56 protein-coding genes and 1 pseudogene (2 of these 57 running past the window's edge) are annotated in these 57,671 nt (G+C 49.6%); 37 read left to right on the top strand and 20 right to left on the bottom strand.

Going from position 1 to position 57,671, the window contains the following annotated elements:
- A protein-coding gene (locus tag ACKU4E_RS03385; RefSeq protein WP_320169680.1) for a hypothetical protein crosses the window boundary here: on the bottom strand, positions 1–482 show its 5' portion. Its footprint begins 43 nt before the window's first position; the window shows 482 of its 525 coding nt (coding positions 1–482); the start codon lies at positions 480–482; the stop codon falls past the left edge of the window.
- Positions 483–734: 252 nt separating this feature from the next.
- Complete coding sequence (locus ACKU4E_RS03380; RefSeq protein WP_320169679.1) at positions 735–1,154, bottom strand: hypothetical protein; 420 nt, start codon at positions 1,152–1,154, stop codon at positions 735–737.
- A 219-nt stretch (positions 1,155–1,373) separates the two neighbouring features.
- On the opposite strand from ACKU4E_RS03380, the gene ACKU4E_RS03375 reads away from it, so the two are divergent.
- The 9 genes from ACKU4E_RS03375 (at position 1,374) to ACKU4E_RS03335 (ending at position 8,971) form a co-directional block, all read left to right on the top strand.
- The gene (locus ACKU4E_RS03375) at positions 1,374–1,634 is read left to right on the top strand and encodes a DUF493 domain-containing protein (RefSeq protein ID WP_320169678.1); all 261 of its coding nucleotides are present in this window, start codon (positions 1,374–1,376) and stop codon (positions 1,632–1,634) included.
- A 256-nt stretch (positions 1,635–1,890) separates the two neighbouring features.
- Positions 1,891–4,707: an isoleucine--tRNA ligase gene (ileS, locus tag ACKU4E_RS03370; protein ID WP_320169677.1), complete on the top strand. Its 2,817-nt coding sequence runs from the start codon at positions 1,891–1,893 to the stop codon at positions 4,705–4,707.
- Between the two features lie 121 nt (positions 4,708–4,828).
- Positions 4,829–5,302: a signal peptidase II gene (lspA, locus tag ACKU4E_RS03365; RefSeq protein ID WP_320169676.1), complete on the top strand. Its 474-nt coding sequence runs from the start codon at positions 4,829–4,831 to the stop codon at positions 5,300–5,302.
- Positions 5,299–6,054, top strand: a complete 756-nt coding sequence (lgt, locus tag ACKU4E_RS03360; protein ID WP_320169675.1) for a prolipoprotein diacylglyceryl transferase — start codon at positions 5,299–5,301, stop codon at positions 6,052–6,054. Before lspA ends, lgt begins: the two co-directional genes overlap by 4 nt.
- Complete coding sequence (locus ACKU4E_RS03355; protein ID WP_320169674.1) at positions 6,054–6,290, top strand: PLD nuclease N-terminal domain-containing protein; 237 nt, start codon at positions 6,054–6,056, stop codon at positions 6,288–6,290. The genes lgt and ACKU4E_RS03355 overlap by 1 nt, the downstream gene beginning before the upstream one ends.
- On the top strand, positions 6,280–7,203 hold the full coding sequence (gene ybgF / locus ACKU4E_RS03350) for a tol-pal system protein YbgF (protein ID WP_320169673.1): 924 nt from the start codon (positions 6,280–6,282) through the stop codon (positions 7,201–7,203). Before ACKU4E_RS03355 ends, ybgF begins: the two co-directional genes overlap by 11 nt.
- Before the next feature lie 21 nt (positions 7,204–7,224).
- Positions 7,225–7,653, top strand: coding sequence for a 4Fe-4S binding protein (locus ACKU4E_RS03345; RefSeq protein ID WP_320169672.1), 429 nt, complete (start codon positions 7,225–7,227; stop codon positions 7,651–7,653).
- Between the two features lie 20 nt (positions 7,654–7,673).
- A complete protein-coding gene (locus tag ACKU4E_RS03340; protein ID WP_320169671.1) occupies positions 7,674–8,186 on the top strand; it encodes a hypothetical protein in 513 nt (170 codons plus the stop codon).
- A gap of 47 nt (positions 8,187–8,233) precedes the next feature.
- Positions 8,234–8,971: a protein phosphatase CheZ gene (locus ACKU4E_RS03335; protein WP_320169670.1), complete on the top strand. Its 738-nt coding sequence runs from the start codon at positions 8,234–8,236 to the stop codon at positions 8,969–8,971.
- A gap of 147 nt (positions 8,972–9,118) precedes the next feature.
- Here ACKU4E_RS03335 and ACKU4E_RS03330 read toward each other — a convergent pair whose 3' ends face one another.
- Complete coding sequence (locus ACKU4E_RS03330; protein WP_320169669.1) at positions 9,119–10,225, bottom strand: M20/M25/M40 family metallo-hydrolase; 1,107 nt, start codon at positions 10,223–10,225, stop codon at positions 9,119–9,121.
- A gap of 297 nt (positions 10,226–10,522) precedes the next feature.
- Between ACKU4E_RS03330 and ACKU4E_RS03325 the strand changes: the two genes are divergently transcribed.
- Positions 10,523–11,095: a lectin-like protein gene (locus tag ACKU4E_RS03325; RefSeq protein WP_320169668.1), complete on the top strand. Its 573-nt coding sequence runs from the start codon at positions 10,523–10,525 to the stop codon at positions 11,093–11,095.
- Between the two features lie 67 nt (positions 11,096–11,162).
- Here the strand turns inward: ACKU4E_RS03325 and ACKU4E_RS03320 are convergent, their stop codons facing one another.
- From ACKU4E_RS03320 to ACKU4E_RS03295, 6 genes are all read right to left on the bottom strand, one after another.
- A complete protein-coding gene (locus tag ACKU4E_RS03320; protein WP_320169667.1) occupies positions 11,163–11,420 on the bottom strand; it encodes a HypC/HybG/HupF family hydrogenase formation chaperone in 258 nt (85 codons plus the stop codon).
- 24 nt (positions 11,421–11,444) lie between these two features.
- The gene (locus tag ACKU4E_RS03315) at positions 11,445–11,930 is read right to left on the bottom strand and encodes a HyaD/HybD family hydrogenase maturation endopeptidase (protein WP_320169666.1); all 486 of its coding nucleotides are present in this window, start codon (positions 11,928–11,930) and stop codon (positions 11,445–11,447) included.
- Between the two features lie 205 nt (positions 11,931–12,135).
- Positions 12,136–13,845, bottom strand: a complete 1,710-nt coding sequence (locus ACKU4E_RS03310; RefSeq protein ID WP_320169665.1) for a nickel-dependent hydrogenase large subunit — start codon at positions 13,843–13,845, stop codon at positions 12,136–12,138.
- A 56-nt stretch (positions 13,846–13,901) separates the two neighbouring features.
- Positions 13,902–14,849 (bottom strand): hydrogenase small subunit, encoded by a 948-nt coding sequence (locus ACKU4E_RS03305; RefSeq protein WP_320169664.1) that lies wholly within the window; start codon positions 14,847–14,849, stop codon positions 13,902–13,904.
- Between the two features lie 517 nt (positions 14,850–15,366).
- Positions 15,367–16,002 (bottom strand): dTMP kinase, encoded by a 636-nt coding sequence (tmk, locus tag ACKU4E_RS03300; RefSeq protein WP_320169663.1) that lies wholly within the window; start codon positions 16,000–16,002, stop codon positions 15,367–15,369.
- Positions 15,978–17,012 carry an HD domain-containing protein gene (locus ACKU4E_RS03295; RefSeq protein WP_320169662.1) on the bottom strand — a complete coding sequence of 345 codons (1,035 nt, stop codon included), beginning with the start codon at positions 17,010–17,012 and terminating at the stop codon, positions 15,978–15,980. The genes tmk and ACKU4E_RS03295 overlap by 25 nt, the downstream gene beginning before the upstream one ends.
- A gap of 160 nt (positions 17,013–17,172) precedes the next feature.
- On the opposite strand from ACKU4E_RS03295, the gene surE reads away from it, so the two are divergent.
- The 6 genes from surE to ACKU4E_RS03265 all read left to right on the top strand — a co-directional run bounded on the left by surE (position 17,173) and on the right by ACKU4E_RS03265 (position 23,058).
- Positions 17,173–17,928, top strand: coding sequence for a 5'/3'-nucleotidase SurE (surE, locus tag ACKU4E_RS03290; RefSeq protein ID WP_320169661.1), 756 nt, complete (start codon positions 17,173–17,175; stop codon positions 17,926–17,928).
- Positions 17,929–18,115: 187 nt separating this feature from the next.
- Positions 18,116–19,039 (top strand): class II fructose-1,6-bisphosphate aldolase, encoded by a 924-nt coding sequence (gene fba / locus ACKU4E_RS03285; RefSeq protein ID WP_320169660.1) that lies wholly within the window; start codon positions 18,116–18,118, stop codon positions 19,037–19,039.
- Between the two features lie 298 nt (positions 19,040–19,337).
- Entirely contained in the window at positions 19,338–20,324 is a 987-nt protein-coding gene (gap, locus tag ACKU4E_RS03280) for a type I glyceraldehyde-3-phosphate dehydrogenase (protein WP_320169659.1), read from the top strand.
- A 158-nt stretch (positions 20,325–20,482) separates the two neighbouring features.
- Positions 20,483–21,301 (top strand): amino acid ABC transporter permease, encoded by an 819-nt coding sequence (locus ACKU4E_RS03275; RefSeq protein WP_320169658.1) that lies wholly within the window; start codon positions 20,483–20,485, stop codon positions 21,299–21,301.
- 28 nt (positions 21,302–21,329) lie between these two features.
- Complete coding sequence (locus ACKU4E_RS03270; RefSeq protein ID WP_320169657.1) at positions 21,330–22,163, top strand: transporter substrate-binding domain-containing protein; 834 nt, start codon at positions 21,330–21,332, stop codon at positions 22,161–22,163.
- Between the two features lie 7 nt (positions 22,164–22,170).
- Positions 22,171–23,058, top strand: a complete 888-nt coding sequence (locus tag ACKU4E_RS03265; RefSeq protein ID WP_320169656.1) for an amino acid ABC transporter permease — start codon at positions 22,171–22,173, stop codon at positions 23,056–23,058.
- On the opposite strand, the gene ACKU4E_RS03260 is transcribed toward ACKU4E_RS03265, so the two are convergent.
- Positions 23,008–23,772 carry an HD-GYP domain-containing protein gene (locus ACKU4E_RS03260; protein ID WP_320169655.1) on the bottom strand — a complete coding sequence of 255 codons (765 nt, stop codon included), beginning with the start codon at positions 23,770–23,772 and terminating at the stop codon, positions 23,008–23,010. The genes ACKU4E_RS03265 and ACKU4E_RS03260 overlap by 51 nt on opposite strands.
- A gap of 294 nt (positions 23,773–24,066) precedes the next feature.
- On the opposite strand from ACKU4E_RS03260, the gene ACKU4E_RS03255 reads away from it, so the two are divergent.
- Positions 24,067–26,505, top strand: coding sequence for a methyl-accepting chemotaxis protein (locus ACKU4E_RS03255; protein WP_320169654.1), 2,439 nt, complete (start codon positions 24,067–24,069; stop codon positions 26,503–26,505).
- A gap of 260 nt (positions 26,506–26,765) precedes the next feature.
- On the opposite strand, the gene ACKU4E_RS03250 is transcribed toward ACKU4E_RS03255, so the two are convergent.
- Positions 26,766–27,407 carry a lysophospholipid acyltransferase family protein gene (locus ACKU4E_RS03250; RefSeq protein ID WP_320169653.1) on the bottom strand — a complete coding sequence of 214 codons (642 nt, stop codon included), beginning with the start codon at positions 27,405–27,407 and terminating at the stop codon, positions 26,766–26,768.
- The gene (locus ACKU4E_RS03245; protein WP_320172610.1) at positions 27,407–29,128 is read right to left on the bottom strand and encodes an ABC transporter transmembrane domain-containing protein; all 1,722 of its coding nucleotides are present in this window, start codon (positions 29,126–29,128) and stop codon (positions 27,407–27,409) included. The genes ACKU4E_RS03250 and ACKU4E_RS03245 overlap by 1 nt, the downstream gene beginning before the upstream one ends.
- 230 nt (positions 29,129–29,358) lie before the next feature.
- Between ACKU4E_RS03245 and yedF the strand changes: the two genes are divergently transcribed.
- The gene (gene yedF / locus ACKU4E_RS03240) at positions 29,359–29,979 is read left to right on the top strand and encodes a sulfurtransferase-like selenium metabolism protein YedF (RefSeq protein WP_320169652.1); all 621 of its coding nucleotides are present in this window, start codon (positions 29,359–29,361) and stop codon (positions 29,977–29,979) included.
- A gap of 189 nt (positions 29,980–30,168) precedes the next feature.
- A complete protein-coding gene (locus ACKU4E_RS03235) occupies positions 30,169–30,921 on the top strand; it encodes a pseudouridine synthase (RefSeq protein WP_320169651.1) in 753 nt (250 codons plus the stop codon).
- 127 nt (positions 30,922–31,048) lie between these two features.
- On the opposite strand, the gene ACKU4E_RS03230 is transcribed toward ACKU4E_RS03235, so the two are convergent.
- Genes ACKU4E_RS03230 through rsfS form a run of 3 tightly spaced genes read right to left on the bottom strand, consistent with a single transcriptional unit; the run spans position 31,049 to position 33,235 of the window.
- The gene (locus ACKU4E_RS03230) at positions 31,049–31,291 is read right to left on the bottom strand and encodes a hypothetical protein (RefSeq protein ID WP_320169650.1); all 243 of its coding nucleotides are present in this window, start codon (positions 31,289–31,291) and stop codon (positions 31,049–31,051) included.
- Entirely contained in the window at positions 31,291–32,826 is a 1,536-nt protein-coding gene (gpmI, locus tag ACKU4E_RS03225; RefSeq protein WP_320169649.1) for a 2,3-bisphosphoglycerate-independent phosphoglycerate mutase, read from the bottom strand. The genes ACKU4E_RS03230 and gpmI overlap by 1 nt, the downstream gene beginning before the upstream one ends.
- A 22-nt stretch (positions 32,827–32,848) precedes the next feature.
- Positions 32,849–33,235: a ribosome silencing factor gene (gene rsfS, locus ACKU4E_RS03220; protein ID WP_320169648.1), complete on the bottom strand. Its 387-nt coding sequence runs from the start codon at positions 33,233–33,235 to the stop codon at positions 32,849–32,851.
- Positions 33,236–33,731: 496 nt separating this feature from the next.
- Here rsfS and ACKU4E_RS03215 point away from each other — a divergent pair, with 496 nt between their 5' ends.
- Positions 33,732–35,039 (top strand): phenylacetate--CoA ligase, encoded by a 1,308-nt coding sequence (locus tag ACKU4E_RS03215; protein WP_320169647.1) that lies wholly within the window; start codon positions 33,732–33,734, stop codon positions 35,037–35,039.
- Positions 35,040–35,067: 28 nt separating this feature from the next.
- Positions 35,068–35,499: an ACT domain-containing protein gene (locus ACKU4E_RS03210; protein WP_320169646.1), complete on the top strand. Its 432-nt coding sequence runs from the start codon at positions 35,068–35,070 to the stop codon at positions 35,497–35,499.
- 241 nt (positions 35,500–35,740) lie between these two features.
- On the opposite strand, the gene ACKU4E_RS03205 is transcribed toward ACKU4E_RS03210, so the two are convergent.
- From ACKU4E_RS03205 to ACKU4E_RS03195, 3 genes are all read right to left on the bottom strand, one after another.
- Positions 35,741–36,262, bottom strand: coding sequence for a type 1 glutamine amidotransferase domain-containing protein (locus tag ACKU4E_RS03205; protein WP_320169645.1), 522 nt, complete (start codon positions 36,260–36,262; stop codon positions 35,741–35,743).
- A 125-nt stretch (positions 36,263–36,387) separates the two neighbouring features.
- Positions 36,388–37,350 carry an FCD domain-containing protein gene (locus tag ACKU4E_RS03200; RefSeq protein WP_320169644.1) on the bottom strand — a complete coding sequence of 321 codons (963 nt, stop codon included), beginning with the start codon at positions 37,348–37,350 and terminating at the stop codon, positions 36,388–36,390.
- Between the two features lie 115 nt (positions 37,351–37,465).
- Positions 37,466–38,362: an AEC family transporter gene (locus tag ACKU4E_RS03195; protein ID WP_320169643.1), complete on the bottom strand. Its 897-nt coding sequence runs from the start codon at positions 38,360–38,362 to the stop codon at positions 37,466–37,468.
- Positions 38,363–38,463: 101 nt separating this feature from the next.
- On the opposite strand from ACKU4E_RS03195, the pseudogene ACKU4E_RS03190 reads away from it, so the two are divergent.
- The 3 genes and pseudogenes from ACKU4E_RS03190 to ACKU4E_RS03180 all read left to right on the top strand — a co-directional run.
- Positions 38,464–38,676, top strand: a pseudogene (locus tag ACKU4E_RS03190) (LysR family transcriptional regulator); the annotation flags it as partial.
- A 15-nt stretch (positions 38,677–38,691) separates the two neighbouring features.
- Positions 38,692–39,390, top strand: a complete 699-nt coding sequence (locus tag ACKU4E_RS03185) for a LysR substrate-binding domain-containing protein (RefSeq protein ID WP_320169642.1) — start codon at positions 38,692–38,694, stop codon at positions 39,388–39,390.
- A 109-nt stretch (positions 39,391–39,499) separates the two neighbouring features.
- Positions 39,500–39,844, top strand: a complete 345-nt coding sequence (locus ACKU4E_RS03180) for an Hpt domain-containing protein (protein WP_320169641.1) — start codon at positions 39,500–39,502, stop codon at positions 39,842–39,844.
- Positions 39,845–39,887: 43 nt separating this feature from the next.
- Here the strand turns inward: ACKU4E_RS03180 and ACKU4E_RS03175 are convergent, their stop codons facing one another.
- Both ACKU4E_RS03175 and uvrC read right to left on the bottom strand, forming a co-directional pair.
- Entirely contained in the window at positions 39,888–41,750 is a 1,863-nt protein-coding gene (locus tag ACKU4E_RS03175) for a KUP/HAK/KT family potassium transporter (protein WP_320169640.1), read from the bottom strand.
- Between the two features lie 287 nt (positions 41,751–42,037).
- Entirely contained in the window at positions 42,038–43,840 is a 1,803-nt protein-coding gene (uvrC, locus tag ACKU4E_RS03170) for an excinuclease ABC subunit UvrC (protein ID WP_320169639.1), read from the bottom strand.
- 300 nt (positions 43,841–44,140) lie between these two features.
- Here uvrC and ACKU4E_RS03165 point away from each other — a divergent pair, with 300 nt between their 5' ends.
- The 13 genes from ACKU4E_RS03165 to ACKU4E_RS03105 all read left to right on the top strand — a co-directional run.
- A complete protein-coding gene (locus tag ACKU4E_RS03165; protein ID WP_320169638.1) occupies positions 44,141–45,538 on the top strand; it encodes an outer membrane homotrimeric porin in 1,398 nt (465 codons plus the stop codon).
- Between the two features lie 193 nt (positions 45,539–45,731).
- The gene (gene hisD / locus ACKU4E_RS03160; RefSeq protein ID WP_320169637.1) at positions 45,732–47,036 is read left to right on the top strand and encodes a histidinol dehydrogenase; all 1,305 of its coding nucleotides are present in this window, start codon (positions 45,732–45,734) and stop codon (positions 47,034–47,036) included.
- 12 nt (positions 47,037–47,048) lie between these two features.
- On the top strand, positions 47,049–47,948 hold the full coding sequence (locus tag ACKU4E_RS03155) for a phosphoribosylaminoimidazolesuccinocarboxamide synthase (RefSeq protein WP_320169636.1): 900 nt from the start codon (positions 47,049–47,051) through the stop codon (positions 47,946–47,948).
- A gap of 319 nt (positions 47,949–48,267) precedes the next feature.
- Complete coding sequence (locus tag ACKU4E_RS03150) at positions 48,268–49,032, top strand: enoyl-ACP reductase (RefSeq protein ID WP_320169635.1); 765 nt, start codon at positions 48,268–48,270, stop codon at positions 49,030–49,032.
- A gap of 252 nt (positions 49,033–49,284) precedes the next feature.
- Positions 49,285–49,596 (top strand): 30S ribosomal protein S6, encoded by a 312-nt coding sequence (rpsF, locus tag ACKU4E_RS03145; protein ID WP_320169634.1) that lies wholly within the window; start codon positions 49,285–49,287, stop codon positions 49,594–49,596.
- Between the two features lie 2 nt (positions 49,597–49,598).
- Positions 49,599–49,859, top strand: coding sequence for a 30S ribosomal protein S18 (gene rpsR / locus ACKU4E_RS03140; RefSeq protein ID WP_320169633.1), 261 nt, complete (start codon positions 49,599–49,601; stop codon positions 49,857–49,859).
- Between the two features lie 9 nt (positions 49,860–49,868).
- The gene (rplI, locus tag ACKU4E_RS03135) at positions 49,869–50,408 is read left to right on the top strand and encodes a 50S ribosomal protein L9 (protein ID WP_320169632.1); all 540 of its coding nucleotides are present in this window, start codon (positions 49,869–49,871) and stop codon (positions 50,406–50,408) included.
- Positions 50,380–51,810: a replicative DNA helicase gene (gene dnaB / locus ACKU4E_RS03130; RefSeq protein ID WP_320169631.1), complete on the top strand. Its 1,431-nt coding sequence runs from the start codon at positions 50,380–50,382 to the stop codon at positions 51,808–51,810. The genes rplI and dnaB overlap by 29 nt, the downstream gene beginning before the upstream one ends.
- 53 nt (positions 51,811–51,863) lie before the next feature.
- Positions 51,864–53,162, top strand: a complete 1,299-nt coding sequence (locus ACKU4E_RS03125; RefSeq protein ID WP_320169630.1) for a phenylacetate--CoA ligase — start codon at positions 51,864–51,866, stop codon at positions 53,160–53,162.
- A 3-nt stretch (positions 53,163–53,165) separates the two neighbouring features.
- Positions 53,166–53,669 (top strand): DUF456 domain-containing protein, encoded by a 504-nt coding sequence (locus ACKU4E_RS03120; RefSeq protein ID WP_320169629.1) that lies wholly within the window; start codon positions 53,166–53,168, stop codon positions 53,667–53,669.
- 346 nt (positions 53,670–54,015) lie between these two features.
- A complete protein-coding gene (gene thrC / locus ACKU4E_RS03115) occupies positions 54,016–55,467 on the top strand; it encodes a threonine synthase (protein WP_320169628.1) in 1,452 nt (483 codons plus the stop codon).
- The gene (locus ACKU4E_RS03110; protein WP_320169627.1) at positions 55,468–56,211 is read left to right on the top strand and encodes a TlyA family RNA methyltransferase; all 744 of its coding nucleotides are present in this window, start codon (positions 55,468–55,470) and stop codon (positions 56,209–56,211) included.
- A 616-nt stretch (positions 56,212–56,827) separates the two neighbouring features.
- On the top strand, positions 56,828–57,671 hold the 5' portion of the coding sequence (locus tag ACKU4E_RS03105; RefSeq protein WP_320169626.1) for an OmpP1/FadL family transporter. 440 nt of this gene lie beyond the right edge of the window; only the first 844 of its 1,284 coding nucleotides appear in the window; the start codon lies at positions 56,828–56,830; its stop codon lies beyond the right edge, outside the window.

Raw genomic sequence — 57,671 nt, 5'->3', positions numbered from 1 at the left:
TCCGAAAGGACAAAACCTGTTTTATAGCGGATGGTAGGCCCTTTCAAAGAAATTCTGTATATAAATCCGACATCAATCAGAACACTCAAAACATCCGAGGGATAGCTCCCGTTCAGCACTTCTTTCGGCGCTATTCCGCCGAAAAGTGAAACCCTGGTCATGTAATAAATATCCATCAGCGCCCTGACATGTTCCTTATCAAGATACTGGCCGATTTCCATGTCTACGCAGCAGATATCCTCCCAGTAATTGTCCGCCACATGGATACCTTTTTTCTCGAACTCCAGCTCCGCATTCTTGGAAAGTCTGTAACCTTCAAGATTGTTCCCGCAGGAAGTGCAGATACTGCCTTCCTCAATCAGTCCGCTCGCGAGCATCTCGTCAAGCAGCCCCTGTTCGTAGAGAAAAGCCTCACGCTTAGGCATCAAACCGTGATAGCGTTTTATTCCCGAATAGCTTTTCACATGTTTCAAAAGCTGCATATGTCTTTCATTCAAAAACATAACATTAGAACCTTTTTCTTTTCTTCCCGGCAACAACCGTTACAAAACAGATACAAGATGGTGCTCCACATACTTTATCCATACTATTTCTTCCACCACTTTAATGTTAAATTTTTCATCTGCCCGGAATCATTTGCCGGACAAAACCGGTTTAAAATAGAAACGGGCCCGAACGCTGATGCGCCCGGACCCGTTCCCGTGATTAAGGACTGAAAAGAATATTGGTTGAAATCAGCTGAAAAGCCTGATCGGGGGCTTTGATTCCTTTTTGGGCCTACTCTTGTGAATTACATTACCGGTAGGCATCTTGACGAACATATTCTGACAGGAATAGCACTCCCAGTGCTTGGCCTTTTCCTGCAACCTGATAAGTACACCGTCACGGTCGTAACAAACCTGACAATAAGGCCCGGTTTTTTCCGAGTCTTCATCTATCCAGTATTTCTGACCGTCAAACTCCATACACTCGGCAAGATCAAGAATATCGGCCACTTCCTTTATCTGGCCGCGCAAATCCTTATTTTCGTTATACAGTTCAAGATAATCTTCCTGTATTATCTTCAACAGTTTTTCTGCGTCCTGAGGCTTGTTTTCATTAAACAGTTCCAGCACCCGACGAAAATTTGCGGCATGTAAATTTCTCTTTTTCATTCTCCCCGTCCTTGTTTACAACGTAGTGCAGTGCAGCTGCTTTTACTACATATCGGACAGCTGTAAAACTTCCTTTAGAGACAAATGTTTTTTTATTCACCATTGACAGGCAACTTTACCGTTCATATATCAACGCTGTCCCGCTGACCGGATTCTGAAAAAATCTGCACATGACAAACCGGCAAGGTTCCGGGACATCACATAAGATAAGGAGACAACATGCAGCAATCCATGGAAAATTTTAAAAAAACTCTTGACGAACATCACGAATGGCCCTGCGATTACACATTCAAATTCATCGTGCCCGGCAATTCTCTTATACAGCTGAAAGAAATGCTGGAAGGAATCCCGCACAGTGAAAAAGACTCCAGAACAGGAAAATACACCAGTGTAACCGTGACCATTTACGCAACTTCCGCAGATGAAATTATTGACCTCTACCAAAAAACAGCCACTATTGAAGGCCTGATTTCTCTTTAGTACGACCCTGTCTCCGGGTTGACTTCCATCAAGCCTTGTTTAAATATAACGCCGCTCTTTTTCGAGCATTTTTTATTTTTCAAACCAGCGCCGGATAGGCCGTTTTTTTATCCACAGGATACGGAATTTTGTTCATTTCGATAGTAACGTATTGTACTCATGGACTTTGTTTTTATACACCGTATCCCGGCAGTTTATTTTCTTAAACAGCCTTTAATATAGCACCACAAAAGAGTTCCGGAGGACTTTTCAAGCCATGAGCGATTATAAAAAGACTCTGTGTCTGCCCAAGACCAAATTTCCCATGAAGGCAAACCTCAAACAGCGCGAGCCGGAAATGCTCAAACGCTGGGAGGAAATTTCCGTATACAATAAAATGGTTGAGGCAAATGCCGATGCCGAAAGATACGTCCTCCACGACGGCCCCCCGTATGCCAACGGGCATATCCATATGGGTACGGCCATGAACAAGGTCCTCAAGGACATCATTGTAAAATCGCGCAACATGCAGGGCCAGAAAGCCGAGTATGTTCCCGGATGGGACTGCCACGGCCTGCCCATTGAACACAAGGTGGAGCAGGAACTGAAAAAAAAGAAAAAAGACCTGCCCACAATAGTCATCCGTAAACTCTGCCGCGAATACGCGAAAGGATTTGTAGATACCCAGCGCAAGGAATTCAAGAGACTCGGCGTGCTCGGCAACTGGGAAGACCCGTACCTGACCATGAAACCGGAATATGAAGCGGCAACAGCCCGCGAACTGGGACGTTTCATGGAAAAAGGTTCCGTGGTGCGCGGCAAAAAGCCCATCCACTGGTGCTGCTCATGCCGTACCGCTCTGGCCGAAGCCGAGGTTGAATACGAAGATCACACCTCTCCTTCCATATACGTCCGTTTTCCGCTCAATGACGAAAAGCTGCTGAAAGCGCTACCGGAAGATACTGCCGCCAAGGTGGATCTCGCCCGTACCTACATCTGCATCTGGACAACCACTCCGTGGACGATTCCGGACAACATGGCCGTGGCCGTTCACCCTGAATTCGAATACTGCGTTACCGTAGTAGACGGAAACTTTTACATACTCGCAGAAAGGCTGCTGCCCGTCTGCGCGGAATCATTCGGCTGGGATAAATACGAAATCATCGGCAAAGTTGCCGGCGCTGCTCTTGAAGGGGTTGTTGCAAAGCATCCCATTTACGACCGCGAATCTCCAGTCGTTCTGGCCGACTACGTAACACTGGACAGCGGTACCGGATGCGTCCACACCGCTCCCGGACACGGTCGTGAAGACTTTGAAACAGGCATGCGCTACGGCCTTGAAATCTACTCCCCCATGAACAACGACGGTGTGTTCCTCAAGGATGTTGAATTCTTTGCCGGACTCAATGTATTTGAAGCCAATCCCAAGGTAATTGAAAAGCTTGAGGAAGTAGGCAATCTGCTGGCAAAAGAAAACATCACCCACTCCTACCCTCACTGCTGGCGCTGCAAGGAGCCGGTAATCTTCCGCGCTACCACCCAGTGGTTTATCTCCATGGAAGAAAACAATCTGCGCGGCAAGGCCCTGAAGGCCATCCGTGACGATGTCAAATGGGTTCCAGCCTGGGGTGAAGACCGCATCTACAATATGATCGAAAACCGCCCGGACTGGTGTATCTCCCGCCAGCGCAACTGGGGCGTGCCCATAATCGCACTCATCTGCCAGGACTGCGACGAAGTCTACAATGATCCGAAATGGGTATTCTCGGTAGTTGATGAGTTTGAAAAGCATGAACGCGGCTGCGACTACTGGTTTGAAAAACCGGTGGAGGAAATCGCTCCCGCAGGACTCAAATGCCCCAAATGCGGAGGCACCCACTGGGCCAAGGAAACCGACATCCTTGATGTCTGGTTCGACTCCGGCACCAGCTTTGCCGCTGTTGTGGAAAAACGCCCCGAGAACAGATTTCCGGCCGACCTTTACCTTGAAGGATCGGACCAGCATCGCGGCTGGTTCCACAGCTCGCTGCTGGCTTCCGTCGGAACACGCGGAGTACCGCCCTACAAAACCGTACTGACCCACGGCTACGTAGTGGACAAGGACGGTCGCAAGATGTCCAAATCCATCGGCAACGTTATCGCCCCGCAGGAAATCATCGACAAACACGGCGCCGAAATCCTGCGCATGTGGGTTTCCGCTGTAAACTATCAGGAAGATGTGCGCATCTCGGACGAAATCCTGAACCGCATGGTGGATACCTATCGCCGTATTCGCAACACCTGCCGTTATCTGCTCGGCAACCTGAACGGTTTCAATCCTGAAACCGATGCAGTGAGCCCGGAACAGATGCTGCCTCTGGACCTCTTCGCGCTCGACCTGGTCAAACGTGAACACGAGGTCATTCAGAAGGCATACAGCAATTTCGAATTCCACAAGGTCTACCACACCCTGCATAACCTCTGCACCACCGACCTCTCGGCCTTCTACCTTGATATCATCAAGGACAGGCTTTACGTCTCCGGTGAAAAGAGTCTGGAACGCCGCTCGGCACAGACCGTGCTCTGGCAGACCATCCTCATGCTGCTGATGGACATGGCCCCGGTACTCTCCTTCACCGCCGAGGAAGCATATTCCTATCTTCCGGACGAAATGAAAGAAGATACGGAAACTGTTTTTGCACTGCGTCCGAAGCTCCTCACCACCGGCCTTGATGCAGCCGCACGCAAACGCTGGGAACTGCTCCTTGATGTGCGTACCGAGGTAACCAAGGCTATCGAACCCATGCGCAGAGAAAAAATCATCGGCCATTCGCTTGATACCAAAATCACCCTCTTTGCTGATGAAGAAATTGCCGCAGCCCTTGAGGGCGTTGAAAAACGCGAATTCTTCATTGTTTCCGGTGTAGAGGTTAAGCCCCTGTCCGAAGCAGGTGAAGACGCAGTCGTATGCGAAGAACTGGAAGGGCTGAAAATCAAGGTGGAAAAGGCTCAGGGCGAAAAATGCAGCCGCTGCTGGAGATACGATACTCTCGGCACCAATCCGGAACATCCGGAACTCTGCCCTCGCTGTGCCGGAGTTCTGGCAGGCGAATAGCAATTTCCTCGCTATAATTGCAACGATGCCCCCGGATTCTCGGACGAGACCGGGGGCATTTTACAACCTGACGGACAAACAGAACAAAAGGCAATCCGACGCCAACAACATCGGGGCTGCAATGAATAAATACACCCTTGCCGGATCACTGGCATTCGTCGTCGTAATACTGGACCAGCTGACCAAGATAGCCGTGCGGGACAAGATGGTCCTCTGGGCTTCGGAAACGATAATCCCCGGATATTTCAATCTGGTCCACGTGGTCAACAGAGGCGCTGCTTTCGGTTTTTTGAACAGCGCGGACATAAGCTGGCAACGCATGTTTTTCATCGTGGTCACTTTCGCGGCCATGGGGGCTGTTGCGTTGCTCCTTAAATCCACATCCGAAACGGACAGATTGCAGGTTGCCGGGCTGGGCTGCATCCTCGGCGGAGCCGTGGGTAACCTTATAGACCGTGTTCTTTACCATGAAGTAACCGACTTTCTCGATTTCTACATCGGCTCCTACCACTGGCCGGCCTTCAACGTGGCTGATATTGCCATCTGCATCGGAGCTTTCATCCTGATCATTTCAATGTACAGGAGAAAGAAATGAACCCGGTGCTGTTCAGCATAGGGGCTGTAAACATTTACAGCTACAGCGTGTTCCTCACCGCAGGATGCCTGCTGGCCATGGGCTGGGCCATGCGGGAAGCACGTTTGCGGGATATGGACTACACCCTTGCACCGAAAGCGGGCATAACCGCCATTGTGTGCGGCATCATCGGAGCCAGAATTCTTTATATCGCGCTCTACCCGCAGGAATTCACTAGCGATATACTGAACGCACTGCGAATCTGGAACGGAGGGCTGGTCTTTTCCGGGGCTGTTGTTTTCGGTTCTGCAGGCGGTGCAATGTATCTGCACGGTAAACATCAGAAGCTGCTGCCGTGGCTGGACTCTTTTGCCCCGGCCATTGCTCTCGGCCAGGCTGTCGGCCGCCTGGGATGCTTCTTTGCCGGGTGCTGTTACGGAAAACCGACCGACCTGCCCTGGGGAGTTGTGTTCAGAAATACGGACTCTCTGGCTCCCCTTTTCCATCCACTCCACCCCACGCAGATATATCACTCCCTTGCCGGACTGATCACATTCCTGATCCTGCTCGGAACAAAACGTTTTTTCCACTCAGACGGAAAAATAACCGGACTCTTCCTGATGTTGTTTTCTGCCCTCAGATTTATTATTGAGTTCTTCAGGGCGGACTACCGGGGCGCAATCGGCCCGATCAGCACAACCCAGTTCATGGCAGTCGTCTTTTTTCTAACCGGCATCTACCTGTTGTTTATACATAAAAAAAGGAGTCATTAATGTTCTTCGGACAAATCCCCGCACTTTCCCTCGAAACCTGGATGATTATATTGGGCAGTGTCGGCGTGTTTGCAGTCATGAGCCTTTTTGCCATATGGGATGCCTTTCATCGGGAGTTTCCTTCCAACATGGAAAAGGTCGGCTGGATTCAGCTTTCGATTTTTATTCCATTTTTAGGCTGTCTGGCTTATTTTGTCCTCGGCAGAAAAAGGGGGAAAAAGTACAATGACGAATAATCCACTCAAATTGACTGTTACGGTCCTCATATTTTTAATACTGACCTGTGCGCTGCCGGGCTGCGTAACCACGTCAGACATGGACAGCATGCGACTGGAACTGCGCCAGACCAGAGCCCAGATCAATAAAAAAATAGACAACCTCGACAAACAGCTCCGGGAATCCGATGAGCTTCTGAAAAACGAGATCAAGGAATCAAATTCCCCCCTGCAATCCAGCCAGGCGAACATGTATGCTGAATTCAACGCACTCAAGATACAGGTTGCAAGGCTTCAGGGCGTCGTGAATACCATGAGTGAAAATCTTGCACGTATGGAAGCCGGAAACGGCAACAGCACAATTTCACTTGAAGATCTTTCCGCAAAAGTCGAAAATATGCGTCTGGCACTGGAAAGTCAGCTGGCCATCGATCTGGGGCTGATCAAGGCAACAGTGCCCAAAGACAAGGCAACAGAGGCGGCTATTTCAAACGCGACCGCAGCTGTGGGCGGAATCTCCGCTGTTGTGGCGCAGCAGCCCAAGAAAACAACACCGGCTGATCCGGCAAAAGCTCTTTACGACAAAGCCATGGCCCAGTTCAAGGAACGCAAATACAAGGAAGCAATCCGCGATTGGGCAGAATTCTCCGCTAATTTCGTAAAACACACCCTTGTCCCGAATGCGATTTTCTGGGAAGGTGAGTGTTACTACCAGCTTGGGGACTACGCCAATGCTGCTCTGAAGTATCAGGACGTCATCGCCAAGTATTCCAAAAGCAACAAGTACAGATCCGCATTGTTGAAGCAGGGACTTTGCCTGATTAAACTGGGCAAAACCAAATCAGGACGCTATATTCTTGAAGACCTCATCAAGAAGGCTCCCGATTCCGCAGAAGCAAAACGGGCCAAGTCAATTCTAAAGAATTTAAAATAACAATATAAACGGACAAGACAAATGGCAGACAAGACTACTTTCAACAAGATTATCCATCTTTCATTTCCATCAACAGTATCCGGCCGACCGGTTATCTGTAACCTTGGAAAAATCTACAACCTGAGCTTCAACATACTCAAGGCGGATATAAACCCCCGCCTGGAAGGAAGCATGACCCTTGAAATCATCGGACTCGAAGAAGATTACCACAAGGGCATCAACTACCTGAAGGAAAACGGCATCAGGCTCATCCCGGTTACCCAGAAAATATCGCGAGATGAAGATTCCTGTATGCATTGCGGCATGTGTCTGTCCATGTGTCCCACCGGAGCGCTTTCGCTTGACGCTGAAACCAGAATTGTGGTGTTCGACCCGGATAAATGTACTGCCTGCGGACTCTGCACCAAGGTCTGCCCCGTAAGGGCAATGGAAATAGATCCTCAGGACTGATGGGCTCAGGAGACCTTGGAATGGACAGTACCGAACACTACGCAAGTGTAAAGACAAGGATCAAAGGGCACGGACGTATTTGCGCTTCCACGGAAGAAGAACCTGTTTTCCGCGGGTTCAGCGGATCAAAGAAACACCCTGCCGATGATCTGGACGATTCCAAGGTCCCCGAATGGCTCAAAGTATACGTTACGGAACTGGACCGTAAGCTGGACCAGTTGCTTGGAATGCAGAGCCGTAAAGATCTCCTGACCGACTTTCCGGAATCATTGGAAGTAATGGAAATATCGGGAAACGGAATGCTTTTCCGGACAGAAAATCCCATATCTCTCCCCTGCGTTATGGAAGCTGTACTGGAAATAGAACGAATTCCATTACGTCTGGCCGGTGCTGTGGGGACGATTCATAAAGGACCTGATCAAAGTTCCTGGATCATGAAATTTGAAAAAATCAGGGAGCATGATCTTGAAGCCATTATCCAGTTTGTTTTCAGCGAACAACGCGAACGGATAAGGGCGGAAAAACTCGGCTAGTCCGGTGAAAAGCAATAATTACAAGATATAATGCAGAGGAGTCGGTTGTGATTAATGATGATCATATTGTGCAGGAAATGATGGAAAAAGTTTCCGAAGAACTGTCCAAAAGCCTCAAGGAAAGCATTGCTCTGGCTGTGCAGAAAGAGATATCCAAAAGCATGTCCCAGACGCTCCTTGAAGGAGAGTTCTACCGCAGGATCAACATTGATCTGCAAAACGGGCTCCGCGACATTTATCAGGAAGTGGCCAAGGCCAAAAAAGGCCCGGCAGGCTCTTCCGTACAAGTCTCTCTGGAAACCAATCCGGACGATCTTTTCAACGAGGCATCCGACCAGTTGGACGCAATTATGCGCACAACGGAAAAAGCGACTCAGGATATAATGGATATCCTTGAAAAGACTCAGGAAACACAGACCGCTCTTGCTGACATTGTCAAGGCATTCGAATCCGGTGGAGTAAAAAAGGAACAGCGCGAAAAGCTGGCCGAAATAAACGACACACTAGGACAGGACATCATGACCATCATGACTACCCTGTCATTTCAGGACCTGACCGGACAGAGAATCAAGATAATCATCGACACAATAAAGAGTGTTGAAAAAATCGTTCTGGATCTCTACATGTCCACGGGACTGAAAATCAAAGCCCGTGAAGCAGCACCTGAGAAGACTCTGGAAGAACTGGACCAGGAAACCGAAAACAAAATGAGCGAACTCAAAGGCCCCACGGAGAAAGCAGATCAGGGAGAGGTTGACGACCTGCTTGCATCCCTCGGACTGTAGCCGCGCAACAATAAATGGAGACCGGAATTACCGGAAAATTTTTGCAGTCGGAAAAACTGCTGCGCTCCATGCAAGGCTGGCAACATAGCAGCCCGTAACAGTATTTCCAACCGGTCTCCTTTCTTACATCGGTCAATTCTATTTTATTTATCCCTTGATGATCTCTGCAACAAGAGCGGCACAGTCTGTCAGCGATTTCAATTCTATGTATTCATCACAGGTGTGTACCTTGGTCATACCTATTCCAAGGGTCACGGCACTGTACCCTCTTCCGTAAAGAACATTGGCATCACTTCCGCCTCCGGTAGGTATACAGCGAAATTCCAGTCCGAGTCTGTTGCAGCAAAGCTCAATACGGCGCAGCATAGGAGAATCGTCAGGCACATGAAGGGAAGGATACGAGATTGCTGATTCAAAAACATACTCTCCCCCGAATTTTTCTGCCGCAGCGGCACAACAACTACGCATGTGCTCGATCTGATCCTGCAGGAGTTCATCACGGGAAGAACGCGCCTCTGCGGTCAGCGTAACGGTGTCTGTCACAATATTTGTCGCCCCGCCTCCCTCTATCTTTCCAAGGTTGGCTGTTGTCTTTTCGTCTATGCGCAGCAGCTTCATGGCCGAAACAGCCTCTGCGGCAATCCTGATTGCACAGATGCCGGCCTCCGGAACAATTCCGGCATGGGATGCCTTGCCCTTGAAAACCATCCTGATTACGGCCTTGGCAGGAGCTTCCACCACAACACACCCGGGGACACCGCTCGCATCAAGAATCACAACATCTTTTAGCGGCAGCAGCGAGCTGTCCAGATTTTTGGCTCCGTGCATACCGGCCTCTTCGCAGATGGAAAAAATGAAATATACATCCGGATGCGCTATGCCTTCCTCCTCAATGTGAGCCATAGCCTCAATCATCATGGCTATGCCTGCTTTATCATCTCCGCCCAGTACAGTCTCCCCGGCACTGCACACACGTCCGTCCGCAACAACGGGCTCAACACCCATGCATGGCGGCACGCAATCCATATGCGCCGAAAAGGCGATCGGGGTTCCTTTACAGGTTCCGGGTATTCGCACCACCAGATTTCCCGTATTTCCCCCGCAGAAATCACCGGCGCAGTCTTCATGGATTTCATACCCTTTCTGTTCCATCAGTCCTCGTAAAAATACAGCCATATTCTTTTCCTCAAGAGAGGGGCTGCCGATCCTTACCATATTCATAAAAAGATTCAGAATGCGCTCTTCATTTATCATAACGTCTCCAATGCGACTATTTTTTGCGTTTTTAAAAAATAGCACCGAACCCTGCGGATGAACAGGGAAAACCGATCAGGGCCGTAAAGCGTCTTCAGAGGACTTCTCCAGCGCAGAAAACAGAGCGCGGAATATCCTGCCAATATTACAGGGATAAAAATTCATATTCGGGAAAACATTTTACCCCTGAACTGAGAGCGAAGACAGCAGGTATTCCGCAGCGGGCTTGTCTTAAAGCTTACTTTAGAGTAATTAAGAAACATTAAGCATGAGGGAATTAATTTCCGGGGGGGAATTATGAAAAAATTTTCTGTGTTATGTTTAGTGCTGCTTTGCAGCATTCTGCTTGCCGCTCCGGCATCAGCCTCAACTTTCAGTTTCGGCAACTCCCAATACACTCTGGTACAAAGCAGCGGAATCACCTGGGATGATGCAAAAGTTGCAGCAGAATCCTTAGGCGGTCATCTCGCGACAATAACATCTTCTGCTGAAAACGATTTTTTCAAAAATACTGTTTTCAAAGATCAGACCAAGGCATACTGGCTCGGAGCATCCCAGACAGGTGACAACAACAGAAAAACTCCGACAGAAGGCTGGAGTTGGGTAACCGGAGAAAACTGGGATTATACAGACTGGTCCAACGCCGAGCCCAATAACGCCAACCACTTTAATGAAATACACCTTAGCGCAGACTCCAGATACGGATTTCAGTGGAATGATGAAGGTTCCGCTGTCGCTCAGCAGATAAGGGGTTATGTGGTAGAGGTCGAAAACACGGCTCCCACCCCCATTCCTGGGGCAATCTGGCTGCTTGGGGCAGCGTTAGTCCCACTGATCGGCATTAAGTCAAGGTTTAATGCCAACGCTTGACCGGATAAGAAAAATCCCGGCAGACCTGATGGTCGCCGGGATTTTTAAATTCATTAGAAGACGGTAGCTAAGATGCACAGGTTTCAGGTCCTGCACCTTCTGTCAATGCCACCATATCCCGTAAAATTTTCAGGGTCTCTTCAGCTTCCTTCGGATCAAGTTTGCGCAGTGCAAACCCGGCATGAACAATCAGGTAATCTCCGACCTCTACTTCATCAGCCATAAGCATGAGCGATGCATCAAGATAGGTTTCCCCTTCCCCGACCCTACACCGGGCGACCTGATCATTTATTGATTGAATCTCGACAGGAATAGCTAAGCACATGAAACACACCCCTTTCTATGAAATTTAAGCCAGCTCTTTATAACTTCCACCGGCTGCGGCTACTTCTTCCAGAACCTTTTCCATCATGAAAGGAAGCCGGGCCAGGGTTACATCAGAAACATCGTCATGCATGGTCTGGTAGTCCTTGGGTTCAACCCCTATGACTACGCATTCGGGACGGCGGTCACAAAGATCGCATAGAACCATTGTATCCAGAAGATCTGTCTGATGCATTGAATCCTTAAATGCCAGACTCCTACGCAAATCATCTCCTGTCAAGCGATAAACGGAACCGGGTTCGTCTCCTCCGAGAACGGCGTCAACCACAATAAGGTAATCGCACTCCATCATCGGGCCCATCAGCTTTGTCCCCAGCGTTCCTCCGTCCATCAGTTCCACATTGTCGGAAAACGAATATTTTTTTTCAAGCTCGGTAACAACCTTCACGCCGATTCCCTCATCGGTGAAAAGGATATTGCCCACACCCAGTACCAGAATCTTCTTACCCATAAAATGCCTCCGGGGTTCCTGACGGTCCATAATTGCCCTTCACAGTCTACTCAATCCATATATCAATACCGGACGGCAATTCAATTAAAAAATCCAAGTATTCAAACGAGAAGCAATATTTCCAAACAGTTCACGCCAACAGGACGGAAAATAAAAAAGAACCCGGCAAAAGCCGGGTTCTTTTTTTATTACGAATTCAAACGAACTACAGAACTTTAAACTTGTGAACTTCGTTGGTCTTTGCATCGATGACGTGTACGCCGCAGGCGATACAGGGGTCATACGAGTGAACGGTACGCAGAATTTCAACAGGACGTTTAGGATCTGCAATGGGAGTACCCATAAGGGCTTCTTCAACAGCAGACATCTTGTTGTTGTTACAACGGGGTCCAAGGTTCCAGGTGGAAGGAACAACGAGCTGGAAGTTTTCAATCTTTCCGCCCTTGATCTTGATCCAGTGGGAAAGTGCGCCGCGAGGAGCACCGACAAATCCAACGCCTTCAGCTTCATCGGGCATGTCGATATCGATAGCGAGATCGGTGTTGCCGGAAGCGACGTTGTCTTCAAGGTTATTTACCCACTCGGCGATCTTCTTACCTACTACGGCAGTTTCGATACCGCGAGCGGCAGTACGTCCCAGAGTGGAGAAGAGAGCATCAGCTTTTACGCCCAGAGTATCCAGAACGTAATTTACGACAGGAACGAAGTCCTTATGACCTCTTGCGTAAGCTGTCAGCACGTGGGCCAGGGGACCTACTTCCATTGCTTCGCCGTTGTAGCGGGGAGCCTTCATCCAGGAATAACGGTCACGGTCTTCGTAAGTGGTGTACTTGGGCTCGGTCACACCGTCATAGGGGTGCAGGGAGGAGTCACCGTTGTACCAGCTGTGCCTGATGTCTTCCTTGATTGCATCGGGGTTGAAATCCGCAACATTTTTCAGGTCGCGGTTCATGATTACACCCTGCGGGATGAACCGGCTGTTGATGTCGTCTTCCTTGGCGGGGAATTCACCGAAACTCAGGAAGTTGTGAGTTCCGCCGATTCCGGCCCAGTCTTTGTAGTAGGAAGCGACCATCAGCAGGTCGGGAATGTAACATTCATTAACAAAAGCCAGAGTTTCGTTGTAAAGAGCCTTGAATTCCTGGATACGTTCCTTGGTCAGGGATTCGTAGCAGGTTACGCCGCCCACGATGGTGAACTGGGTGTGGGGGTTCTTTGCGCCGAAAACAGCCATTGCACGGGCAGCCTTGACCTGGAGGTGCAGTCCTTCAAGGTAGTGCGCAGTGGCGATGAGGTTTTCTTCGGGTTTCAGGTAGTATGCATCGTGTCCGCCCAGGAAGTAGGCATTGGTGAAGATACCGAGCTGACCGGATTCCACGAATGTTTTCAGTTTGGTCTGAACAGCCTTGAGGTCTTCGGCCTTGGTGACTCTGGTGGACTGGCTGTTTGCGAGAGCGGCGGCCTTCACGGGGTCGGCCTGCAGTGCGCTTACAACGTCAACCCAGTCAAGGGCGTGCAGATGATAGAAATGGACTATGTGGTCATGCAGATACTGGGAAGCCATGACCAGGTTACGGATGATGCGGGCATTCTCCGGCATATTCTTATCGGCACCAACTGCGTTATCCACTGCACGGGTGGAAGCCAGTGCGTGAACATAGGTACAGACACCGCATGAACGCTGAGTAAAGTGCTGGGCATCTCTGGGATCACGTCCCTTGAGGATGATTTCCAGACCACGGAAAAGCTGGGAAGAACTCCAGACATTGCTTACTTTGCCGTTTTCGACCTCAACCTCGATCTTGAGGTGACCCTCAATTCTGGTAAGGGGGTCGACAATCACCGGACCGGTGTAATTTTTATCAAACGGAGTCGCCATTACGGCGGGACCCGATTTTGCCTTGCAACCAGACATATACAATCCTCCAAAAATGGAAAGTTAGTTCAATAAACGCCTAAACAAAAACCAGCTTAGCTCTGTTCGTAGAACGGGCTCATTTCATCCCAGAAATCGGGCTCACTGCAACCTATGCAGGGATGGCCGGCTTCGATGGGGAAGTTGGTCTGGTTGAACTTGACTTTCGGGCAGTTGTTGTAAGTATCCGGTCCCTTGCATCCCAGTTCGTACAGGCAGTAGCCCTTCTTGGCTTCTTCGGAAGCAAAGGATGGAGCAAATTCGTCTGCGTCGAAATGTTTGAGTCTGGGGCAGTTGTCGTGCACCGTTTCGCCGTAGAAAATTTTCGGACGACCGTGGCTATCGAGCTCGGGAACACCCTTGGTCAGGTAATGAACAACGGCGCCGACGAAGTTGAACGGGTTGGTCGGACATCCGGGCAGGTTTACGGTGGTGATACCGCCGAGGGCGTCGGAAACGCCTTTGGCCTGCGACGGGTTCGGAGCAGCAGCCTGCACCCCACCGTAACAGGCACATGTGCCTATACAGATGGTGGCCTTTGCATGGGGAACGATCTCCTGAACGATTTCAAGCATTGTCTTGCCGCCGACTTTACCCCAGTTGCCGTTATCCACGGTGGGGATGCCGCCTTCAACAACGCAGACATAGCCTTCGGGAGACTTTACTGCTTCATGAAGAGCCTCTTCGGCTGCATGCCCTGCTGCAGCCATGATGGTTTCATGGTAGTCAAGGGAGATCGTATCAAGAATAAGAGCATCGATATACGGAGAAACAGTACGAAGCACAGCTTCAGAACAGCCGGTACATTCGGCTGCGTGCAGATAAACAACGGAAGGACGCCGTTTCTGGGTCAACGCTTCAGCAACAGTAGGAGCAAAAGCGGGTCCCATACCCATAACAGCAGCAGTCGTTGCGCAGAACTTCATGAAGTCGCGGCGGGAGACGCCATTCTGCTCAAGGCGTTTTTCCGCTCCATCCTTTCCGAGTCCCACAGAGAATTTCATAAAAACCTCCATCCTCTAATTAAAGATCAGCGGGGTTCAACCCCGGCACTCCGATTTCGATCCAGGACCGGAAACATTTCCGACCCAAAACCGGAACGCAAACTAATTTTAAAGACATGAACTTCCGTGCAACAACCACAAAACTCGCACCTTTCACCCTTGCCGCACGTAAGCTAATGTATTGAAAAATCTAATTACTCTTAAACCACTTTACTATGATAGCGTCAACCCCAAATGCAAAATTATTCAACTGGATAGTTGTTTTATCAATTTATAGAAAAAAACAACATATAATAACACGAAAACAACAATTTTATCCAGATTACAGAATACAATTTCAACAACGTCACACTCACGAATAAACTATTTTTAGCTTGATAACATAGTATGCATTAACACCATTAAAAAAAGTATAGCATAAGTTTTAGGACACAAAAAAAGCGGCCGAAAAAACAATCGACCGCATAAAAAAACAAAACTAACTCTGCCGAAGCAGAATCAATTCATTCTTCAAAAATCACTTCCCCATGGCTTCCAGCACACGGATTTTGATTTCTTCGAAAATATCGTCAGGAGACTGATCGGCTTTAACGACTGTTATACGATCATTGTTCAGCGCCGCCCAGGTCAGGTACCCTTCCCGTACACGACCGTGAAAATCCAGCGATTCCGCCTCGAACCGACCTTCTTCCTGCATCCTGTTCTGCTGAAAATTGCGCGTCATGGCCCGCTTGAGCCCTATTTCCGGTTCAATATCGAGAAGCACCGTAAGATCCGGCCAGTGACCGCAAACCGCAACATCATTCAGTTCACGCAGGAGCTTCGGGTCCAATCCGCGTCCGTAACCCTGATAAACAATGGTGGAATCCGCAAAACGGTCTGAAATAACAACCTTTCCTGCTTCAAGAGCAGGCTGCACAACCTGACTTACATGCTGAGCCCGGTCGGCAAGATACAGAAACAACTCACACTCGCCGGTAATGTCGGTGCTGTCCATGTTCAGAAGAATTTTGCGCAGTTCCCCGCCTATACGGCTGCCGCCCGGTTCCAGGGTAACCACAACCTCATGCCCGGCTCCTTCAAGATAGGCCTTGAGCAGCTTTATCTGCGTGGTCTTGCCGGTCCCTTCTATCCCTTCAAAGGTAATGAACATTGAGCCTCCGTTTTTTTCAATTCACTTTTGCTGTCCGGACCGTCCGGTGATTTATAGGGCCTGTACAGATATCTGTCCAAAAAGCGCTGGTACGGCGTCCAGTCGGAACCGTCTTCATCCAGCTTTTCAAGCTCGGCGAAAATTGTATTCATCTTTGCGTCTATATTATCGGCAAAATGAAGTATGAAAGCTTCCGGAGTCTTGGGCCGTTTCGGAGCTCCGAATTCGTATTCGCCGTGATGGGAAAGAATCAGGTGCTTCAGGTGGAGCTTAAGCCTGTCGTCCAGATCTCTTGATTTACTCAAAAAAGGTTCCAGAACCTGAACACCGATGTGAATATGACCCAAAAGCCTGCCCTCATCAGTATAATCATTTGCAAGACCGCCGGAAAGCTCCCAGGCCTTGCCTAAATCATGAAAAATAGCTGCCGCAAGCAGGACCTGCCTGTCCACATCCGGATAATTATCACAGATGGACATGCAGAGCCGGGCAACAGCCAGAGTATGCTCCAGCAGTCCACCCACATAAGCATGATGTACGGCCTTGGCCCCTGTAGCGGTCAGCAGCCGTGCGCGAATTTCCTCGTCACGCAGCACCCGCCGGCAGAATTTTTTCCATGGAGCATGGTACATGTATTCGGCCACCAGAAAATCGAGTTCCTGCAGCATCTCCTCAGGCTTTTCCTTGCTGGCAGGGAGAAAATCCGTGATATCCAGAACACCACTTTCTGGATCGAGTACCTCCATTACTTCAACAGTTAATTGAGGCTTGTCCCTGAACGATCCCACCATTCCACCGGCCACAACGAACAGCCCCGGTTCCAGGGACCTGAAAGACTGGCTGAGCGGACTCCATATCTTGGCCTCTACAGCACCTGAATTATCCTGCAGACGCAGATTCCAGAACGGTCCGTTCCTTGATTCGCGCAGTTGGGCATCTCCGATGAGGAAAATATCCCTCACCCTTTCCCCGTTTATAAAATCTTTAATATATGTAGTTTTTTGCGACACTTCTTGCTATTCCTGAATTGCTTTGATACCTCGCCCTTAGGCGTTGTCATTCTGCCGTAAGCAGTTGTTCGGACCATCAACTGTCCGGAATCTGTATACATAGTCAAAGCACCGGAAGACTGTCCAATTTTTTTTGACCATATCTTTGCCGGAGAACCTGATGAATATACTTTTGACCAATGATGACGGCATCCAGGCCGTCGGCCTGCGAGCCCTCTACCACGGACTCATACGGAGCGGAATGAAAGTTCAGGTCGTGGCTCCTGTGGCGGAACAGTCCGCCGTAGGTCACGCCGTCTCACTTTCCTCTCCCCTGCGAGTTAAAAAATTCGAAGAGGAGGGGTTCACCGGACTGGGGGTGTACGGGACACCGGTGGACTGCGTCAAGCTCGGGCTTACCACCCTGCTGGACGAAAAGCCCGACATTGTGATCTCGGGGATAAACAGCGGAGCCAACGTCGGGGTGGACATACTGTATTCGGGAACGGTTTCCGCCGCAACCGAAGGAGCCCTGATGGGATACCCGGCAATGGCTGTGTCCTACGACAGCTTCAAGCCTGAAGACCTGCACACTCAGGGAGACTTCTGCGCAGAGCTGCTGCGTAAGATTCCATGGAAAGACCTTGAGCCGAAGACCGTGGTAAACCTGAATTTCCCGGCAAGACCGGTTGACGAAGCGGAAGGGCTTAAAATCTGCCGCCACACCCGCGTATCCTGGCAGGACTGGTACGAGGAGCGTCGCGATCCCAGAGGCCATCCCTATTACTGGCTGGCAGGTATAATGCCTGAGGAACAGATCAGCCCCGGCACGGACCGGGACCTGCTCAGCAAGGGTTACATTACAATGACTCCCCTGCGGTTCGATTTCACGGATCGTGAGGCAATTGTAACCCTGGAGAAAGGTCTGCTCAGCTAGTTCACATACAATTCATCTGTATGTGGACATTTTATTTCTATATAGTGTATAAGAAAATAAGTTAACACAAATGCAGTTATACGGTCTGCACGGCACATGCTCCGGTCCCCGGGTAAAACGACTGCCGCATATGCCGGACCGGATCTGCATGTTGCAATAATCCCGACTATTCCACCAAGGAGGACTAATGCCACTCGTTTCGCCTAAAGAAATGTTTGAAGGGGCCTATGCAGGCGGCTATGCCATCGGCGCGTTTAACGTGAACAACATGGAAATAATCCAGGGAATCATGGAGGCTGGCAGCGAGGAGAACTCCCCCCTGATCCTGCAGGTTTCCGCTGGAGCCCGCAAATACGCCGGACAGGGTTACATCATTAAACTCATGGAAGCGGCGTTGCAGGAAACTGATCTTCCTGTTGTGCTCCACCTCGACCATGGTGCAAATTTCGAAATATGCAAGGAAGTCATTGACGGCGGATTCACATCCGTAATGATCGACGGCTCACACCTGCCGTTCAAGGAAAACATCGCCCTGACCAGACAGGTTGTGGAATACGCTCACGACAAGGGAGTATGGGTTGAAGCGGAACTGGGCCGTCTGGCCGGGGTAGAAGAAGATGTTGTCTCGGAAGAACACATCTACACCGATCCTGATGAAGCTGTGGAATTCGTGGAAAAGACCGGCTGCGACTCCCTTGCCATCGCCATCGGCACCAGCCATGGCGCATACAAATTTACCGGGGAAGCAAGGCTCGATTTTGATCGTCTGGATAAAATCGGTTCCATGATGCCCAAGTACCCCATCGTCCTGCACGGCGCATCAAGCGTGGTACAGGAATACGTAACAATGGCCAACGAATACGGGGCAGAAATCGGCGGAGCCAAGGGTGTTCCCGAAGACCTGCTCAGAAAAGCGGCATCCAAGGCTGTCTGCAAAATCAACATCGATACCGACATCCGTCTGGCAATGACTGCCGTCATCCGCAAATTCCTCGCTGAAAATCCTGCTGCATTCGATCCCCGCGGCTACCTCGGTGAAGCCCGCAAGGCCGTAAAGGAAATGGTCCGCCACAAGATAGTCAACGTGCTGGGCTGTTCAAACAAAGCATAACTTAGTCGAAAATAAGGCCGCCTCCAGGGAAAGGGCGGCCTTATTATTCTATACAAGGGAACGGCATCCCGATCGGGATGCTTTTTAGGGAAGATTGCCCCTGTAGCCATAACATTCATCAGCCTGAGTGCAGGATATGGAGCCCGGTAGCTCCATGGTTTCCGGAGGAGAACAGAAACCGTCCTGCGGCGCTGTCCGAGACCTGCGTCCCTGATAAACAGGGAATTCGGGTTTGGGACAGATCGCCTGCTCTTCGGCGTAAGTATGAAAGCAGGGGCGGAAAAGGAGAAAATTGATAATGGCTGTAAAACTAGGGATTAACGGATTCGGAAGAATCGGCCGCTACCTCGTGCGCCTGATTCACGACAGCAAGGACTTCGACCTTGTTGCAATCAATGCACGGGCTTCCAATGAAGACCTGGCACTTCTCTTCAAGCACGACTCGGTGCACGGGACTTTCCATGCCGACGTGGAAGCCACTGAAAACGGCTTCACCATCAACGGCAGGGAAATACTCGTAACCCGCTGTGCTCCGGGGGAATGGAAGTGGGCCGAACTGGGCTGCGAGATGGTTGCCGAAACAACAGGAAAATTCCGCGACCGTGAAAGCTGTAAAAAACATATGGCCTGCGGGGCAAAAAAAGTTGTCATCAGCTCTCCCGGAATTGATGCCGACAAGACGATTGTAATGGGAGTGAACGACCACATCTTAACTCCTGCAGACAACATTGTTTCCGGCGCTTCATGTACAACCAACTGCCTTGCTCCGGTTGCCAAAGTGATCAACGATGAGTTCGGACTTGAAAGAGGACTCATGACCACCGTTCACGCTTACACCATGAGTCAGAGAGTTCTGGACGGTTCGCACAAGGACATCCGCCGGGCAAGAGCCTGTGCCGTAAACATGGTTCCCACAACCACAGGTGCCGCCAAGGCAGTCACCATGGTTATCCCGGAACTGGAAGGCAAACTCGACGGCATGTCTATCCGTGTTCCCACACCCAACGTCTCCCTGGTCGACCTGACCTGTGATCTCGGCAGAGCCACAACCAAGGAAGAAGTGAACGCGGTACTGGCCAAGGCTGCGAACGCTCATATGGGCTACACGGAAAAACCGCTCGTCTCCACCGACTATATCGGGGATACCCACGGAGGCGTGGTGGACGGCCCTCTGACCGAGGTTATGGACGGCACAATGCTCAAACTCATCATCTGGTACGATAACGAAGCAAGCTTCACCAACCAGCTTGTCCGGCTTATGACCAAAGTCGCCGGCATGATGTAGACGTCCCCTCCCCAAGAACGCCAAATCCCCTCCGGCACATTGTGGCGGAGGGGATTTAATGCAGAATACTGTTTTCATACTCAACTGCAATATAATCCGCACGGTCACACAACGCCGCATCAACCGTGTAGATTTATCATCAAATACATAGTAACAATATGACCATGTTTCATGGCGGACCTCCCTTTCCGGAAAAGGGTAAAAAGACACTATTCATATTGGACAGCCTGCTGTTTGCCATACTGCTGTGCGCTTTAGGCCTGTTCCTGTACAACGGCACACAAAAACTCGGATACAACTGGCAATGGTTCCGTGTTCCGGAATTCATCATCAGTGTCACAGATGAAGGAGTGCGTCCCGGCCTTCTGCTCAAGGGGCTTGGAGTCACACTGCAGATAACAGCAGCAAGTTTTGTGCTGACCTTCATCATAGGGCTGGGAACCGCCCTGCTGCGACTGTCCGGATCATTTGCGGGCAGAATCATTGCCCGCGCCTATCTTGAATCCATCCGAAACACACCGCTGCTGATTCAGCTGTTTTTCATTTATTTCGTAATCGCCCCGGCTCTCGAAATGGACGGGTTCTGGACGGCTGTCATCTCACTCAGTCTTTTTGAGGGCGCATATTCCTCCGAAATTTTCAGGGCCGGGATAACCTCCATCGACCGGGGACAATGGGAGGCGGCCTACAGTCTGGGCGGCGACCGCAAATTCGCCTACGTAAACATAATTCTACCTCAGGCACTGGCCAGAATAGCCCCTCCCCTGGCAGGACAGGCCATCTCACTGGTCAAGGATTCGGCTCTGGTAAGCACAATCGCCATCTACGACCTCACAATGCAGGGCCAATCCATCATATCCGATACTTTTATGACTTTCGAAATCTGGTTTACAGTTGCAGCCATATATCTGTGCATAACACTGCTTCTTTCGTGGTCACTGGACAAGGCGGCCTCGAAGTTCAAAAGCAGGTGGTAAACGAAACTTCAACCAACCGGAGGAGACAATGACTTTATGGAGAACAGTAACCATCGGCATAACAGCCATGGTCATGATCATGGGGCTTTCGTCCGCTGTCTGGGCAGGAGATGTAAGAACATCCCTTTCTCAGGAGAGTACCCTGGAAACGGTACTGAAAAACAAGGTTCTGAGAGTTGGATTCTCCACATTCAAACCATGGGCCATGAAGGGCAAGAACGGAGAATTCATTGGATTCGAAATAGACGTAGCCAGAAGAATTGCCACGGATATGGGCGTAAAAATACGTTTCATACCCACCAAATGGGATGGAATCATCCCCGCCCTGCTTACCGGTAAATTCGATATCATCATCGGCGGCATGGGAATCACCCCGCAGCGCAACCTCAAGGTAAACTTTTCCGATCCCTACGAATTTACAGGCATGTCCATTGTAGCCAGCAGAAAAGTGGCGCCGGACAAATCCGACCTGAAAGATTTCAACAATGAATCCGTTACGGTCTCGGTGCGGCTCGGCACCACAGCGGAAAAGGCCGCAGCCAACTTTCTGCCCAAGGCCAAACTGCTCAAATTCAGTGATGAATCCGCCTCCATTCAGGAACTGCTGAACGGCAAATCAGCCTGTCTGGTGGCTTCCAACCCCCTGCCTGAAAATCTGGTAAAAAAATACCCGAAGCAACTCTACCTGCCGCTTCAGGCTGATTTCACCAAGGAACCCATCGGCTTCGCCGTTCGCAAGGGCGACCCCGATTTCCTCAACTTCCTCAACAACTGGATAAAAGTAACCAATTCCGAAGGCTGGCTCGAAGCCCGCTTCAACTATTGGTTCAAAACCGATGAATGGAAATCTCTGGTGGAATAACAGCTGAATGCGCATTTCACCCAAAAGGATCACCTCCCTTGACGTGCTGCTTCTGGCAGCCGTCATGGGAGGATTATTCTGGATTTTCACCAGGCTTGCCGACGGCCTGACCTACAACTGGAACTGGTTCGCTATCCCCGGTTATATAATCATGAAAAATCCGGGAACAGGACAATGGGAACCGGGACTCCTTACCCTCGGCCTGATTGTAACCCTGCGCCTCTCCGTCTGGTCGATATTACTCGCCCTCATCCTCGGAACGCTCATGGGGATATGGAGGGTCAGCACCCGGCCGCTGCTGCGCATGATTTCAGGGGCCTATGTAGGACTGATCCGCAATATCCCGCCACTGGTGCTGATATTCATCTTCTACTATTTTCTGGGAGATCAGATCATGCAGGCGAGCGGCATTACAGACCTCTCCTATACAATTGACGACAGCGACTTTCCGTTGCTGACCCTGCTCGCCGGACCGGCGGAACAGCTTCCCTCCTTCCTGTCCGGAGTGATAACCATGTCGCTGTTTGAAGGGGCGTACATTACGGAAATAGTACGCGCAGGAATAGAATCAGTGGAACAAGGACAATGGGAGGCATCGTCCGCACTGGGGTTCAACCGCCGGGAACAACTGCTGCATATAATACTTCCACAGGCGTTTTCCCGCTCCCTTCCGCCGCTGGCAGGACAGTTCATATCCACCATCAAGGATTCGTCCATCGTATCTGTCATCTCAATTCAGGAACTTACCTTTTCCGGGCAGGAGCTGATGTCCGCCACATACAGAACATTCGAAATATGGACTGTAGTGATAATCATGTACTTCCTGCTGACTTTCCCGTGCTCCCTAGCTGTCCGTGCTCTGGAAAAACGCATGAACAGGCACAGAAACCGTTGACCGGCAGGCGGCACCGCTGTCAGCGGCCTGTAAAAGATAATTTGAATCTTCGCATGCTGCTTCCGAACTTTTCCGGAGGTAATCCTCCACTGTTTCCGCCACACCTAAAAAACCGCTGACCACCTCCGGGTCGAACTGGGAACCGGAACAATTCTTTATTTCAGTCACAATTTCTGAAAAGGATCGGGCCTGACGATAGGGACGATTACCGGCCATTGCGGAAAGAGTATCCGCAACAGCTATTATCCTTGCTTCAAAAGGGATCTGTTCCCCTTTAAGCCCGGCAGGATAACCGGCCCCGTCAAACCGCTCGTGATGGTGCAGTATGGACCCGGCAATAACATCAATGCCCGGCAGCAAGGTAACCGGGGCAACTATATCCGCTCCGATCTGCGGATGCCGTTGTATCAGTGTAAACTCCTCCGCCGTCAACCTGCCTTTCTTTTGCAGAATTGAATCGGGAATTCCTATTTTTCCGATATCATGCAGGTGCCCGGCAATGTGCAGCAGTTCGCACCGCTCCTTTCCGAGCCCCAGACTGTTTCCAATATGCTTTGAAATTACTGCCACTTCTTCCGAATGAGAACAGGTATACGGGTCCTTGGCGTCAATGGCGTTGCCGAGTGATTCAGCAAACTGGTGCACAGTTACGCTGACTCGGCAGGATCTATTTACCTCGTCATCCTGCTCGCTGAGATTGTTAGATATATTCAATGATACCCCGCTATTGCTTTATCGGTAAAATTAATTGGACTGGTGCGGCAACACTATTGAATTTGAATTTCAATGTCAATATCCTAAAAATAAAGCTATAAGCATAGTAAAAGTTGGAGCCAAAATCTGTTATAAAATAAATACAAAACCACACCTTCATAATCTGAATTGGCTTAAAACAACGATTTTTCTAAAAACACGGCGATAAGTACACACAATCTTAACAAAGCCGACACCTTCCGGAGACCCTGCACACATAACGTTCCCTGAGCAAAAGCCCAGGAGGATAATGGCATGTCGCTAAAATTAAAATTGATCACGTTCTGTGTTGCAATAGGTTTGATCCCGCTGATCATAGTGGGATCATTCAGTGTAGAGCTTGCCTCAGACGCTCTTTCCGCCCAGGCTTTCGGACAGTTGGAATCCGTGCGGGACTCAAAAGACAAAAACCTGCATGACCTGGTAGAAAAATGGTTCAATGAAGTAACCCTGTTTTCAAACGTCAAGGAAATATACAATACAATCGGGCTGATCGGTGAATATGTCATGGATAATGAAATTCCCGGAAAAAGACTTGATGTGGACTCCGATGAGTACAAAGAACTGCACGGTTACGCTTCCGCTCCCTTCAAACCGTTCGTCACAACGTTGGGATATGATGATGCACTGCTCATAAATGATTATGGAAGGGTTCTTTATACATTTAAAAAAGGAAATGATCTCGGAGCGGACCTCAAAAAAGGAAAATATAAAAACTCCAGTCTGGCAAGAGCCTTCAGAAAAGCGGTGAAGGGAGAAGTTGTCTTTGCCGATTTCGAGCCCTACGCACCCCTGAACAATGAACCGGCAGCATTCGTATGCGCCCCTGTTCATTCTCACGCCGGGGATATTCAGGGGGTCGTTGCCCTGCGCATTCCATTGAAGGAAATAAATTCCATCATGACTCTCAGAAGCGGCATGGGCAAAACAGGCGAATCATATCTTGTCGGTGCGGATTTTCTTATGCGTTCGGACTCCGAGCTCTACCCGCTTTTCCGTTCCGTAAAAACCTCCTTTTCAAATCCAAAGAAAGGAATGGTCAAATCCCAGGCAGTACAGTTGGCCCTGGAGGGTAAAACCGGCACAGCGATTATGCCGGGTAAAGACGGCGAAAAAATGCTCACAGCATACACGCCGATTCAAATCGGAAAAGCAAGATGGGCCTTGATCTCGGAAATCAAAGAACAGGAGGCCTTTCTGGCTGTCAGCAGCCTCAGGCTTGCCGCATTGATAATTTCAGCATTGACCGCAATAATAGTTGTTGTCACCACCCTGTTTTTCCTTAACAAAGCCATAATCAGGCCTATCAGGAACATAGAAGAATTTGTCAGCAGCATTGCCGCAGGCGACTTCAAGGCCGAACTGCAGGGTAAATTCAAAAGTGAAATAAAAAAACTTGCAGACGGGATACAGGTCATGGTCGGAGAGCTCAAAAACAAACTGGGGTTCTCTCAGGGAATGCTGGACGGCATGACTGTCCCGTGCCTTATTTCCGATACCGATGCCAAAATATCCTATCTCAACGAAGCGCTCTGCGAACTGCTTGAAAGCGGAACTTCCTGTCAGAACTGGGTGGGCAGACCGGTCAAGGAACTGCTGCAGGCCCCTCCGGGGCAGCGTGGAATCCTGACCACATGTCTGGAAGATAAAGTCCCGGTTTTAAATGTGGAACGGCGCTGGAAAACCCTCAAAGGCAATTACAGGGATGTCCGCATAGACGCGGCCCCCTTGTACGATCTTGACGGACAACTGATCGGCGGATTCGCCATAGTTATGGACCTGACCGGCATAAAAGCCAATGAAGCCAAAATAAGCGATCAGAACAGGGTCATGGTGGAAATAACGGAAAAGGCAAGGACCATCTCCCGTTACCTTACCAACGGAGCCTCGGAAATAGAAGCCAAAGTGGAACAGGTTTCAGACAATACCCACCGTCAGTTCGACCGCATTGAATCATCGTCCCAGGCCATTACGGAAATGAACCAGAGCCTCATGCATTCTGCTGCCAATGCCGAAACAGCGGCCAGACAGGCTCTGGACACCCGTGCCAAGGCAGAAAACGGAATGGAAACAATGACGGAAACCAGCATTGCCATAAACCAGCTGCAATCGCTCTCGGACGTGGTCAAGGAAAACATGAGCACGCTCGGAAAGCACAGCGAGTCTATCGGCGGCATAATCGGGGTTATCAACGACATTGCGGACCAGACCAACCTGCTGGCGCTCAATGCCGCAATTGAAGCCGCCCGAGCCGGAGAAGCAGGACGCGGATTCGCCGTTGTTGCGGACGAAGTGCGCAAATTGGCCGAGAAAACCATGCAGTCAACCCGGGAAGTGGAAAGTGCAATCAAAAGCATCCAGAGTTCTGCCAAAGCCAACATAGAAAATACGGACATGACGGTTCAGGCGGTTGAACACGCCAGCGGACTTGTGCGGCAGTCGGTAGGAGCCTTCAAGGAAATCTCGGAAATGTCGGGAGATACCGCGGCTGAAATTCAGCGCATAGCAGATGCAACAGACCATCAGTCCTCTGCTCATGATCAGATTCACTCATCAGTCGAAGACCTGAAAATGCTGGCAGGCAACACAAGAGACGATATGCGCGACTCTGCGGACTCGATCACCAGTCTGGCAAGAACCGCACAGGAACTGGAAAAACTCATCGAAACCCTGAGCTCCGCCGGTGGACTGTAAAACCGGACACCGACTACAGTAAAATAGATAAAATACGGCTATTGTCCCAGCTAAAGCCAAAAGCAATTAATAGACTGAATTCGATGCGCTTCGCGCTTTTGTTAATTTGATTTCGCCACCGGCGGCCAAAGGGGATAATCCCCTTTGGAAACCCTAATTGTTTAACATGCCTGCATAAGGGCAATAAAAACATAAACAGAACTCCCTGTACCGCTAGCGGTACAGGGAGTTCTTTGATTAAATATCAAGACATAAATACGTCAGGAAGCCATGCTCTCCATAACCCGCTCCAGCCGTGCGGCTTCACTTTCCAGCACTTCGTCATCAAGTTTGCTGTCGGTTACATAAAATGGAACCCCAAGATTGACCCTGCAGCGAAAGAACGGTTTAGGAAGCTCAAAACGATCCCAGGAACGACTGAAGACAAACGGAGCAGACGGCATGGCCCGCATGGGGATAATGGCGGCCCCGGTTTTCTGGGCTATAGCCAGAATTCCGGGCTTGACCTTATGCCTCGGTCCTTTCGGACCGTCCATGGTAATGGCTCCGATTTTCCCGTCCCGGCGCATGATGCGGGCAACACCGAGCATGGCCTTCAAACCGCCTCTGGTGGAGGAACCGCGCGCTACTTCGTAGCCTATTCTTTCCAGAACATCAGTAATGATCTGACCGTCCTTGCTGTCGCTGGCCATGGTTACCAGCGGCAGTTTCTTGAGGTATCCGAGACCTATCAGGCTGAACAACTCGTTGTGCCACAAGGCCAGCATGACCGGATGTTTTTTGTCCACAAGCCCGGTGATATTTTCATATCCCCGCACTTCAAAACGCATGGACTTCACCCAGCAGCGATACAGAAAAGCGGCCGGTGCCGCCAGTTTTCCGGGGTCGATCCTGATCTTCATTACTTCTGGGTATCCTGAAACTGCATGTTGTAAAGTTTCTGGTATAAACTCGATGTTTCGAGCAGTTCCCGATGAGTACCTCTATCCACGATACGTCCTTTTTCCATAACCAGAATCATATCGGCGGAAAGAACGGTAGAAAGCCTGTGAGCAATGACTATGCTGGTGCGGTCCTTCATCAGGTTTTCGAGGGCCAGTTGCACGATCCTTTCTGCTTCGGTATCCAGAGCACTTGTGGCTTCATCCAGAATAAGGAGCGAGGGGTTCTTGAGCAGTGCCCGCGCAATGGTCAGACGTTGCTTCTGACCGCCGGAAAGCCTTACTCCGCGCTCCCCGACCATTGTCTCATAACCTTCGGGCAGCTTTTCTATGAAATCGTGTGCAAAGGCTGTGTCTGCGGCCTTCTTTACACTTTCAAATGAAGAACTGCTGTCAACATAGGCGATGTTCTCACGCACAGTGGCATTGAACAGAAACGTATCCTGTGAAACCATTCCTATATTCAAGCGCAACGACTTAAGCGAATACTCGTTCAGAGGTTTTCCGTTAAGAGTTATGCTGCCATTCCGGCTGTCGTAAAATCTGGGAATGAGGTTGACCAGAGTTGTCTTGCCCGATCCGCTGTGACCGACAATTGCCACCTTCTGGCCTGCGTTCACCACAAGGTTGATGTCCTCAAGGACCGGCTGTTCCGAAGAAGGATATTTGAATGTAAGGTTGTTGATCTCAAGGCTGCGGAAGGGAAGTTCAAGCTCAAGGTTTCCGCCCTTTTCGGTATTTATCTCCTCTGAATCAAGAATTTCGAAAACCCTCTCCGCACCGGCAAAAGCACGCTGAATGGTCAGGTTGGCGTTATTGATTTTCTTGACCGGCTCATACAGCATGATCAGTGCGGCGATAAACGAAAAGAAGGTACCCGGAGTGGAATGCCCTTCAATGACTTCCTTACCGCCGTACCAGAGCACCAACCCGATACCGAAGGCTCCGACTATTTCCATCACCCGTGAGGACAGTTCCGAATGCAGCACCTGCTTTATGGCAATCTTCACCAGACGACCGTTTTCTTCTTCGAACCGCCCGGATTCACGCTTCTCGTTGGCAAAGGCCTTGATGACCTTTACACCGCTGAAAGACTCCTGCAAAAGCGCGTTTATATCTGAAATTTTGACCTGATTCTTGCGCCCGAGCTTGCGCAGTTTTCTGCCGAAATAAAAAAACGGAAAAATAGCCAGTGGCAGAACCAGAACCGCAAAAAAGGCCAGATACGGATCGCGGTAAAAAACCAGCCCGATCAGCCCGATAATGGTCACAACCTCCCTGATCATCATGATGAACGAAGGAAGGCTCTGCCGAATTTCCATGACATCGTTTAGAATTCTGGACATAAGCATGCCGACCTGGCTTTCTTCGAAAAAGCCCATGGGCAGACAGATGATCTTTTCGAACAGATCGTTGCGCAATTTTTCCAGAACCAGCAACCCGGCGGTATTCATGAGATAAGTCTGTAAAAACCTGAATACACCCTTGATAAGCATAACCAGCACAAAGGCTACCGGCACGATCATCAATGCTTCACGATCCTTGTTTATAAAAATATCGTCCATGGCGGGCTGAATCAGATATGCTGTGGCGGCCGTAGCGGCTGCAACAACCGCCATGGAAACAAATGCTATGAATATCCTGAACTTGTAGGGAGAGAAATAAGACAGACATCTCCACATAAGATGCTTGTTTTTCAAATAGTTATATTTTTCGCCTTTAGGCAAGATATACTCCTTATTTATGTCTTCAAGCTGATTGCGTCTTTTCCTTACTTCTCATTTGGTTTCACCGCAAGCAACTATTAGCTTAGGATAGACGGTAGCTATCAATCAAACTTTTATAGATTTTGTTTATCAATTTGACCGCACCGTCCGCACTGTGATTCTAATCGTGACAGGAGGACATACAAATGTCAGTAAAACTCGATTGCAAGGGGCTGCCCTGTCCGCAGCCGGTGCTAAAATGCAAGAATGCAATAGAATCCGAACACCCTGATTCCATAGAAGTCACAGTTGATAACGAAGCGGCCAGACAAAATGTTTCCCGCTTTATGGGAACCAAAGGCTACGAAGTTGAATCCGTACAGGACGGAGCCCTGTTCATTGTCAGCGGCAAGCTGTCGGGTTCTGCGGATACTCCCGCAGAATGCGAAGAATGCGTCATAATGAGTGACGAAGAACTTTCGAAAATCGGCAGCAAGACCCTGGTCTTCATCGACAGTGAGTTTCTGGGAAAAGGCGATGACGAACTCGGCGGCAAACTGATGTTCAATTTTATCGCAACCCTTTCGGAGCTGGGCGAAGACCTGTGGCGAATCATCATGGTCAACGGCGCGGTTAAACTGGCAGCCGAAGGCAACCCCTGCCTTGAAAAACTGCAGGAACTGGAAAAATCCGGTGTATCCATTCTTGTCTGCGGCACCTGTCTCGACCACTTCAACCTGCTTGAACAAAAACAGGTCGGTGAAACCACAAACATGCTCGACGTTGTCACTTCCCTCCAGCTTGCCAGCAAAGTAATTAAAGCTTAAAGACCCTCACAAGGGCTACCTGAAATATATCGCACGCCGGAAGGGTCGGCCTTCCGGCGTTATTTTTTAGTGTTTTTCGCGTTTATACAAAAATCATCTTTCGCCCAATGCAACCGAAGTGTAACATCCGTATATGCTCACCCGCTGAAACGCGAAATATTCCATAAATTTTAATCAACTACCGGAACTATGGCAGAAAAAACAACCGTCCGTCTAAACAAATTCATAGCCTCGGCAGGAATCGCTTCCCGCAGGGGAGCGGATGAACTGGTCCAGCAGGGAAAAGTAACCGTTAACGGAACATTGGCTGATTCCCCGGGAATACAGGTGGATCCCGACCATGACAAGGTCGAGGTCAACGGCACTTTGGTCAAGAACGACAGCAGCTCAGGAGACGTTTACATCATCCTGCATAAGCCGGTTGAGGTCGTTACCACTGCCAAAGACCCTCAGGGACGCAAGACTGTCATGGACCTGCTCCCGCCGGAACTGATCAGGAAAAGAGTCTTTTCGGTCGGCAGACTGGATTTCTATTCGGAAGGGCTGCTTCTGCTCACAACGGACGGCGAACTCTGCAACCGGATGACTCACCCTTCCTGGCACCTTCCCAAAGTCTACCGCGTGACAATACGAGGTAGCCTGAGCCAGAATGAAATATCGATCATGAAAGCCGGAATGTGCCTTGAAAACGGAGAACTCCTTGCTCCGGTAAAAATCAGCAAGGCTGCGGAAGTCGGGGACACCACAACTTACGAGATGGTTCTGATCCAGGGCGTAAACCGCCAGATCCGGCGCATGTTCGGGGATTTTGATAAAACCATCCTGCGGCTGCAAAGGGTTCGTCAGGGTCGCCTTGAACTCGGCGGACTGAAACGCGGCAAATGGCGGGAACTAAGCAAAAAAGAACTCGCCGAACTGAAACAGGACCTGAAGATGAAATAAGTTTTATCTTCCCGTCCGGAGAGAAGAACGACAAAAGCCCCGCAGGAACAAAACTTTCCTGCGGGGCTTTTGTATTGTGGCGTTTTGATTTCAGCCGGCTACCCGGCCGCAAACCAATCGATTCAGATTAAAAGAAATCCGGGTCAACGGCAGCCGGGCCGTTGGCAAGCATCACCTTGTAGAACCTGATCACCTTTTCATCCACCGGGACGATCGGAAACGTTTTTCTGCAGGCGTCACACTGAGCCATCGCCGGCTGAGTGGGGGCAATGTACGGAACCTCCCTGCCGCAATAGGGACAGGGGAACATGAAGATTATCTCCATCCCGCTCGGCTTTACCGGGGACAAAGGTTTATGGCTTTCGGACATTAACTGTTCTCCAACAGATTTTTACCGGTCATTTCTGCGGGAATCTCTATTCCCATGTGGGACAGAATGGTCGGGGCTATATCGCAGAGGGCTCCTTCAACAGGAGTTGTCCCCTTGAAGGATTCTCCGATAAATACCAGAGGAACCTTGTTGAGGCTGTGCGCAGTCTGCGGACCGCCGTTGGCATCAATCATTTCCTCGGCATTGCCGTGGTCGGCGGTAAGAAAAACCGAACCACCGAGTTTTGCAACAGCTTCCACTATCCTGCCCACGCAGCGATCAACTGTTTCACAGGCCTTGATCGCAGCCGGAATTATGCCGGAATGGCCGACCATATCCAGATTGGCGAGGTTGCAGATGCACATGGGATATTCCGGAAGAGCGGCTATGAGTTTATCAGTCACCTCTTCGGCACTCATCTGGGGTTTCTGGTCATAGGTGGCCACCTCACGCGGAGACGGGACCAGAATCCTGTCCTCATTGGGGAAAGGTTCCTCGCGCCCGCCGTTCATGAAGTAGGTCACGTGGGCATATTTCTCGGTTTCGGCAATGCGCAGCTGCTTCAAGCCTTTTCCGGAAACCACTTCACCGATGGGATTGACTATGGATAGCGGAGGAAACGCTGTTTCAAAAGGAAAATCGCCCTCATACTGAGTCATGGTCACGAAACCGCACAGAGCGGGAACCTTCGGGCGATCAAATTCTGTAAAATCGCTGAAAGCAAGAACCCGGCACAACTGGCGGGCACGATCCGCACGGAAGTTGAAGAAGAAAACACCGTCCCCGTCCTTGATCAGCCCGTCGACACCGGCAACCAGACGAGGTTTTATGAACTCGTCGGTTTCCCCGACGGCGTAAGCCTCTTCAATGCCTTTGACCGGATCGGAAATCTCGCCGCCTTCACCAAGCACCAGCGCCTTGTAGGAAAGTTCATTGCGCTCGTAATGCTTGTCGCGGTCCATGGAGTAATAACGGCCGGAAATGGAAGCGACCTTCCCTGCTCCGATCGCGGACATCCTGTCCTGCAACTGGCGCATGTAATCCTTTCCGCTTGTCGGCGAAGTATCGCGCCCGTCCATGAAGGCGTGCACGTAAATCTCCGGCACCCCGGCATCCCTGGCCACCTCGATCAGCGCGAACAGGTGATTGATGTGGGAGTGCACCCCGCCGTCGGAGAGAAGCCCCATATAATGCAGCCGTCCGCTGCCGGCCTTTACTTTATCCATAAGACCGGCAATGGCAGGATCAGCCGCCAGTTCCGATTTTTCAATGGCGATGTCGATACGGGTCATGTCCTGATATACAACGCGCCCGGCTCCGATGTTGGTATGCCCGACTTCCGAGTTGCCCATGAAGCCGTCCGGAAGACCCACCGCCCTGCCGGAGCATTTGAGCCGGGTATTCGGACAATCGGCCAGCAGTCCGTCAAGAACGGGCGTGTCGGCCAGAGTTACGGCGTTTCCTTTACCTGCGGGAGCAATACCCCAACCATCAAGAATCAGCAGCAGTGTCGGGGCTACGGGTTGTTGCGACATGTTTGCTTACCTATGCGCAGGATCATTCCTGCGGAGTTAAGTTTAGTTCCATTTCAGTCCCTTCAGACCAGAGACCTTCCACATTATAAAATTTACGGTTATCAGCCTGAAAAATATGCACGATGATATCGTTCAGATCGAGCAGGATCCAATCCCCGGACTTGTAGCCCTCCATACCGAGATACTCGATATTTTCCTCGGAAAGCTTTTCCAGAACAAAATCGGCAAGGGCCTGGGAATGTCTTATCCCCTTTGCTCCGGCCACCATCACTACTTCGGCGATGGGGCAGATGCCCTGCACGTCTACTGCTGTGATATCGTTTGCCTGTTTCTCATCCAGCCATTCAGCAACAAGCTGAACCTTGTCCTTAGTTGCGATCTGTTTGAACTTTTTAGCTTTGGTTTTCATTCTCTTTAAATAAATTATATTTAACCGGTCACTTCGAATTGAAGTCCCGCCCAGAAATTAAAAGCGGGCTTCCGGAAGGATAAAGGAAAAAATCCCTGTTCAGCAGCCGTCCGTCACGGCTGCAGGCAACATCCCTTCACACTGTGCCCACCGTACAACATGATTATATAGAGAATTTACGTCAGCTAGGCAATCAATGTATAAATGATTTCCCGCTGATTTTCAATTCCGAAAACAATTTTCGTTTAAGAACATATTCGATCCCGGTCAACGAAATTCTTGACTCCGGGAAGACTGCTGTGCAATAAACTCTGTCATGTTCAACCACGATTTTTTTACCTTTTTCTTTTTTTTCTTTTTCAAGACTGAAATATAGTCTGCTCGTGGTTATGGACATACGCACTGTTGAGAGTTTTCCGGGCCACGGGCAAACCCCGTGGCCTTTTTTATTAACAGCAAAAACCGGTACCGGAGATTAGATACCAGGAGGCGCGCAATGATCTTCGATGTTGAGAAAGAAACCATGCCGAGGGAAGAGCTTGAAGAGCTGCAGCTCAGAAGGCTCAAAAGTCTTTGTGAACGCGTTTACGCCAACGTTCCCTTCTACAACCGCAAATTCAAGGAACGCGGAATAGAGCCGGGAGACATCAAATCCCTGGCGGACATCAAAAGACTTCCCTTTACGGAAAAACAGGATCTGCGCAACCACTACCCCTTCGGACTGTTTGCCGTTTCCAAGGAAAACATCGTCCGTATCCACTCCTCCTCCGGGACTACAGGTAAAGCCACCGTTGTCGGGTACACCAAACGCGACATAGCCAACTGGGCAAATATGATGGCCCGTTCATTCGCCCTTGCCGGAGCCACTTCCGAAGACAGCATCCACAATGCATACGGCTACGGTCTCTTCACCGGCGGTCTCGGTGCCCATTACGGAGCGGAAGCTCTGGGCGCTACAATAATTCCAGTATCCGGCGGCGGAACCAGACGTCAGGTCATGCTGCTCAAGGATTTCGGGGCAACAGTAATCTGCTGTACCCCATCCTACGCTCTGTATCTCTATGAGACAGGCAAGGAAATGGGCATTGATTTCCGTGAACTGCCGCTCAAAATAGGCGTATTCGGTGCCGAACCCTGGACGGATTCCATGCGCAAGGACATTGAGGCCAAGCTGGATATCAAAGCCCTCGACATCTACGGACTGTCGGAAATAATGGGCCCCGGCGTGGCCATGGAATGTGCCGAAGCACAGGACGGACTGCACATAATGGAAGACCACTTCCTGCCGGAAGTAATCAATCCGGAAACAGGTGATCCTGTAGCTCCCGGTGAGGTCGGCGAACTGGTAATAACCACCCTGACCAAGGAAGGAATTCCGCTCATCCGCTACCGCACCCGCGACCTTACCAAACTTAACTACACTGCCTGCCGCTGCGGCAGAACATTCGCACGCATGCAGAGAATAACCGGCAGAAGCGATGATATGCTGATCATCCGCGGTGTAAACGTATTCCCGTCCCAGATCGAATCCATCATCATCGAGACCGAAGGACTTTCGCCTCATTACCAGCTAGTGGTTGAACGTGACGGCAACCTTGACATTCTTACTGTCAATGTTGAAATCGACGGGTCGGTATTCTCCGATGAAATTAAAAATTTACAGAGACTCGAAAGCAAGATACAAAGAAATATCAAAGAATTCCTTGGAGTAACCGCCCGCATCAAACTTGTGGAACCCAAGTCCATTGAGCGTTCGGCAGGTAAGGCCAAGAGAATTATTGATCTACGTAATCAGAACCAGTAGTTGAACCTATCAAAAGCGAGGAAACAACATGAAATGTGACCAGCTATCCATATTTCTCGAAAACCGCGCCGGAAGACTGGCCGAAGTAACCAGACTGCTCAGCGAAAACAAGGTAAATATCCGGGCCCTGTCTCTTGCCGATACTTCCGACTTCGGCATTCTCAGACTCATAGTCTCCGACTTTGAAAAAGCGCAGGCAGTGCTCAAGGAAGCAGGATTCACCGTAGGAAAGACTTCCGTTGTGGCCGTTGTTGTCAACGATCAGCCCGGCGGACTGCACAACCTGCTGGAAATGCTGCGCGGATCGGGAATAAACGTAGAATACATGTATGCCTTTGTGCATCAGTCCGGCAGCAACGCGGTTATCATATTCCGCTTTGACCGCACCGACCAGGCAATCGAACTGCTCACTGCGAAAAACATTAAAATGATCCCCAGCGACGAGCTCTGCCAACTTTAAGAAAACGAGCTCTGCCAGCTTTAAGAAAACGAGCTATCCGGGAAGACTTCCGGCGCGCTCTAACTCTCCAAGAAAATACTGCAGGCAGCTCAATGCACCCTGACGAAAAAACGGCTGAAGCTTATATAAGTTTCAGCCGTTTTCTTTGCTGCAACACAGAGCTTACTTCTTCGAGAATATACCCGACGGCAAAAACACATCAACGGTCTGTCGACAGCCTTGCGCCCCCGGAACACTCTCTTTACTTGACGGCAAGTCTAACAATTTCCCGACAGAAAGCCGGAAGATCATCGGGCTTACGGGACGAAACCTGATTCCGGTCGACCACAACCTCCTCATCGACCCATGTGGCTCCTGCATTGACAAGATCGTCCTTGATGCCGGGAGTGGAGGTGCAGGTAAAACCTTTCATTATGCCGGCGGAAATAGGAATCCAGCCACCGTGGCAGATATGCGCGACAACCTTGCCTGCCTCATGTATATCCCGTGTGAGCTGCAGGACCTTGGGATCACGCCGAAGCTTGTCCGGAGCAAAGCCTCCTGCGATCACAAGAAGATCGAAATCCTCCGCCTGCTGATCCGCAATAGCTGCCGTGGAACGGAAAGGATATCCGTTCTTGCCCTTGTAGACCACACCGGCCTCAGGACCGGCAACGACAACTTCTGCTCCTTCCTCGATCAGCCGATAATAAGGGTACAGAAGTTCCATGTCCTCGAAAACATGATCCACAAACATCAATACTCGAAGTCCTTTCATTTTCATCCGAACCTCCATTCAATTCTAATAACCGGAGAACATCCGTGGTTGCCGAGACGTTGTCCTGATTTTCCATAAAACTTAAATTTGCGAATCAGACACTCAGCTGTTAAATTATTAATAAGCTTAGCTTACTGCCCGCCTAAATACTTATCACGAATAAAAGACTTCAAAAAAAGAATATGCTGCAGCATGTAACGCTCAGCACTCTTTTTATCTCTTCCTGTAATAGCATCCAAAATTTTAAAATGGTGTTGATCTATTATTTTAAGATTGTGCGGTTCTTCATAAAGTAATTCATGCAGTGTGCTTATACTGTGAAACATATAGTCGTAGAAACGTCGTATCAAGTCAATATGAACAAGATTATGTGAAGCAAATGCAATTCCCATATGAAATTTAATATCGGCTTCCTGCGCTTTCTTTTTGTCCGGACGTCCCATGGTCAGTTCATTCAGGGCCTCTTTCATATATTGGACATCCCGCATATCCGCCCTTTCTACAGCAAGCCCGACTCCATATGTTTCCAATCCGAGCCGAACTTCCAAAAGTTCATCCAACGAAGACTTCTGTGGAGTAATGACGGCGGAAAACAGATTAGTGCTGTTTTGTATTTCGAACGGCATTACATAGAATTCATTGTTTTTCCGTTCTTCCAGAAAACCAGCTTCGACCAGCAGACTTATTGCCTCGTCAACGGATTGCAATGACACTTCCATTAATTCTGCAATTCTATCCGCGCCAATAAGCAGTTCACCCGGTTTCAATTCTCCTCGATAAATATTCTCACGCAGAAGGCTGAAAACATAGTCTGATTCGGATCTGCCATTCTCTTCCTGCAAACCGACATTCGGAGCAGAATGCTGTGTCATTCCAGCCCGTACCGAATCAGTCCGTACGGATGATGGAGTAGATGGACTTTTCAGATAAAAGGAATGTTGCACACCTGTTAAATCAATTCTGTGGACTAAATCATCATGGGCTAACTTGAACCGCAAAGACTCACGAATAACCTCACTTTCATCCAGATACTGGCCTGTAGCGACTTTCTTTCTGATTATTTCTTCAAGTTCCGGAGTCAAAGAAATCTTCATAGTTACCCACCATTGAAAGTAGAATAAAATAGATTCAGTTAAAATGAAGCATAACCTGTTCTATTTCAGCAGCACATCATACTTAACACCGAAAATGTTACATATTAAATGTGAGCTATAAAATCAAAAACAACAAGGGCAATGTAAAAAAAGACAATACCATGCCTGTACTTACGGTGGCCGCAGCCAACTCCGGAAGCAGACCGACTGCTATAGCCAGTGCTCCTGATGTAACCATTGGCGGCATTCCTGCCTCGAAAATAGACACTTTTACAGAAAGACCCGTAATTCCGACAAGATTGCATCCAATAAGTGCTACACCCGGTGCTACTATCAACTTGACGGCCAAGCCGAAAAGCAAAGGACAGATTACACCAGGACTTAAACGGATTTTAAGCTGAAAACCGATTGCGATCATTACCAATGGAGTAAGTATTCCGGACAAATTATTCAAAAGAACAGCGATTAATTCCGGATATTGCCTTGAATGCATTGCAAGACCGACGATCAATGCCAGGGTTGGAGGAAAAAGGATTGATTTTATAACAATCTGCCGGAATTTCAATTTCGATCTATTGCTGTATATGGATAAAACAACAGAACCATAAACAGCAAAAATTAACATTGTTCCTAACTGATCATAAACTATCAGATGAGGAATGCCTGCCTCCCCGAAGAAAGCCGTAACCATGGGGACCCCCATGAAGGCGGTATTCCCAATTGGAACTACAAGCAAAAGAACAGCGGAGGCTTCCTTAGACCACCTGAAAACCTTTTCTCCCCATAACACCAGCAATACTGAAATAATCAGCATAAGCCATGGGATTGTCGCAGGGATAACCATTTCACGCGAAAAATGGAGAGTTGGGATCTTAAGAAGAATTACAGCCGGCAATGCCGCATATAGAGCAACCATATTGAGTACTTGCGGAGTCTGTTCCGGGAAGGATTTAAAACGTTTGAAAACAGCTCCCAACCCAACAAACAGACTGATAATAAAAAATTTTTCCATATTCAGATGTCCCGAAAATTAAGTGGTCAATTGATTTCAGAAAAGTTAGATAAACAAAAATAATCAGTCAACGCGAATTGTTACGCATCAGATGTGCATAAATGCAAAGCGGACACAGATATAAAGGGGAAAGTTTTGAAATGAACTGGAATGATATTCAATTTTTTCTTTCAGTAAGCAGAAATAATTCATTTGTTGCAGCCGCAAAACAGCTTCAGGTTACTCACAGCACGGTATCGCGGAGAATATCTGCATTAGAAAAAGCGCTGGAGGTAGATCTATTCGCCAGAACAGAAAGAGGATGTATTCTGACTCCGGCGGGAGAAAAAATGATTCCCTTTGCAGAGGAATTTGAACGCTCAGCGCTGAAATTCAAGGAACATATTTCCGTAAACAGCCAGCAATTGACCGGGAAAATACGCATAGGAACTCCTGACGGCCTGGGTAACTGCTACCTTGCTTCAGAGCTTAAGGCTTTGCAGGAAAAAAATCCGTTGCTGGAGGTGGAGCTTGTATCTGTCCCTATTTATTACAGCCTGTCCAAAAGAGAAGTAGACATATTGATAACGGTGACAAGGCCTACAGCAAAACGAATCATGGTTGAAAAAATCATAAGTTATAAATTCGGATTGTTTGCAAGCATAGAGTATCTGAAAAGCACACCGGCTATACAGGATGTTGCAGACCTTAATGAACACCGGCTTATCGGGTATATAGATGACCTTCTGTACGACCAGCGACTGAGATTTTTAGAGGAAATATTCCCTGCTGCCAGAACTGTTTTTCGCAGTTCAACCGTGCTGGGTCAAATGAGTGCGATAAAGGCCGGAGCGGGTATCGGGGTCCTGCCTTTTTTCATGATTCAGACTGAATCCGACCTTGTCCGGATTCTGCCTGACAAATACGTTGAAAGGGAGTTCTGGATACAGGTCAACCCTGATTCAAGTAAGTTGACACGAGTCAAAGAGACAATTGATTTTATTTTAAACATTATGCGTGGGGACGATAAGATTTTTAACTCGCTATAAATTCAACCAAAGAGAATCAATCCCGTTCAATATTAAAATCTGATTCCTTTCTCCTCTTGAAGGCTGAAAAGCTATAGAAATAGATTTTGTTTTACATTATAAAGAAGGGATGAACGCTCAAGAAGTTATCAACAAAGATTGGCTTGCTACCATGTCCGCGACAAAAAAAGATTTTCTCATTAAACTTTTTAATGTTTTTTTGCGCGATGAACCTGCCCGGGTCCACAAGATCAGAGCAGCCCTGGAATCCGAAGAAATGGACGAACTGAAATATCTGGCCCATTCTCTCAAAGGAGCAGCCGCCACCATGGGGGCCGACCGGGTCCGGGAGGCATGCCTCAGACTTGAGTACAGCGCCCGTGACGGCAACAGGGAAGAGTCAATGCAGAACCTGCTCCTGCTTGAAGACGAAATGAAACAAGTCTACGATTTCATGAGCAAGTATGTAAACTGACCCCCTTTCAAAAAATTACCTGCGCGCAGATCCACGCCACACATCAGACCAGAACTGAAGTACCTATCGTAATCACCTTTTCGGCCGGAATTTTTAAATAATTCAAAGGCTCTTCAGCCACGGCATTAAGCTTGATAAACAATCTTCTTCTGAACCGGGATCTATTGTTATTCTCATTGAACCGGAACAGAACCTGACCCACATAAAAATAGCTGTCTGCACTGCTTATACCGATCTGGTTCCAGGACTGCACCAGTGCAAGCGATAGATTCGGTTTTTCCATAAAACCGTAATTAACAGTCAACCACCATATATTCTTATCAATATTTTTTACGACAATACGTTTATGCGGGTCCAGAAAAGGCTCGCTTGAAGTTCTTACGCGCAGAAAAACAAGCTTCTCATGCACCACCCTGTTATTACGCAGGTGCTGCAGAAAGGCATGCGGAACAAAGTCCGATGCAGTCATGAAAACAGCTTCACCGGGAACCTTGGCCAGCATATATTTTTCTATTTCAGACTCAAGATCACGAACTTCAAGTCCTCGTAACCGCAGGTTCTCGCGCATACGCGCACGTCCCCATATCCACACATACATGGCGTAGGAAATGATTCCCGCAAGGGCAATGGGGAACCATCCGCCACCGGAAATTTTTGTAAAATTGACTACGAAAAAGCCGATATCGAACACGGCAAAAAATCCTGTAAGAACGGCGGCGGCAAAAACAGGCCACTTTCGTTCGCGCAGATAAAACCAGAAAAGATATGTTGTAATGACCATGGTCCCGGTAATGGCAATGCCGTATGCCCCGGCAAGATGCTCGGACCCTTTGAACAGAATAACCAGCAGAATACACAGCACAGCCATTATCCAGTTAACTGAACGCACATAAACCTGCCCGGGATTGTCCTCGGATGTCTGGACAATGCGGATGCGCGGAATGAATCCCAGATGCACAGCCTGGGCAGTAAGCGAAAAAGCCCCGGAAATTATGGCCTGAGAAGCAATTATTGCCGCCAGCGTAGCCAGACCGACCATGGGCAGCATAAGATATTTAGGGAAAAGGCTGAAAAACGGATTGATTATCGTTTCCGGACGGGCTGTGAGAATTGCCCCCTGTCCCAGATAATTAAGCAGCAGGCTTGGAAGGGCAACAAGATACCAGGACACCGTGATCGGCTTGCGGCCGAAATGTCCCATATCGGCAAAAAGGGCCTCCCCTCCGGTTACACAAAGAACCACCGCCCCAAGCACCATGCATCCGGCCAGCCCGTTATCCGCGAAAAAACGTACCGCATAGTAAGGACTGAAGGCCTGCAAAACCTCCGGATTGTGGCTCGCAGCAAGAAACCCGTAAACCCCTGTCAACGAGAACCAGACAAGCATAACCGGACCGAACAGCTTGCCGATCCTGTCCGTTCCGCTGCTCTGAAAGGCAAAAAGGCCCAGAAGTATGGCGCAGGAAATGTGTGTGGTATAAGCATGGGCCGCCGTTGTGGCCACATCCAGCCCTTCCACTGCGGAAAGGACGGAGATGGCCGGAGTTATCACTCCGTCTCCGTAAAGCAACGCCCCGCCTATCATAGCGGCAATCAGCATAAAGGACAGGGACCGGCATTTGCTTTTGGTGCAGACCAGTTCATACAGAGCGAAAATCCCCCCCTCCCCTTCATTATCTGCAGCCATGACGAAGGTTACATATTTCAAACAGATAACGATCAGTAAAGACCAGATAATGAGCGAAAGCACTCCAAGAACATTGGCCGGATTGAGAGGGATGGCGTGATGCCCGCTGAAACAGGCCTTCATGGCGTACAACGGACTGGTACCGATATCTCCGAAAACAACCCCTAGAGCACCAAGGGCCAGTTTGATCTGTCTTTTTTCCGAATCTATCTTCTTCATAACAGGATTATCCCTCACGAGGTTGTTCCCTAACTCCGCACAAAACACATTTAATAAACTGAATTTGATGCGCCTCGAGCTTTTGATAATTTGATTTCGTCTCCGACGGCCAAAGGGGATAATCAATCTCTGCTCTCCACATCCCTAAGACTTGAAGCAAAGCATCTCGCCTAAGGGCTGATGGGCCTTTGGACTCCCTGATAATTTAAAATTGCTGCATTGAAAGTCGTCACTAAAATCAAAAATTTGCAGAACTAAGGCAATAACCATATTACGAAATATCCAGACTAAACATCCTTGAAGGCTTCATAAATCTGCCGCGCACGTTTTTTACCTATGCCCGTAATCCCGGCCAATTCTTCCTCTGTGGCGGCTTTCATCCTGTCCACGGCCCCGAAGGCATCCCAAAGCAGCCGGGCAGTTTTCGGCCCTATTCCCGGAAGAGAAAGGACCTCACTCTGCAACACTTTCTTTTTCCGTGACTTGCGCTGCCTGCCGATTACGAACCTGTGCGCCTCATCCCGCACGCGTTGCAGAAACAGAAGTTCGGGACTGCCACCCTTGAGCGGGAGATGATTCTTGCGTCCGGGCAGAAAAATCCGGTCTTCAAGCTCACCTGCCTTACGGGTCGGGCCTTTGGCTATGGAGGCAAATTGCGGTATCGGTCCCTCTTCTTTCCAGTTATCGGCAAAAGCCTTTTCAACAGAAGCCAGTTGTCCCCTGCCGCCATCAATCAATATAAGGTCGGCCCATGGCGGTCCGGATTCTATCCGCCTGACAACCCAGCTGTACAGAGCGGCGTAATCATCGGAGGAATGTTCCAATTCCGGAAAGGAATAGGTCCGGTACTGCGACTTTTCCGCCCCGGCCTCTTCGTAAACAACCATGCCGACACGCATGCCTTCCCCGCCAAGATGCGAGGCATCAATACATTCGATACGATTCGGTAGCCCCTGAAGATGCAGTTTGGCCGCCAGAACATCAAGAATCGAATCATTCTTTTTCTCCCTCGCCCCGATGGCCGCATTCTTCCGGGCGATTTCAAGAAGTCGTTTTTCCTCTCCGGTATGGGCGGTTACAATGCGCACAGGAGTCCGGCTCCTATCCGAAAGAATCTCGGCGGAACCGTCCATATCAAACTCGAACGGAACAATCAGCCGGGTAGGAATGAATTTCGTAGCGGTGTAAAACTGGGCAATGAAACTCTGCAGAATTTCCTCCCCGTCTTCAAGACTAAGTCCGGGCCAGAAAAAATTTTTCTTGTCCAGAAGCCGCCCCCTGCGCACGAAGAGAAGCCCCAGAGCAACTCCGCGATCGGATTCGGACAAACCCAGGACATCAATATCCGTCCTTTCTCCAAGGACAACCGACTGCTTTTCGACAGTCTTGGTCACGGCTTTGATCTGATCCCGAAAAACTGCGGCCCGTTCATACTCCAATGCGGCAGCAGCGGTGTCCATTTCTTTTCGTAAAAAAGCCAGCAGGTCCCCGGCTCTTCCCGAAAGGAGCATCTCCACCTTGCGAACCATGCCCATGTATTCATCATGGGGAATAACATTGACGCAGGGCCCAAGGCACTGCTTCATATCATGATAGAGACAGGGCCGGACCCTATTCTTAAAAGCCGAGTCCGAACACTTGCGCAGCGGAAAGACCTTGCCCAGCAGTTTCCAGGTTTCTCGCGCATAGTAGCTGGATGTATAAGGACCGAAATACACCGAGCCGTCCCTGACTACCTTTCTGGTCAATCGCAGACGCGGGTACTCGGATTTTTTATCCAATTGAAAAAGCACATACTGTTTATCATCGCGCAGGACGACATTATACCGGGGCCGGTGCTTTTTGATCAGACTTGCTTCAAGCAGCAGGGCTTCTTTCTCTGTCGCAGTCACCATTGTATCAATAGCCCTGATTTTCGAGACAAGCACCCTGGTTTTAGGCGTGTGTTTCTGAACAGCCCGAAAATAGGACGAAAGCCTTCGACGCAGATCTCTGGCTTTTCCTACATATATAATCCGGCCAAGAGTATCCTTCATAAGGTACACTCCGGGAGATGTCGGGTAATCGGCACTGACAAATTCAAAATTCATGACAAAAACATCCGTAAAAAAATTTAAACCGGGCTGCATAACCCTTTTTACGGGATATATCCGAGCAAAACCCTTGTCAACAAAGGACCACACTGTCCTTTGTTCTAAGTCTAAACATTTTCTATATTTTTAAAACAATCCGAGAGTAAAAAAAATTATACGGTAAAAAAAATTTAACCTCAGTCAAAAAAATGTAATTTTAAGCTTGCAATGCGATTAATGAACGGCTAGAAATGTCACTGAAGGTAGGCGTCAGGCAATATTGCCAAACAGTTATTCAGCAAAAGAAGGAATAATTAAATGAAAAAACTTACCATTCTTGCCATCCTGGCAACTCTGGTTCTGGGCTTCGCCGCTTCTGCTTCCGCAGTTGATCTGGAAGCTAAAGGCCAGTTCCAGTTCCAGATGAACATCATGGACAACAGCGACTTCCTTTCCGCCAAACACAACGGCAACCAGGAAGACGACCTGAACTTCTACTTCCGTGCTCGTACTCAGTTCCGTTTCATCGCAAACGAAAACCTGATGTCCGAATTGTATGTTGAATACAAAACCCGCGTAGGTGGTTCTGATTCCGATATGAGCTCCGGCTCCACTGACCGTGCTCTGGGCATCAAAAGAATGTTCCTGCAGTACCGTTTCCCCGGAACTGAAGTTCTGACCACCGCAGGTATCTTTTCCATCAACCTGCCCGGCGCTGCTTCCGGCAACATGGTTCTTGGTGACCTCGATGCAGGCGCACTGTTCGTAGAAACCCCGATCATCGACCAGCTCGGTCTGACCCTCGGTTACATCCGTGCATACGACAAGAACTCTACCGACAACGCTCACACCACCACCACTGCTATGGAATACGACGATGAAATCGATCTGTTCTACGCAGCTCTGCCCATCACCATCGATGGCATGGAAGCTACCCCGTACTTCATGTACGGCCTGATCGGCAAAGATTCCTACAACGAAGTTGCAGCCGACAAAGGCTTGACTGCTCCCGGTGCAACCAATTTCAACAAGAACCTTTCCGCATGGTGGCTTGGTACTTCCTTCTCCCTGACCATGTTCGATCCCATCGTTTTCAACGCTGATATCGTTTACGGTGCTATCGATGCCAACCAGAAACGCAATGACCGTTCCGGTCTGCTCTTCGACGCCGACCTCGCTTACACCGGTCTGGACTTCGTACAGCCCAAACTGATGTTCGCATACTCCACCGGTGAAGACGACAAAACCGACAACGGTTCCGAACGTCTGCCCTCCATCAACAATGACTGGGCAATGGGTACCACCTACTTCGGTGGTTCCGCTCTGACCTCTACTGACCTTGATGATCAGAACCAGGTCGGTTTCTGGACCATCGGTCTTGCTCTTGAAAACATCTCCTTCCTGGATAAACTGAGCCACGACCTGATCTTCCTGTACGGAAAGGGTACCAACGACAAAGACCTGATCCAGAACGCAGCCGCTGGCGGACTGACCAACATCAGTGCTGACGGCAAGTTCCTGACCACCAAAGACCAGTTCTTTGAAATCGACTTCAACACCAACTACCAGATCTACGACGAACTGGCAGCTATCGTTGAATTCGGTTACGTAGACGTTGACCTCGACAGAGGCGTTTGGGATTCTTACGACACTAACCGTGACGGCAAAGACGATCCCATGCTCAAGTTCGCAGTTGGTCTCGTTTACAAGTTCTAATAAATCTTAGAACATTAAAGTCCTGACGCCGGGGGCCGGAAGCAACTGCTTCCGGCCCTTTTTAGTTTACCGACAGCGCCCCCTATTCTTCTCGACTTTTGAAAAGCATTGCGCTAATGGACAAACACATCTTGAAAACTATTCTTCAGTTAACCATACATTTTTTTCACATCATTAAATGAAGGAAACTTCTATGCCTTGCAGAGACATCAATTACTCCGGCCAAAAAGACTGGAGCGAAGTAAAGGAATGGCTTGCCGGACGGGTCAACCCGGACAGCAAGGTGGCTTCCATTGTTCAGGAAATCCTGGCCGCAGTTAAATCCGAGGGAGACAAAGCCCTCGTGGACTACACCCGCAAATTCGACTGTCCTGAATTCAGCCGTGAAAAGCTCAAGGTTTCCACGGATCAGGCCAGGCTCGCCTACACCGAAGTCAAAACCAACGACCTGGAAATAATTGAAGAAGCTATTCGCAATGTTCGCAATTTTCACCGCAAGCAGTTGACAGAATCATGGTGGACGACAGGGGAAGACGGAACAATTCTGGGCCAGCTGATCCGACCGGTTGACCGTGTGGGACTGTATGTTCCCGGCGGCCAGGGAGGCGAAACCCCTCTTATCTCCAGCATGATAATGAATGCGGTTCCTGCTCAGGTGGCCGGGGTCAAAAGCATCGCGGTTATTTCACCGCCCCGTGCGGACGGAACACTGAACCCCTACATACTGGCTACGGCTCAGGAACTGGGGATAAATGAAATTTACGCCTGCGGTTCGGCATGGGCTATCGCCGCTCTGGCATATGGAACCGAAACCATTGCCCCGTGTGATGTTCTCGCAGGACCGGGGAACATATTTGTGGCTACCGCCAAAGCACAGTTGGTCGGCGAAGTCGGAATCGACATGATCGCCGGACCGAGCGAAGTGGCCATACTTGCAGACGAACACGCTGATCCGGTTTGGGTTGCCGCGGACCTGCTTTCACAGGCCGAACACGATCCTCTTGCAGCATCCATACTCATCACATGGGACGAAAATCTCGGCCCCAAGGTCAAGGAAGAGCTGAAAAAACAGGCCGCCTTGCTTCCAAGAGGCACAATTGCGCTCAAATCACTAGAAGACTGGGGAGCAATAGTCACCGTTCCCGATCGCGATACCGGAATCGAATTCGTCAACAACATGGCTCCCGAACACCTTGAACTGGCCTTTGAAGACCCCTGGAGCTCACTGGGACTCATCAAACATGCCGGTGCAATTTTCATGGGGCACTACACCCCTGAACCGGTCGGGGATTACTTTGCAGGCCCCAACCATGTGCTGCCGACTGTCGGCACAGCAAGGTTTTCATCCGCGCTTTCGGTGGAGACCTTTACTAAAAAGAGCAGCCTGATCTATACTGATCGGAATTATGTAAACCGCCACGGCGGCAAGATCGCGAGACTGGCCAGGCTCGAAGGACTCGAAGCCCACGCCCGCTCCATTGAAACACGTCTAAAATAAGAGGATACACTGATGTCCAAATCATATGTAATTGAAACTGATATCAAAGAACTGAAACTGCTCTCCCGCGGTAAAGTTCGCGACATTTACGAAGTTGAAGGCGATAAACTGCTTCTGGTCACCACGGACAGAATTTCCGCCTACGATGTGATCATGCCCGATCCCATTGAAGATAAAGGCAAAATACTCAACCAGATCACTCTGTTCTGGATGGACATGTTCAAGGACATCGTTCCCAACCACCTGATTGCTTCAGATGTGGAAGATTATCCCGAAGTGCTCCACAAGTACCGCGACCAGCTTGAAGGCCGCTCCGTTCTGGTCAAGAAGGCCCAGCCCCTGCCCATAGAGTGCATCGTGCGCGGCTACATCACCGGTTCCGGCTGGAAGGACTACCTTGCCACCGGAGAAGTGTCCGGCCATAAACTGCCTGCCGGTCTGCAGGAATCGGACATGCTTGAGCAGCCTCTTTTCACCCCGTCCACCAAAGCGGATCTGGGTGAGCACGATGAAAATATCACCGTTGACAAGGCCATGGAAATGCTCGGTTCCGATCTGCTTGAAAAAGTTCAGGACGTTACCCTGTCCATCTACCGCCGCGGACGTGATTACGCCCGTGAAAAAGGCATCATCATAGCAGATACCAAATTCGAATTCGGAATTGTTGACGGGGAACTGATTCTCATTGACGAAGTACTGACTCCGGACTCTTCGCGCTTCTGGCCCATGGAAGGCTACGAACCGGGGAAATCCCAACCCAGCTTCGACAAGCAGTATCTTCGCGACTGGCTGACTGAAATCAAATTCAACAAACAGCCTCCGGCACCGAAAATACCCGCTGATATCGCTGCCAGAACAAGACAGAAATACATGGAAGCGTTCACGCTCCTGACCGGGAAAGAACTCGGCTGATATCCATGTGCCAAATCCGCAACCCCGGCTGTCTGCTGATTGCGGACCCGCCCGCGCAAAGACTGATCATGAATTCTCAGGACGGTCCGGGCTTCGGGGGCGAGATGAATCTTTTTTTTACGGTTCATCCCGTCAACCTGAAAATATTGCGCAAACTATAACTATATTCTCCTTCCGGACTCTGCTGATTAATCGGCACTGGAAGGCATTATGAAGCGTTCTCCCTCGTTAGCGATGCATAAGGTATCGGAGGGAAATTCGGCAACAGTCACTACTTGGATGCCGGAACAGTACAGAATGACAAAACAAGGAGATACCAATGCTGCTGGAAGGAAAAAAAGCACTGATTTTCGGAGTTGCAAATGACAAAAGCATTGCCTACGGCATAGCCCAGCAATTCAAAGCGCACGGAGCCAGAGTGGCCTTCAGCTACGTCAACGAAGCAATTCAGAAACGTGTAGACCCCATCAGCGAGGAACTGGGCGGAGAGTTCACCTTCCAGTGTGATGTAAGCAGCGATGAAAGCGTTGCACAGTCCGCTGCCCTTGTAAAAGAAAAATGGGGAGATGCGGACATCCTTGTTCACTCCGTGGCATTCGCCAACCGTGATGACCTCAAAAACCGCTACATCGATACTTCCCGCGACGGCTTCCACCTTGCTCTGGACGTTTCGTCCTATTCTCTGGTCAGCCTCTGTCATGCCTACGAGCCTCTGCTCAAGCCCGGCTCATCAGTAATGGCCATGACATATCTGGGATCGACTAAGGCCATCACCAACTACAATGTAATGGGTGTGGCAAAAGCAGCCCTTGAAGCAAGCGTTCGCTATCTGGCCGTTGACATGGGCAAAAAGGACATCCGGGTAAACGCTCTGAGCGCCGGTCCCATAAAGACCCTGGCATCCTCGGGCATATCAGGTTTCAAGTCCATCTTCGCACATATCGAAGAACGCGCACCTCTCGGCCGCAACGTCACCACTGAAGACGTAGGCAAATCAGCTGTATACCTTGCTTCAGACCTTGCCAGCGGTGTAACCGGAGAAGTGCATTTCGTGGACAGCGGCTACAACACAACCGGTATTTAACTCGGCTGAACAGAAGCAGAACAGTCAGGCTAGCAACCCGTAGGACTCTACGTACGGAAAGACTTATTGCCCACTCAGCTCTGCACATTACAGAAGAAAACAGAGGCCGGAAGCAAATCAGCTTCCGGCTTTTCAAATTTTGGGATATATTGCCTTTCCGGCTTGACATGAGTCGGGCAAGGGAATAATGATCCCTTTTTGCCTTGCCCTTACTTTAAGGAAAGGGCCACAGACCACAAGGAGGATTTATTAATGCTCAGAAAGTATGAAGTGCTTTTGCTTTTGAGCCCTGAACTTGCAAGCGACAGCCGCAAGGAAATCGTTGAAGGACTCATCGCAATCATCGACCGCGAAGGCGGAAAGATGGACGAAATCGACGATTGGGGTTCCCGCCAGTTGGCTTACCCTGTCCAGAACCAGACCCGTGGATACTACGTGCGTCTCGTTATCACCGCACCCGGTCCGCTGGTTGCCGAACTCGAACGCAACATCCGTATCACCGACGGCATTTTCAAGTTCGTTACCGTCAAACTTGACGATAAAGAACAGGAACAGGAGGCTTAATCATGGCATTCAAGAAAAAGTTCACTCCCAAGAGAAAGTTCTGCCGCTTCTGCGCCGACCCGAACCTTCCTCTCGATTATAAACGTCCCGACATTCTCAAGGACTTTGTAACCGAACGCGGCAAAATCATTGCCCGCAGAATTACCGGTACATGCGCCAAGCATCAGCGTCGTCTGACCACTGAAATCAAACGTTCCAGACAGATGGCCCTTATGCTTTACACCACCGTGCACAGCACTGAAGTAAAGAAAAAGAGCATCTAGGGGGACGACATGAAACTGATTTTACGTGCCGATGTAGACGCTCTCGGACGCCTTGGCGAAATTGTATCCGTCAAGCCCGGTTACGGCCGCAACTACCTGATTCCTCAGGGACTGGCCATGCCCGCTTCCGAAGCCAACCTCAAGCAGTTTGAACTTGAGAAGAGAAAGCTTCAGGAAATGGCAGACAACCTCCGTACCCAGGCCGAAGGCCTCAGGGACAGGCTTGCTGAAATTGAAATCAAAATCGAAGTTCGCGTTGGTGAAGGCGATAAACTCTACGGTTCCGTTACCGCAGTAAACATTGCCGAAGCTATCGAAGAACTGGGTTTTGATATCGACCGCAGAAAAATTCTGCTGTCCGATCCTATCCGCTCCCTGGGCGAATACGAAATCGAAATCAAGCTTCACCCCGAAGTACGCGGTGAAGTAAAACTGGTTGTTGCCAAAGTAGGCGCACCGGTAGAAGAAGAGCCTGTCGAAGAAGCTGAAGCCGAAACCGCAGCTGAAGATGTTGCAGCAGATGCAGAAGCAGAGACAGAAGAAGCATAATTCAGGCTCAGATTACAAATCGGGCGGAGCGTCAAACGACGCTTCGTCCGATTTACTGCGCAAAGTCCCTCCCCACAACCTCGAAGCCGAGCAGGCTGTGATCGGCGGGGTTTTCCTTAGTAATACCATTTTCAACGACCTGGTAGACATCGTCAACTCCGATGATTTCTACTCCCCTGCCCATCAGGAAATCTTCCGGGCATTCGAAGCGCTCTACTCCAAGAACTCACCGATAGATCTGGTCACGGTAAACGAATACCTGACTGCCGGAGCCAAAATAGACAGCGTCGGCGGCCCGGTATATCTGGCCGAACTGGCGAACTCGGTGGTAAGCGCTGCAAACGCCCTGCATCACGCAGAAATAGTTTCAGAAAAAGCCATCCAGCGCAGACTTATCGACACTGCGGCCGGAATAATCAACGAAAGCTTTGAAACTCAGGACGTAAAGGAACTGCTTGATCATTCCGAACAGTCCATCTTTGAGATCACTGATGCCAGAAAAAATACCACCATCAAGGGCAGTAAGGAACTCGTAGCTGATGTTTTCAAGGAATTGGAACGCAGGGTCGACAGCAAATCCCTGATCACAGGAATCCAGACCACTTATCACCGTTTTGATGAAATGACTGCCGGGTTGCAGAATTCGGACCTGATCATTATCGCAGGGCGCCCGAGTATGGGTAAAACAGCCTTTGCCCTGAACGTTGCCATGCGTGCAGCCATCCACAGCGGAGTGACCACTGCCGTATTCTCCCTTGAAATGTCCATGGGCCAGTTGATGAGCCGTATGCTTGCCTGCCACGGGAAAGTGGATCTGTCGCGCCTGAGAACCGGCCAGTTGGATGACGAGGACTGGACAAAACTTTACGATGCAGCTAATGATCTCTCACAAGCTCCTCTTTTCATAGACGATACCCCTGCAATTTCTACCATGGAACTCAGGGCCCGCTGCCGCAGGCTCAAATCCCAGCACAACCTGGGGCTGGTTATGATCGATTATCTCCAGCTCATGAGGTCCAGTGCCAGGGTTGACTCGCGTGAACAGGAAATTTCCGATATTTCAAGATCCCTCAAGGCTCTAGCCAAGGAGCTGAATATCCCAGTAATAGCCCTGTCGCAGCTTAACCGCAAAGTTGAGGAGCGTACCGACAAACGGCCCATGATGTCGGACCTGCGTGAATCCGGTGCTATCGAGCAGGACGCGGACATCATCCTCTTTCTCTTTCGCGAGGACTTCTACAACAAGAAAGAGGACAAACCGCTTACGAATACTGCCGAGGTTATCATCGGCAAGCAGCGTAACGGCCCTACCGGAATAGTGCAGCTGCGCTTCTTCGGGAGCTACACGGCCTTTGAAAACCCGAGCCCGGAAACATACCCGTCAGAATATGGTGACGAATAACGGATACATATTCTTGATGTGGCCCACAGCCAACAACTACACGGAGACAGAATATGTACTTTCACGAAGCCGAGACCCTCGAACGCAAGGAACTGGAAAAACTCCAGGTAAAAAGGTTGAAAAAGACTGTCGAGCGGGCGGCCGATTCTCCGTATTACAGTGAAGTTTTCAAAAAGAACAATCTCAGTCCTTCGTCAATCTCCTGTGTAGACGACATCCGCAAATTTCCCTTTACCACCAAGGACGACCTGCGTTCACAGTATCCATACGGACTGCTGACCAAACCGCTGGATGAATTTGTCCGTCTGCACGCATCTTCCGGGACTACCGGCACCCCCACCGCTGTCTTCTATACCCAGAAAGACCTTGATACCTGGGCCGATCTCATGGCCCGGTCAATGTACGCCATTGGCATAAGGCGCAGTGACGTTTTCCAGAACATGTCCGGATACGGTCTTTTTACCGGCGGGCTCGGCATCCACTACGGTGCTGAACGGCTTGGCTGCCTGACCATCCCGGCCGGTGCGGGAAACACAAAACGGCAGATCAAACTCATCCGCGATTTCAATGTCACCGCCCTGCACATCATTCCCTCTTTCGCACTTTATTTTGCAGGCAAGGTCCGCGAGGAAGGCTTTGAACCGGCAGAAATGCCATGGAAAACAGCCCTTATCGGAGCCGAGCCGCACACCGAACATACCCGCAGAAAAATTGAAGAACTGATGCACATCAAGGCCTACAACTCCTATGGGCTCTCGGAAATGAACGGTCCCGGTGTAGCCTTTGAATGTACCGAGCAGAACGGTATGCACGTGTGGGAAGACGCCTTCATAGCGGAAATAGTTAATCCCGAAACAGGAGAACCTGTTGAAGACGGAGAAGTGGGCGAACTGGTCATGACCACCATCACCCGCGAAGGGATGCCCATAATCCGCTACCGCACAAAAGACCTCACCCGCTTTCTGCCGGGTGAATGCAAATGCGGGAGAACTTCCCGCCGCATAGACCGCATCCTCGGCCGCGCTGATGACATGCTTATCATCAAGGGCGTAAACATTTATCCCATGCAGATTGAAAAAATCATCATGGGAGTTCCCGAAGTGGCCCAGAACTATGTTATCGAACTGATCAAGGAAGGATTCATTGATCAGATCAGGGTCAAGGTTGAAGTCAAGGACGAATTCTTTGTAGAAGACATGCGGGCCCTGCAGGGATTGCAGAAAAAACTTTCCTCCCTGCTTCGCGATGAGATACTTGTTACTCCCAGGATTGAGCTTGTACAGCACAACTCCATCCCCAAATCGGAAGGAAAGGCTCAGCGGGTTATAGACCTGAGAGACGTAGAGGATTAACGGATGATTACTGCACTTGCGGTGCTGGTGATACTGCTCATGCTCTGCTCACTGGCCCTGCACATATTCGGACTGCCTGCCAACTGGCTGGTGCTGGCCCTTGCCGCAATCTGGAAACTGTATCAGCCGAGCGCAATGAGCTGGGATTTCATCATGATTCTCGGAGCCATTGCTCTGGTCGGAGAAATAATGGAATTCGCCTCCCAGTATTTCGGCGGAAAGAAGTACGGAGCCAGCGGCCGGGGAAACATCGGAGCTTTCATAGGAGCCATCGGAGGCGCAATTCTGGGCGCACCGTTTTTCTTCGGGCTCGGAGCACTGCCCGGAGCCCTGCTCGGTTCTTTCGGAGGTTGTCTGATTCTCGAACTCAGCCACGGCAGAAGTTTCGAAGAGGCAAAGCTGTCGGCCTGGGGGGCCTTCTGGGGCAAAGCCTTCGGTCTGGCCATAAAGGTCAGTCTCGGAGTATGGATGTTCGCCCTCAGCATCCCCAGAATCTGGCCGGCCTAGAAAAATGAAGAGCCTTCGGCGACATCTCTGCTCTCATGTATCCGTAAGACTCGAAGCCAAAGCTTCTCGCCTAACGGCTACAAGGCCTGCCGGGGGCCTTAAACCCTTTGAAAATGGTTTAAGAATCCTAAACTTTTTTAATTAGGCTTCGCCGCTTTACCGGCTAATCATCATAACTTATAAAAATCAGAACTGCTTTTTTTTCACTTAAGACGACAAAGCCTAAAAGCGAGGCTGTCGGCTTTCTTTGAAAGAATATCCAGACAAGACTATCGAAAACATATTCAGAACAGATAACTGCGCATAAGCGCTGCAACTTAACACAAATATTTTCCGCGGAGGAAGCATGATCCAGGCTAACAAATTCCCTGAATACAGGGGCAAAATGGAGTACCACTGTCTGGGCTGCAATGCCAGATATGACATTAACGAACTGCACTACACCTGTCCGAAATGCGGTTCGGTATTTATCCTTGAAGATCTTACCTTCGGTGAACTGAAAAAGACCAGCGGTAAAGAATGGCGCGAAATATTTGATGCCCGCGCAACCACCAAAAACGACAGCCTGCGCGGCATATTCCGTTTCTATGAACTCTTCGCCCCGGTCATGGAAGAAAATGAAATCATCTATCTGGGCGAAGGCAATACTCCCATTGTCGCATCCAGCAAGGCCATAAACAATGTCACCGGAGTCAAAACTGCCTACAAAAACGATGGTCAGAACCCCAGCGCCTCTTTCAAGGACAGGGGCATGGCCTGCGCATTCAGCTACATAAACGCCCTGCTGAACAAAAACGACTGGGATGAAATTCTGACCGTCTGCGCTTCCACCGGAGATACCTCCGCCGCCGCAGCCCTTTATGCATCCTATATGGACGGCCCGGTCAAATCCGTTGTCATCCTGCCGCAGGGCAAGGTCACTCCGCAGCAGTTGGCGCAGCCTCTGGGCAGCGGCGCAAAGGTTCTCGAAGTTCCCGGAGTATTCGATGACTGCATGAAGGTGGTCGAACATCTGGCGGACAACTATCGGGTCGCCCTGCTCAACTCCAAGAACGCATGGCGTATTCTCGGTCAGGAATCCTACGCTTTTGAGGTTGCCCAGTGGTATGACTGGAACCTGAAGGACAAATGTATTTTCGTACCCATCGGCAATGCCGGAAACATCACCGCCATCATGGCCGGTTTCCTCAAGCTCTATGAACTGGAAATCATCGCGGACCTGCCCCGAGTATTCGGTGTGCAGTCGGCTCATGCAGACCCGGTTTACCGCTACTATTCCGTGGAAGACCCGAAAGAACGCGAGTACAAGCCCGTCAAGGTCCAGCCGTCCGTTGCCCAGGCCGCAATGATCGGAAACCCCGTGTCCTTTCCGCGCGTTAAGCACTTTGCGGAAAAATTCGAAGCCATCGGCGGCAAAAAGGCTTTTCAGGTTGTACAGGTCAGCGAGCAGATGATCATGGATTCCATGCTGCTGGCAAACTCCCACGGCCACATCGCGTGCACTCAGGGCGGAGAATGTTTTGCAGGCCTCATCAGAGCCAAGGAACTCGGCCTGATTTCCGAAAACGAATCCGCTGTTCTTGATTCCACAGCACATCAGCTCAAGTTCGTCGGTTTTCAGGACATGTACTACCGCAACGACTTCCCGAGCGAATACGAAGTCACCCCCGATGCTTCCCGGGCCAACAAACCTGAACTGGTTATCGACAGCCAGAAAAAAGACAGTCTGTCCGAGGCCGACTACATCTCCATGGCCGCTGACAACGTAGTTTCCATGCTGGGGCTGGAGAAGAAGTAGGTGGCAAAAAAGGAACGTGCCGACCAGATGCTTTTCGCCCAAGGGCTTGCGGAAAGCCGCGAGCAGGCCAAACGCATCATCATGGCCGGACAGGCCCATTATCTGAAAGACGGCCAGAAAATCCCGGTAACCAAGCCGGGCATGCAGCTTGATCCAGACCTTGAAATAGTGATCAAGGGCCGCGACCGCTTCGTCAGCCGCGGCGGCTACAAGCTGCTGACGGCTATTGAGGAACTGGGACTGGTCCCCGAAGGTAAGACCGCTCTGGACGCAGGGGCCTCTACCGGAGGATTCACCGACTGCCTGCTCCAGTTCGGAGCTGTAAAGGTCTACGCTGCGGACGTGGGTTACGGCCAGTTGCACTGGAAACTGCAGCAGGATGACCGGGTCGTCAATCTCGAAAGGGTCAACCTGCGCCATGCGGAAGCAGACCTGATCCCGGAACAGGTCGATCTTGTTGTCTGTGACGTTTCCTTTATTTCGCTCACCAAGGTGCTCCCGGCGCTTGTAGGTTTCCTCAAAAGTCCGGGTGAACTTGTCTGCCTGATCAAGCCGCAGTTCGAAGTCGGCCCCGGCCAGACAGACAAAGGTGTTGTTCGGGACGAAAGTTTGCGACAGCACACTATTGATCTTGTTGTTAATTTTGCAACAACAGATCTCGGGCTGCAACTCAAAGGACTTGTTCCCTCAAGCATAAAAGGACCGAAAGGTAATCAGGAATATCTGGCATATTTTATAAGTTAAACAAAGACAATTACCTATCTGAAATACATACAATAAATCCGGACTGATTTATGTCTCAAACATAGATCGGCCCGGATTTTTAATTTGCCACAACAAAATGCTTATACCAGCAGAATTAAAAAAGTATGTCAGCACACACCAACACATTATATATTATGAACACGTAAAATTTTCTTGAGCCACAAACCTACTGCACCATAAAATTGATACGACTAGCATATAAAAATTTACAATAAAAACAGATCAAAACTATTTAAACATCAATCATATTAATAAAAAACATTTTTTTGCAGCAAAACACCTTTGACTCAAAACTATTTTACACAAAAAACCAGAATACAATAGAACACAATAAATTATTATATGATTTTGTCCCATCTAACTTTGCAGCAACATATATGTTACATTTAAAAGCACTTCTGCAAAATAAACATACACACATGTATGGAAATATATATTGTTTTGTAAATTATCTTCATAACATTTTACACATGCGTTAAATCAGCTTTACATGATTTAACATTCAAGCTAGTCAGTAAGCACTATTTCAGTGAGGGGAGACTTTCTGCACCGCATAGAAAGTCGCATGCATTTCAGTTTTTATGAAGGAGTGTTTATGAAGGCTAAATTTATAGTGTGCCTGTGCACGCTACTGATCATGACGGGCTATACAATAGTCCCGGGGGGAAGCAGAAATGCGGAAGCTGCGGCTTTCGCTCTGTTCGAATGGAGTGCCCGCGGCAACGCCATGGGCGGAACAATGATCGCCAGAGCGGACGATCCGTCAGCTATTGCCTGGAACCCGGCAGGTATTACACAGCTGGAAGGCACGCAGACAATGGTTGGTGTATCAGCAATCGCACCGGAAAACACTCTTACAACCACCTACAACGGGGTGCAGACGGATACCGACATCAAAAAGGAAATTTTCTATACTCCGCATGCATTCATTACACAGCAGATTAATGAGAATCTGTGGCTTGGAGTCGGAGCATACACAAGATACGGTCTCGGTACTGCATATGATGAAGATTGGGAAGGAAGATATTCTTCTTACAACACATCGATTGAAACATATTCCCTGAACCCGAACCTCGCATATAAATTCAACGATTTTGTTTCCGTGGCTGCCGGTATGGAATTCATGTACGTCAAAGCCGACCTGCGCAAAAAAATTGACTCCACCCGCCAGAATGATCCCACCACCTCTGCCGGTGACGTGGACCAGACCATCAAGGTAGACGGCGTCACTCCCGGATTCAACGTAGGTATCCGCATCACCCCCACAGACAAATGGGCTCTGGGTTTTTCCTGGCGCAGCAAGATGCGTCACAGGGCAGAAGGTAAAGCCGTCTATGACCGTCCCGATGGAGTTACAACAGCTCTATACAACGATACAGACGTGAGCATGACCATGAAAACCCCGAACATGTTCATGTTCGGTACTTCCTATGACCTCA

It is taken from the genome of Maridesulfovibrio sp. (assembly GCF_963677005.1).
Taxonomy (GTDB): domain Bacteria; phylum Desulfobacterota; class Desulfovibrionia; order Desulfovibrionales; family Desulfovibrionaceae; genus Maridesulfovibrio.
This window is presented reverse-complemented; position numbering and strand designations above follow the sequence as displayed.

Bases quoted from the DNA above. Each gene is read 5' to 3' on its own strand.
- ACKU4E_RS03380 (WP_320169679.1), bottom strand. From the start codon at position 1,154: ATGAAAAAGAGAAATTTACATGCCGCAAATTTTCGTCGGGTGCTGGAA.
- ACKU4E_RS03375 (WP_320169678.1), top strand. From the start codon at position 1,374: ATGCAGCAATCCATGGAAAATTTTAAAAAAACTCTTGACGAACATCAC.
- ileS (WP_320169677.1), top strand. From the start codon at position 1,891: ATGAGCGATTATAAAAAGACTCTGTGTCTGCCCAAGACCAAATTTCCC.
- lspA (WP_320169676.1), top strand. From the start codon at position 4,829: ATGAATAAATACACCCTTGCCGGATCACTGGCATTCGTCGTCGTAATA.
- lgt (WP_320169675.1), top strand. From the start codon at position 5,299: ATGAACCCGGTGCTGTTCAGCATAGGGGCTGTAAACATTTACAGCTAC.
- ACKU4E_RS03355 (WP_320169674.1), top strand. From the start codon at position 6,054: ATGTTCTTCGGACAAATCCCCGCACTTTCCCTCGAAACCTGGATGATT.
- ybgF (WP_320169673.1), top strand. From the start codon at position 6,280: ATGACGAATAATCCACTCAAATTGACTGTTACGGTCCTCATATTTTTA.
- ACKU4E_RS03345 (WP_320169672.1), top strand. From the start codon at position 7,225: ATGGCAGACAAGACTACTTTCAACAAGATTATCCATCTTTCATTTCCA.
- ACKU4E_RS03340 (WP_320169671.1), top strand. From the start codon at position 7,674: ATGGACAGTACCGAACACTACGCAAGTGTAAAGACAAGGATCAAAGGG.
- ACKU4E_RS03330 (WP_320169669.1), bottom strand. From the start codon at position 10,225: ATGATAAATGAAGAGCGCATTCTGAATCTTTTTATGAATATGGTAAGG.
- ACKU4E_RS03325 (WP_320169668.1), top strand. From the start codon at position 10,523: ATGAAAAAATTTTCTGTGTTATGTTTAGTGCTGCTTTGCAGCATTCTG.
- ACKU4E_RS03320 (WP_320169667.1), bottom strand. From the start codon at position 11,420: ATGTGCTTAGCTATTCCTGTCGAGATTCAATCAATAAATGATCAGGTC.
- ACKU4E_RS03315 (WP_320169666.1), bottom strand. From the start codon at position 11,930: ATGGGTAAGAAGATTCTGGTACTGGGTGTGGGCAATATCCTTTTCACC.
- ACKU4E_RS03310 (WP_320169665.1), bottom strand. From the start codon at position 13,845: ATGTCTGGTTGCAAGGCAAAATCGGGTCCCGCCGTAATGGCGACTCCG.
- ACKU4E_RS03305 (WP_320169664.1), bottom strand. From the start codon at position 14,849: ATGAAATTCTCTGTGGGACTCGGAAAGGATGGAGCGGAAAAACGCCTT.
- tmk (WP_320169663.1), bottom strand. From the start codon at position 16,002: ATGTTCATTACCTTTGAAGGGATAGAAGGGACCGGCAAGACCACGCAG.
- surE (WP_320169661.1), top strand. From the start codon at position 17,173: ATGAATATACTTTTGACCAATGATGACGGCATCCAGGCCGTCGGCCTG.
- fba (WP_320169660.1), top strand. From the start codon at position 18,116: ATGCCACTCGTTTCGCCTAAAGAAATGTTTGAAGGGGCCTATGCAGGC.
- gap (WP_320169659.1), top strand. From the start codon at position 19,338: ATGGCTGTAAAACTAGGGATTAACGGATTCGGAAGAATCGGCCGCTAC.
- ACKU4E_RS03275 (WP_320169658.1), top strand. From the start codon at position 20,483: ATGACCATGTTTCATGGCGGACCTCCCTTTCCGGAAAAGGGTAAAAAG.
- ACKU4E_RS03270 (WP_320169657.1), top strand. From the start codon at position 21,330: ATGACTTTATGGAGAACAGTAACCATCGGCATAACAGCCATGGTCATG.
- ACKU4E_RS03265 (WP_320169656.1), top strand. From the start codon at position 22,171: ATGCGCATTTCACCCAAAAGGATCACCTCCCTTGACGTGCTGCTTCTG.
- ACKU4E_RS03255 (WP_320169654.1), top strand. From the start codon at position 24,067: ATGTCGCTAAAATTAAAATTGATCACGTTCTGTGTTGCAATAGGTTTG.
- ACKU4E_RS03250 (WP_320169653.1), bottom strand. From the start codon at position 27,407: ATGAAGATCAGGATCGACCCCGGAAAACTGGCGGCACCGGCCGCTTTT.
- ACKU4E_RS03245 (WP_320172610.1), bottom strand. From the start codon at position 29,128: ATGTGGAGATGTCTGTCTTATTTCTCTCCCTACAAGTTCAGGATATTC.
- yedF (WP_320169652.1), top strand. From the start codon at position 29,359: ATGTCAGTAAAACTCGATTGCAAGGGGCTGCCCTGTCCGCAGCCGGTG.
- ACKU4E_RS03235 (WP_320169651.1), top strand. From the start codon at position 30,169: ATGGCAGAAAAAACAACCGTCCGTCTAAACAAATTCATAGCCTCGGCA.
- ACKU4E_RS03230 (WP_320169650.1), bottom strand. From the start codon at position 31,291: ATGTCCGAAAGCCATAAACCTTTGTCCCCGGTAAAGCCGAGCGGGATG.
- gpmI (WP_320169649.1), bottom strand. From the start codon at position 32,826: ATGTCGCAACAACCCGTAGCCCCGACACTGCTGCTGATTCTTGATGGT.
- rsfS (WP_320169648.1), bottom strand. From the start codon at position 33,235: ATGAAAACCAAAGCTAAAAAGTTCAAACAGATCGCAACTAAGGACAAG.
- ACKU4E_RS03215 (WP_320169647.1), top strand. From the start codon at position 33,732: ATGATCTTCGATGTTGAGAAAGAAACCATGCCGAGGGAAGAGCTTGAA.
- ACKU4E_RS03210 (WP_320169646.1), top strand. From the start codon at position 35,068: ATGAAATGTGACCAGCTATCCATATTTCTCGAAAACCGCGCCGGAAGA.
- ACKU4E_RS03205 (WP_320169645.1), bottom strand. From the start codon at position 36,262: ATGAAAATGAAAGGACTTCGAGTATTGATGTTTGTGGATCATGTTTTC.
- ACKU4E_RS03200 (WP_320169644.1), bottom strand. From the start codon at position 37,350: ATGAAGATTTCTTTGACTCCGGAACTTGAAGAAATAATCAGAAAGAAA.
- ACKU4E_RS03195 (WP_320169643.1), bottom strand. From the start codon at position 38,362: ATGGAAAAATTTTTTATTATCAGTCTGTTTGTTGGGTTGGGAGCTGTT.
- ACKU4E_RS03185 (WP_320169642.1), top strand. From the start codon at position 38,692: ATGATTCCCTTTGCAGAGGAATTTGAACGCTCAGCGCTGAAATTCAAG.
- ACKU4E_RS03180 (WP_320169641.1), top strand. From the start codon at position 39,500: ATGAACGCTCAAGAAGTTATCAACAAAGATTGGCTTGCTACCATGTCC.
- ACKU4E_RS03175 (WP_320169640.1), bottom strand. From the start codon at position 41,750: ATGAAGAAGATAGATTCGGAAAAAAGACAGATCAAACTGGCCCTTGGT.
- uvrC (WP_320169639.1), bottom strand. From the start codon at position 43,840: ATGAATTTTGAATTTGTCAGTGCCGATTACCCGACATCTCCCGGAGTG.
- ACKU4E_RS03165 (WP_320169638.1), top strand. From the start codon at position 44,141: ATGAAAAAACTTACCATTCTTGCCATCCTGGCAACTCTGGTTCTGGGC.
- hisD (WP_320169637.1), top strand. From the start codon at position 45,732: ATGCCTTGCAGAGACATCAATTACTCCGGCCAAAAAGACTGGAGCGAA.
- ACKU4E_RS03155 (WP_320169636.1), top strand. From the start codon at position 47,049: ATGTCCAAATCATATGTAATTGAAACTGATATCAAAGAACTGAAACTG.
- ACKU4E_RS03150 (WP_320169635.1), top strand. From the start codon at position 48,268: ATGCTGCTGGAAGGAAAAAAAGCACTGATTTTCGGAGTTGCAAATGAC.
- rpsF (WP_320169634.1), top strand. From the start codon at position 49,285: ATGCTCAGAAAGTATGAAGTGCTTTTGCTTTTGAGCCCTGAACTTGCA.
- rpsR (WP_320169633.1), top strand. From the start codon at position 49,599: ATGGCATTCAAGAAAAAGTTCACTCCCAAGAGAAAGTTCTGCCGCTTC.
- rplI (WP_320169632.1), top strand. From the start codon at position 49,869: ATGAAACTGATTTTACGTGCCGATGTAGACGCTCTCGGACGCCTTGGC.
- dnaB (WP_320169631.1), top strand. From the start codon at position 50,380: ATGCAGAAGCAGAGACAGAAGAAGCATAATTCAGGCTCAGATTACAAA.
- ACKU4E_RS03125 (WP_320169630.1), top strand. From the start codon at position 51,864: ATGTACTTTCACGAAGCCGAGACCCTCGAACGCAAGGAACTGGAAAAA.
- ACKU4E_RS03120 (WP_320169629.1), top strand. From the start codon at position 53,166: ATGATTACTGCACTTGCGGTGCTGGTGATACTGCTCATGCTCTGCTCA.
- thrC (WP_320169628.1), top strand. From the start codon at position 54,016: ATGATCCAGGCTAACAAATTCCCTGAATACAGGGGCAAAATGGAGTAC.